This is a genomic window from Streptomyces sp. NPDC047706, assembly GCF_043204795.1.
In the GTDB taxonomy this organism is placed as follows: domain Bacteria; phylum Actinomycetota; class Actinomycetes; order Streptomycetales; family Streptomycetaceae; genus Streptomyces.
Map to the genome: position 1 here is coordinate 1 of NZ_JBIDCW010000012.1, position 54,975 is coordinate 54,975.

At 71.4% G+C, this 54,975-nt stretch carries 51 protein-coding genes, 1 tRNA gene, 2 pseudogenes and 1 riboswitch (1 of these 55 only partly in view); of the genes and pseudogenes, 27 read left to right on the plus strand and 27 right to left on the minus strand.

Annotated elements, in window-relative coordinates; all coding sequences use genetic code 11:
- Positions 1-546: 546 nt before the first annotated feature.
- Together ACGF8A_RS16220 and ACGF8A_RS16225 are read right to left on the minus strand one after the other, a co-directional pair.
- On the minus strand, positions 547-1,812 hold the full coding sequence (locus ACGF8A_RS16220) for a TerD family protein (RefSeq protein ID WP_393108532.1): 1,266 nt from the start codon (positions 1,810-1,812) through the stop codon (positions 547-549).
- 1,617 nt (positions 1,813-3,429) lie between these two features.
- Positions 3,430-4,167, minus strand: coding sequence for an SDR family NAD(P)-dependent oxidoreductase (locus tag ACGF8A_RS16225; protein ID WP_393108534.1), 738 nt, complete (start codon positions 4,165-4,167; stop codon positions 3,430-3,432).
- A gap of 83 nt (positions 4,168-4,250) precedes the next feature.
- Between ACGF8A_RS16225 and ACGF8A_RS16230 the strand changes: the two genes are divergently transcribed.
- Complete coding sequence (locus ACGF8A_RS16230) at positions 4,251-4,946, plus strand: TetR/AcrR family transcriptional regulator (RefSeq protein WP_393108536.1); 696 nt, start codon at positions 4,251-4,253, stop codon at positions 4,944-4,946.
- Between the two features lie 137 nt (positions 4,947-5,083).
- The gene (locus tag ACGF8A_RS16235) at positions 5,084-5,530 is read left to right on the plus strand and encodes a cupin domain-containing protein (protein WP_393108538.1); all 447 of its coding nucleotides are present in this window, start codon (positions 5,084-5,086) and stop codon (positions 5,528-5,530) included.
- Positions 5,531-5,812: 282 nt separating this feature from the next.
- On the opposite strand, the gene ACGF8A_RS16240 is transcribed toward ACGF8A_RS16235, so the two are convergent.
- The 3 genes from ACGF8A_RS16240 to phoU all read right to left on the minus strand — a co-directional run bounded on the left by ACGF8A_RS16240 (position 5,813) and on the right by phoU (position 7,186).
- Entirely contained in the window at positions 5,813-6,061 is a 249-nt protein-coding gene (locus ACGF8A_RS16240) for an SCO4226 family nickel-binding protein (protein ID WP_393108540.1), read from the minus strand.
- Between the two features lie 141 nt (positions 6,062-6,202).
- Complete coding sequence (locus tag ACGF8A_RS16245; RefSeq protein WP_365444482.1) at positions 6,203-6,370, minus strand: hypothetical protein; 168 nt, start codon at positions 6,368-6,370, stop codon at positions 6,203-6,205.
- A 132-nt stretch (positions 6,371-6,502) separates the two neighbouring features.
- On the minus strand, positions 6,503-7,186 hold the full coding sequence (gene phoU, locus ACGF8A_RS16250) for a phosphate signaling complex protein PhoU (RefSeq protein WP_393108542.1): 684 nt from the start codon (positions 7,184-7,186) through the stop codon (positions 6,503-6,505).
- A 246-nt stretch (positions 7,187-7,432) separates the two neighbouring features.
- On the opposite strand from phoU, the gene ACGF8A_RS16255 reads away from it, so the two are divergent.
- Together ACGF8A_RS16255 and ACGF8A_RS16260 are read left to right on the plus strand one after the other, a co-directional pair.
- Positions 7,433-8,698: a sensor histidine kinase gene (locus ACGF8A_RS16255; protein ID WP_393108544.1), complete on the plus strand. Its 1,266-nt coding sequence runs from the start codon at positions 7,433-7,435 to the stop codon at positions 8,696-8,698.
- The gene (locus tag ACGF8A_RS16260) at positions 8,695-9,375 is read left to right on the plus strand and encodes a response regulator transcription factor (protein WP_356629566.1); all 681 of its coding nucleotides are present in this window, start codon (positions 8,695-8,697) and stop codon (positions 9,373-9,375) included. The genes ACGF8A_RS16255 and ACGF8A_RS16260 overlap by 4 nt, the downstream gene beginning before the upstream one ends.
- 99 nt (positions 9,376-9,474) lie before the next feature.
- Here ACGF8A_RS16260 and ACGF8A_RS16265 read toward each other — a convergent pair whose 3' ends face one another.
- Entirely contained in the window at positions 9,475-10,170 is a 696-nt protein-coding gene (locus ACGF8A_RS16265) for a DUF461 domain-containing protein (RefSeq protein WP_393108547.1), read from the minus strand.
- Positions 10,171-10,752: 582 nt separating this feature from the next.
- On the opposite strand from ACGF8A_RS16265, the gene ACGF8A_RS16270 reads away from it, so the two are divergent.
- The 6 genes from ACGF8A_RS16270 (at position 10,753) to ACGF8A_RS16295 (ending at position 17,217) form a co-directional block, all read left to right on the plus strand.
- The gene (locus ACGF8A_RS16270; RefSeq protein ID WP_003953493.1) at positions 10,753-11,235 is read left to right on the plus strand and encodes a CarD family transcriptional regulator; all 483 of its coding nucleotides are present in this window, start codon (positions 10,753-10,755) and stop codon (positions 11,233-11,235) included.
- A gap of 325 nt (positions 11,236-11,560) precedes the next feature.
- On the plus strand, positions 11,561-12,313 hold the full coding sequence (gene ispD, locus ACGF8A_RS16275) for a 2-C-methyl-D-erythritol 4-phosphate cytidylyltransferase (RefSeq protein WP_393108549.1): 753 nt from the start codon (positions 11,561-11,563) through the stop codon (positions 12,311-12,313).
- Positions 12,303-12,794 (plus strand): 2-C-methyl-D-erythritol 2,4-cyclodiphosphate synthase, encoded by a 492-nt coding sequence (gene ispF / locus ACGF8A_RS16280; RefSeq protein WP_393108551.1) that lies wholly within the window; start codon positions 12,303-12,305, stop codon positions 12,792-12,794. The genes ispD and ispF overlap by 11 nt, the downstream gene beginning before the upstream one ends.
- A gap of 86 nt (positions 12,795-12,880) precedes the next feature.
- Entirely contained in the window at positions 12,881-14,281 is a 1,401-nt protein-coding gene (cysS, locus tag ACGF8A_RS16285) for a cysteine--tRNA ligase (protein WP_393108553.1), read from the plus strand.
- A 145-nt stretch (positions 14,282-14,426) separates the two neighbouring features.
- Positions 14,427-15,368 (plus strand): 23S rRNA (guanosine(2251)-2'-O)-methyltransferase RlmB, encoded by a 942-nt coding sequence (gene rlmB / locus ACGF8A_RS16290; protein ID WP_393108555.1) that lies wholly within the window; start codon positions 14,427-14,429, stop codon positions 15,366-15,368.
- A 118-nt stretch (positions 15,369-15,486) separates the two neighbouring features.
- A complete protein-coding gene (locus ACGF8A_RS16295) occupies positions 15,487-17,217 on the plus strand; it encodes a DoxX family protein (RefSeq protein ID WP_393108557.1) in 1,731 nt (576 codons plus the stop codon).
- Positions 17,218-17,342: 125 nt separating this feature from the next.
- Here the strand turns inward: ACGF8A_RS16295 and ACGF8A_RS16300 are convergent, their stop codons facing one another.
- The 3 genes from ACGF8A_RS16300 to ACGF8A_RS16310 form a co-directional block, all read right to left on the minus strand.
- Complete coding sequence (locus ACGF8A_RS16300; protein ID WP_393108559.1) at positions 17,343-18,074, minus strand: NDP-sugar synthase; 732 nt, start codon at positions 18,072-18,074, stop codon at positions 17,343-17,345.
- A 645-nt stretch (positions 18,075-18,719) separates the two neighbouring features.
- Entirely contained in the window at positions 18,720-19,175 is a 456-nt protein-coding gene (locus ACGF8A_RS16305) for a hypothetical protein (protein WP_393108561.1), read from the minus strand.
- A gap of 236 nt (positions 19,176-19,411) precedes the next feature.
- Positions 19,412-20,500 (minus strand): ABC transporter ATP-binding protein, encoded by a 1,089-nt coding sequence (locus ACGF8A_RS16310; protein WP_393108563.1) that lies wholly within the window; start codon positions 20,498-20,500, stop codon positions 19,412-19,414.
- Between the two features lie 214 nt (positions 20,501-20,714).
- Here ACGF8A_RS16310 and ACGF8A_RS16315 point away from each other — a divergent pair.
- Positions 20,715-20,788, plus strand: a tRNA-Thr gene (locus tag ACGF8A_RS16315).
- Positions 20,789-20,873: 85 nt separating this feature from the next.
- Here the strand turns inward: ACGF8A_RS16315 and ACGF8A_RS16320 are convergent.
- The gene (locus tag ACGF8A_RS16320; RefSeq protein ID WP_393108565.1) at positions 20,874-22,280 is read right to left on the minus strand and encodes an NAD(P)/FAD-dependent oxidoreductase; all 1,407 of its coding nucleotides are present in this window, start codon (positions 22,278-22,280) and stop codon (positions 20,874-20,876) included.
- Between the two features lie 239 nt (positions 22,281-22,519).
- On the opposite strand from ACGF8A_RS16320, the gene ACGF8A_RS16325 reads away from it, so the two are divergent.
- The gene (locus ACGF8A_RS16325) at positions 22,520-23,365 is read left to right on the plus strand and encodes an aminoglycoside phosphotransferase family protein (RefSeq protein ID WP_393108877.1); all 846 of its coding nucleotides are present in this window, start codon (positions 22,520-22,522) and stop codon (positions 23,363-23,365) included.
- 184 nt (positions 23,366-23,549) lie between these two features.
- Here ACGF8A_RS16325 and ACGF8A_RS16330 read toward each other — a convergent pair whose 3' ends face one another.
- From ACGF8A_RS16330 to ACGF8A_RS16340, 3 genes and pseudogenes are all read right to left on the minus strand, one after another.
- The gene (locus ACGF8A_RS16330; RefSeq protein ID WP_393108567.1) at positions 23,550-25,055 is read right to left on the minus strand and encodes an MFS transporter; all 1,506 of its coding nucleotides are present in this window, start codon (positions 25,053-25,055) and stop codon (positions 23,550-23,552) included.
- Between the two features lie 64 nt (positions 25,056-25,119).
- Complete coding sequence (locus ACGF8A_RS16335) at positions 25,120-26,091, minus strand: zinc-binding dehydrogenase (protein WP_393108569.1); 972 nt, start codon at positions 26,089-26,091, stop codon at positions 25,120-25,122.
- Positions 26,092-26,400: 309 nt separating this feature from the next.
- Positions 26,401-26,613 (minus strand): annotated as a pseudogene (locus tag ACGF8A_RS16340) (FAD-dependent oxidoreductase); the annotation flags it as partial.
- A 168-nt stretch (positions 26,614-26,781) separates the two neighbouring features.
- Here ACGF8A_RS16340 and ACGF8A_RS16345 point away from each other — a divergent pair.
- Entirely contained in the window at positions 26,782-27,456 is a 675-nt protein-coding gene (locus tag ACGF8A_RS16345) for a pentapeptide repeat-containing protein (RefSeq protein WP_393108571.1), read from the plus strand.
- An 81-nt stretch (positions 27,457-27,537) separates the two neighbouring features.
- Here ACGF8A_RS16345 and ACGF8A_RS16350 read toward each other — a convergent pair whose 3' ends face one another.
- Entirely contained in the window at positions 27,538-28,038 is a 501-nt protein-coding gene (locus ACGF8A_RS16350) for a hypothetical protein (RefSeq protein WP_393108573.1), read from the minus strand.
- Between the two features lie 38 nt (positions 28,039-28,076).
- Between ACGF8A_RS16350 and ACGF8A_RS16355 the strand changes: the two genes are divergently transcribed.
- Positions 28,077-29,486, plus strand: coding sequence for a M1 family metallopeptidase (locus ACGF8A_RS16355; protein ID WP_393108575.1), 1,410 nt, complete (start codon positions 28,077-28,079; stop codon positions 29,484-29,486).
- Between the two features lie 148 nt (positions 29,487-29,634).
- Here the strand turns inward: ACGF8A_RS16355 and ACGF8A_RS16360 are convergent, their stop codons facing one another.
- A complete protein-coding gene (locus ACGF8A_RS16360) occupies positions 29,635-30,210 on the minus strand; it encodes a TerD family protein (protein WP_393108577.1) in 576 nt (191 codons plus the stop codon).
- Between the two features lie 174 nt (positions 30,211-30,384).
- On the opposite strand from ACGF8A_RS16360, the gene arfB reads away from it, so the two are divergent.
- A complete protein-coding gene (gene arfB / locus ACGF8A_RS16365; protein ID WP_393108579.1) occupies positions 30,385-30,825 on the plus strand; it encodes an alternative ribosome rescue aminoacyl-tRNA hydrolase ArfB in 441 nt (146 codons plus the stop codon).
- A 128-nt stretch (positions 30,826-30,953) separates the two neighbouring features.
- Here the strand turns inward: arfB and ACGF8A_RS16370 are convergent, their stop codons facing one another.
- Positions 30,954-31,556 (minus strand): flavin reductase family protein, encoded by a 603-nt coding sequence (locus tag ACGF8A_RS16370; RefSeq protein WP_393108581.1) that lies wholly within the window; start codon positions 31,554-31,556, stop codon positions 30,954-30,956.
- Between the two features lie 340 nt (positions 31,557-31,896).
- Here ACGF8A_RS16370 and cdgB point away from each other — a divergent pair, with 340 nt between their 5' ends.
- The gene (gene cdgB, locus ACGF8A_RS16375) at positions 31,897-33,561 is read left to right on the plus strand and encodes a diguanylate cyclase CdgB (protein WP_393108583.1); all 1,665 of its coding nucleotides are present in this window, start codon (positions 31,897-31,899) and stop codon (positions 33,559-33,561) included.
- 121 nt (positions 33,562-33,682) lie between these two features.
- Positions 33,683-34,618 carry a carbohydrate-binding protein gene (locus tag ACGF8A_RS16380; RefSeq protein ID WP_393108585.1) on the plus strand — a complete coding sequence of 312 codons (936 nt, stop codon included), beginning with the start codon at positions 33,683-33,685 and terminating at the stop codon, positions 34,616-34,618.
- A gap of 83 nt (positions 34,619-34,701) precedes the next feature.
- Here ACGF8A_RS16380 and ACGF8A_RS16385 read toward each other — a convergent pair whose 3' ends face one another.
- From ACGF8A_RS16385 to ACGF8A_RS16395, 3 genes are all read right to left on the minus strand, one after another.
- The gene (locus tag ACGF8A_RS16385) at positions 34,702-35,631 is read right to left on the minus strand and encodes a 1-phosphofructokinase family hexose kinase (RefSeq protein ID WP_393108587.1); all 930 of its coding nucleotides are present in this window, start codon (positions 35,629-35,631) and stop codon (positions 34,702-34,704) included.
- A gap of 116 nt (positions 35,632-35,747) precedes the next feature.
- A complete protein-coding gene (gene nagA, locus ACGF8A_RS16390; RefSeq protein ID WP_393108589.1) occupies positions 35,748-36,959 on the minus strand; it encodes an N-acetylglucosamine-6-phosphate deacetylase in 1,212 nt (403 codons plus the stop codon).
- Positions 36,959-37,903, minus strand: coding sequence for an ROK family protein (locus ACGF8A_RS16395; RefSeq protein WP_393108591.1), 945 nt, complete (start codon positions 37,901-37,903; stop codon positions 36,959-36,961). The genes nagA and ACGF8A_RS16395 overlap by 1 nt, the downstream gene beginning before the upstream one ends.
- 148 nt (positions 37,904-38,051) lie before the next feature.
- On the opposite strand from ACGF8A_RS16395, the gene ACGF8A_RS16400 reads away from it, so the two are divergent.
- From ACGF8A_RS16400 to otsB, 3 genes are all read left to right on the plus strand, one after another.
- The gene (locus ACGF8A_RS16400; protein WP_393108593.1) at positions 38,052-39,290 is read left to right on the plus strand and encodes an extracellular solute-binding protein; all 1,239 of its coding nucleotides are present in this window, start codon (positions 38,052-38,054) and stop codon (positions 39,288-39,290) included.
- Positions 39,291-39,385: 95 nt separating this feature from the next.
- A complete protein-coding gene (locus ACGF8A_RS16405; protein ID WP_393108595.1) occupies positions 39,386-39,619 on the plus strand; it encodes a DUF3263 domain-containing protein in 234 nt (77 codons plus the stop codon).
- 52 nt (positions 39,620-39,671) lie between these two features.
- Positions 39,672-40,532, plus strand: a complete 861-nt coding sequence (gene otsB / locus ACGF8A_RS16410; RefSeq protein ID WP_393108597.1) for a trehalose-phosphatase — start codon at positions 39,672-39,674, stop codon at positions 40,530-40,532.
- Here the strand turns inward: otsB and ACGF8A_RS16415 are convergent.
- Positions 40,517-41,917, minus strand: coding sequence for a trehalose-6-phosphate synthase (locus ACGF8A_RS16415; RefSeq protein WP_393108599.1), 1,401 nt, complete (start codon positions 41,915-41,917; stop codon positions 40,517-40,519). The genes otsB and ACGF8A_RS16415 overlap by 16 nt on opposite strands.
- Before the next feature lie 93 nt (positions 41,918-42,010).
- A complete protein-coding gene (locus tag ACGF8A_RS16420) occupies positions 42,011-42,955 on the minus strand; it encodes a glucosyl-3-phosphoglycerate synthase (RefSeq protein WP_393108601.1) in 945 nt (314 codons plus the stop codon).
- A gap of 150 nt (positions 42,956-43,105) precedes the next feature.
- A riboswitch (SAM riboswitch) is annotated at positions 43,106-43,261 on the plus strand.
- A gap of 18 nt (positions 43,262-43,279) precedes the next feature.
- Here ACGF8A_RS16420 and thrC point away from each other — a divergent pair.
- The 5 genes and pseudogenes from thrC to ACGF8A_RS16445 all read left to right on the plus strand — a co-directional run.
- Positions 43,280-44,569 (plus strand): threonine synthase, encoded by a 1,290-nt coding sequence (thrC, locus tag ACGF8A_RS16425; RefSeq protein ID WP_393108603.1) that lies wholly within the window; start codon positions 43,280-43,282, stop codon positions 44,567-44,569.
- 119 nt (positions 44,570-44,688) lie between these two features.
- Positions 44,689-44,964: a ubiquitin-like small modifier protein 1 gene (locus ACGF8A_RS16430; protein WP_393108605.1), complete on the plus strand. Its 276-nt coding sequence runs from the start codon at positions 44,689-44,691 to the stop codon at positions 44,962-44,964.
- 452 nt (positions 44,965-45,416) lie between these two features.
- Positions 45,417-45,620 (plus strand): cold-shock protein, encoded by a 204-nt coding sequence (locus tag ACGF8A_RS16435; RefSeq protein WP_004986573.1) that lies wholly within the window; start codon positions 45,417-45,419, stop codon positions 45,618-45,620.
- 382 nt (positions 45,621-46,002) lie between these two features.
- Positions 46,003-47,625, plus strand: a complete 1,623-nt coding sequence (gene groL, locus ACGF8A_RS16440; protein WP_393108607.1) for a chaperonin GroEL — start codon at positions 46,003-46,005, stop codon at positions 47,623-47,625.
- Between the two features lie 459 nt (positions 47,626-48,084).
- Positions 48,085-48,222 (plus strand): annotated as a pseudogene (locus ACGF8A_RS16445) (12-oxophytodienoate reductase); the annotation flags it as partial.
- 59 nt (positions 48,223-48,281) lie between these two features.
- Here ACGF8A_RS16445 and ACGF8A_RS16450 read toward each other — a convergent pair.
- The 6 genes from ACGF8A_RS16450 to ACGF8A_RS16475 all read right to left on the minus strand — a co-directional run bounded on the left by ACGF8A_RS16450 (position 48,282) and on the right by ACGF8A_RS16475 (position 54,295).
- The gene (locus ACGF8A_RS16450) at positions 48,282-48,851 is read right to left on the minus strand and encodes a hypothetical protein (protein ID WP_393108609.1); all 570 of its coding nucleotides are present in this window, start codon (positions 48,849-48,851) and stop codon (positions 48,282-48,284) included.
- A 236-nt stretch (positions 48,852-49,087) separates the two neighbouring features.
- Positions 49,088-50,059 (minus strand): DUF4157 domain-containing protein, encoded by a 972-nt coding sequence (locus ACGF8A_RS16455; RefSeq protein ID WP_393108611.1) that lies wholly within the window; start codon positions 50,057-50,059, stop codon positions 49,088-49,090.
- A gap of 149 nt (positions 50,060-50,208) precedes the next feature.
- Positions 50,209-50,772 (minus strand): putative immunity protein, encoded by a 564-nt coding sequence (locus ACGF8A_RS16460; RefSeq protein ID WP_393108613.1) that lies wholly within the window; start codon positions 50,770-50,772, stop codon positions 50,209-50,211.
- 3 nt (positions 50,773-50,775) lie between these two features.
- Positions 50,776-52,260: a PTS transporter subunit EIIC gene (locus ACGF8A_RS16465; RefSeq protein ID WP_393108615.1), complete on the minus strand. Its 1,485-nt coding sequence runs from the start codon at positions 52,258-52,260 to the stop codon at positions 50,776-50,778.
- A 16-nt stretch (positions 52,261-52,276) separates the two neighbouring features.
- On the minus strand, positions 52,277-53,212 hold the full coding sequence (gene murQ / locus ACGF8A_RS16470; RefSeq protein WP_393108617.1) for an N-acetylmuramic acid 6-phosphate etherase: 936 nt from the start codon (positions 53,210-53,212) through the stop codon (positions 52,277-52,279).
- Between the two features lie 108 nt (positions 53,213-53,320).
- On the minus strand, positions 53,321-54,295 hold the full coding sequence (locus tag ACGF8A_RS16475) for a MurR/RpiR family transcriptional regulator (protein WP_393108619.1): 975 nt from the start codon (positions 54,293-54,295) through the stop codon (positions 53,321-53,323).
- Positions 54,296-54,350: 55 nt separating this feature from the next.
- On the opposite strand from ACGF8A_RS16475, the gene ACGF8A_RS16480 reads away from it, so the two are divergent.
- Positions 54,351-54,734, plus strand: coding sequence for a hypothetical protein (locus ACGF8A_RS16480; protein WP_393108621.1), 384 nt, complete (start codon positions 54,351-54,353; stop codon positions 54,732-54,734).
- Positions 54,731-54,975 carry the 5' portion of a DUF4031 domain-containing protein gene (locus ACGF8A_RS16485; RefSeq protein ID WP_393108623.1) on the plus strand. 16 nt of this gene lie beyond the right edge of the window, so 245 of the gene's 261 nt are visible here — the first part of the coding sequence; its start codon is at positions 54,731-54,733; its stop codon lies off the right edge, out of view. Before ACGF8A_RS16480 ends, ACGF8A_RS16485 begins: the two co-directional genes overlap by 4 nt.

Below are 54,975 nucleotides of genomic sequence, written 5' to 3' on the forward strand. Positions count from 1 at the left end.
GACCGCCGCGATCTGGCACAACTTCCAGACCGGCCAGGCGGTCAGCCGCTCACTGACCGCCTACGACCACTGACCGTATTCGGAAAGACTCGTCTAGCGCCGGATTGATCGGTACGCAGAACAGGCGCCCGCCGTCAGGCCCCACCAGAGAACCATCATTCATGACCACGAGACTAAGGAGCCCGACGCCGCCGCCGCTCGGAGTTTCCAGGCCCTCGCCTGCCTGCTGCAAGTATCCGAGCACCGTGTCCTGCCCCCAGACGTCTCTTCGGGCTGCGCGCTGCTCGGTCGCCTTGCGCTCGGAACGTTCGTCCCGTGCGAGGACGGGACGAAGAGGTCCGTGCCACACGCGTGCCAGATCCAGCGGGGAACCACGGGGAACAGTGGGGTATCGAACGGCGGTCCCCCAGGGCACCACCGCCCTTAGCCGCAGGTCAGGAAGACCATCCTGGCCAGAGGACACGAGCTTCCCAAGCTCAGAGCTTCCGGGACGTGGGAGCACGGAAGACTCCTGCCGCTTGAAGCTGGGTACGGTCTTGCTGCCAACTATCTCGTCTTGAATTCGACCTTTCCGGTGCTCATGCGAAAGTTGCCGTTCGAGTAGAGAGTGGGGCGGGCCTCGACATGGTTGCCGCTGTACTTCTCGACGTGCCGGATCTGGGCACCGCCGGGAAAAGTGAAGTCGATCAAGGCGATGGCGACCCAGTAGGACAAGTTGCGGTTGTTGAACAGTGGCACCGTTACCGTGGAACCCCGCCCGTCGGTGATGACAGCCCGAGCACCGTAGGACTTGAACGAACCGGCACCGTTTTCCACCGCACTGTAGGCACACAGAAGGACGTAGCCCTGTAGGTCGGGGCGACGGATGGTAATCGTCTCGCGGCCCGGCACCCGGGAGTCGCCGTCCAGGGCGATGTAGGGCGGCGCGAAGGGCGATCCGAGCTGACGGTAGTAGATGACCTGCTCTGACTTGCTCGGGCGCTTGCCAGGCAGGGTGACAGCACTTCCCGGGACGTAGAGGGCGTACAGGTCGAGGTCAGCGCCGGCTCGTCTTCGGGCTGCGCTTCCGCCGTTCCATTCGAGTGTGGCCGTCACGACAAGGCTTGGGTCGTCCTTGCGCATGTCAATAGTCGCCTGACCAGCCTTGGTGAGAGCGACTTTGCCCAGCGGGACAAGAGGACGAGTCGGTGCCGTCAGCGGCACCGATGCACCGGCCGGTGAGACGTTCGGTGCGTAGGTGGGTCGTGGCGGCGCAACGGGAGTGGGCCGAGTCTGCGTGGCCGTCGCAGCAGATGGAGACTGCGCCGTGGATGGCCCGGGGTCATCTACAACGATGCCGAAGTCCGAGGCCAGCCCCGCCAGGCCCGTGTCCCACCCCTGGCCTACTGCCCTTGCCTTCCAAACGCCTGCCCGTCTGTAGAGCTCCACGAGGATGACCACGGTCTCCCGATGCGTGAGCGGCGGCGGCGCAAACGTGATCCGTTCGCTCCCACACTCGATGACGGCGTGAGGGGTGTTGCTCGCGTCGAAGTGAGTAGCCCGCAGGTCTGGGTCAATGCTGGCGACGATCGCAACACGATCGACTGTCGCAGGGACCACGGTCAGGTCCGCAACGATCGTCTGCCCGTTCAGTACGACCCCGTCCTGCGACGAGTGGTTGTAGAAGACCAGATCGTCATCACTCCGCACCTTGCCGTCCTGCGCGAGCAAGACGGCAGATACGTCGATGCCTGTAGTAAGCGAGGTGAGGGTGACGCGGCAGACCGCCGCGGACAAAGCAGCGTTGCCGCCTTTGGCAAGGGTGGTGGTCATAGGTGCCCTCTCACGGTGGTGCGTACATCGTGGTACCCGCAGCCAGCCGGTGTAGGACAAACAGTGATTTCCTGCGGTGAAGCGCCGCCAAGGTGATCATGTTCCTGTGCTTGCAAGGTGCAGCACCGGATCGGCCGCCCGTCTCAGTTTCCGTCTCATTCAGCGCCGTTCACGGCCGTTCAAACGGGGCCGAAGGCGGTAGCCGCTCCCACCGCCGACCGCCGATGAACGCAGGTGAACGGCCACGTCCGAGGTGCTCAAGACCACCAACACAGTTGGAAAGCGTGTTGGCCGTGCGCCGGTTCAGCAGGTGTCTGGTCGTGCCAAACCTGGTTGGGATTGCCGCACGCCAGTGCACGCCACTAGCGTGCTGCCGTCCGCGTCGAGAAACAGCATGAAGATCCACGATCCGTCGGCAGTCCTGAGCTGCCCCAATCGAACCGGTCGGCCGTATAGGTCGAGGCGTTGCACGGCCCGGGCCAAGCCAGAGGTCTCGATGCCCCTCCGAAGGGTGTGACGGAGTCGGCGCCTGTAGACCGTCGCGAGTGACCTGGGTGAGGTCGTTCCGTCCCAGACGACGTATGAAGCGTCGGCGCGGAGTGCAGCGAGAGCGGCCGCCGGCGTGTCGTCGCCACCACCCAGCAGCCGTTCGAGCTGCTCCCGTTCCATGGCCCCACCCTGAGGCATAGACGAACCTCGTATCGAACCGCTCAGCAGATGTCAGCCCACCTGGCCCGGCTCGAACGGGCTGGCCCCCTCCACAACGGGCCGGTGCTGCGGGTCTACAGCGCGCCGGCCGACGCAGGCGGACTCATGGTAGGACGGCCGTCAGCGCCCTTGCACCGGTGTTTCCCACACGGCAGATGGAGCAAGGCTGAGTGTCTAACTGCGTGACAACGCCGACGAACACCGGCGGACGCACGCGAACGTCTGCGGACCATCAGCGCAGGTGAGTGCCACACCAGTCCAGGACAGAGCTCCCGCCCAAGTTGCTTCGGGACGAAGAGGTCATCACGCAAGCTGCCACGTATCCGCTTCCGTCGTAGCGCCTTGTGCCGACCGACGGCCGACGTCGCGGCTCAGGCCGGCGGGGGCAGAGCGCGGCACACCCTTGCCTGCATGGGCGGCTGGCCCACCGCGGTTGCTGACTGTCGTCGGCGGGTTCAGACAGAGCGCATCGAGGAGGCTCGCCGTCAGCTGAGCGCGCCGAGGCTGGGCCGTCTGTGGGCCGTCCGAGGCCGCTCGGCAGTGGCCAACGACGACCAACGACGACCACCAGGCGCACGTGCCTACCGCCTCTGAGCAGCAAAAACCCAGCTCACCAAGATCCCCGGCAAGACCCAGGGCAAGAAGAAGTAGCCGGTACCAGCCGGTATTGATCAAGCTCCCTACCTGCGACTCTTCGCGAGTAGGGGGCTTGTCGCTCTCTTGGGGCGGTCATCGGGCCGGCAGGGCGATGGGGCCGTGCGCTCTCCGGGCTCCGGCTCCTGTCTCCACCCCGCTCTGGCGCCTGCGCGGGGACACCGGCGCGCACTCGTGCCGCCGAGTGATCCCCGACCGGAACCGGGAGTGCGCCCGTGGCTTCGAGGGGGCCGGACGCGCGCCACCGGCCGTCGTTCAGGCCCGGGTGTAGCCGCCGTCGGCGAAGAGTTCGGCGCCGGTGACGAACGACGAGGCGTCCGAGGCCAGGAAGAGGGCGGCCTCGGCGATTTCCTCGGCGTCGGCCAGCCGCCCCAGTGGTACGACGGCCTCGGCGAACCGGTCGACGTCCGGTCCCGCGGCGCCCAGCAGGCCAGGGGTCCGCGTGGGTCCCGGGCTGAGCACGTTGACCCGGAATCGGCGCTCCCGCGACTGCCGGGCCCAGTTGTGCACGAGGTTGCTCACCGCCGCCTTCGAGGCGCTGTAGACCTCGAGTTGCTCATGGGGCCGCACGCTGTTGCTCGAGCCGACGACCAGGACGGAGGCGTTCTCCGCCAGCAGCGGAAGCGCCTTCTGGACGGTGAACAGTGGGCCCTTGACGTTGACGGCGAGCGTCAGGTCGACGTTCGCCTCGGTGTGGGCGCCGAGCGCGGCGTCCGCGACGATTCCCGCGTTGGCCACCAGCACGTCGATGCGTCCGGCCTCCTCGCGGACTCGTGCGTAGAGGGCGTCCAGGTCGGCCAGGACCGAGACGTCGGACCGTACGCCGGTGGCCGCAGGCCCCATCTCCTTGACCGCCGCTTCGATGCGGTCGATGTCCCGGCCGGTCACGAAGACCCGTGCGCCCTCCTGGACGAAACGGTGGGCGATGGCCCGCCCGATTCCGCTGGTCCCTCCGGTGATCACGGCCACCTTGTCCTGCAGCACGCCTGGCATGTCGAACCCCTAAGTTCTGGAATGGATCGTCCATAACGTAGGCTGTAATGGACGATCGAGTCAAGAATGGGTAGGCTGAAACCATGCCGAGACCACGCGCATTCGACGAACGCCAAGTCCTGGAGCGGGCCCGGGAACAGTTCTGGGCGACCGGCTACGCAGGAACCCGGATGGACGACATCTCGCAGGCGACCGGCCTGGGCAAGGGCAGCCTGTACGGCGCGTTCGGCGACAAGGGCAAGCTGTTCCACCGCGTGTTCGGCGACTGGTGCACCGCGGTCGTCGAGGTGGCCGAGGGACGGCTGGCAGGTGGCCCGGACGCGGAGGCCTTGGCCCGGTTGTCGGGATACGTGCACCTCATGGCGGAGAACACCGCCTCCGACACCGAGCGCCGCGGGTGCCTGTTGGCCAAGGGCGCGGCGGAACTGGCCCAGCACGATCCGACGGTCGCCGGACGGTCCGCCGAGACCATGACCGCACTGCTGACCCTGCTGCGGACGGAGATCAGTGCCGCCCAGCGCCACGGCGACATTGACAGCGAGGCGGATCCGGAGCGGCTGGCGGCACTGCTGCTGACGGTGGTCCGCGGTATCGAGGCGGTGGGCAAGGCCGGCCTGGACCCGGAGACGCTGCGGAACATCGCGGACACCGCCCTGGCGGTCCTGCCCGTGCCCGGGGGCAGAATCGCAACCGGCGAAGTCCGGCCCGCGGGAACCGGCCCGGAGCCGTCGCAGCCGCATGATCCACCGGACAGCGCCTGGTATGCCAAGGCGCCTTGATCTCACCGTCCCGCTCGGACATGGCCTCCGGATTGTGGCGCCCACCGGCGTGAGGCAGGGTTGTTCTGGGACTGGTGTGCCACGGATGTGAGCTGTGGCCGGCGTCCATTCCCGGCAGGCCTACGGAGGTGGGGTAGATGTCGGAGAAGAACCCAGCGCACGAGGCCCCGGCCGAGGGCAACCAGGTCTCGCTGCCGCCCGAGGTCAAGATGCTGCAGGAAGTCAATCCGCCCTTCTTCCCCGAAGGCGGATCGGCGATGACGATCCTCGTCGAGTGGCCTCCTGGTCACCCCGGGCTCCCTCCGCATCGCCACTCGGGGCCGGCGTTCGGCTACGTGATGGAGGGCGCGGTCCGGTTCGAGATCGAGGGCGAGCCGGAGCGCGTGGTCAAGGCCGGGGAGACGTTCTGGGAGCCGGGCGGTGACGTGATCCACTACCAGGACGGCAACGCCAGCGCCGACGCACCGAACAAGTTCGTCGTGACCATGGTGTGTGCGCCGGGTCAGCCGATGCTCACGTTGGTCGACGAGGAAGAGCTGAAGGAACGGGCGCACCTGCGCGCCCCGCGCCCCTCTCAAGGCTGATGCCCGTTCGCCCGATGGCGGTGGCCGCGCGAGCGCAGCGGGCGACGGCCTGGCGCGGTGGCTCAAGCAGGCCCCCTGCCTGGGGTTTCCGCAGGCGGGGGGCTTGTTCCTGTGCTGGGGCTTGTTCCTGTGCCGGGGCTGGGCCGTCCTTGGGGCGTCAGCGAGCCGGCCGGTGCGCCGGCAAGGCCTGCCGGCGCGTCAGCGAGCTGACCGGTTTCGCGGGCAGGTTTGCCGGCGTTTCAGCGGGCCGACCGGTTTCGCCGGGCAGGGTTTGCCGGCGCGTCAGATCGTCAGCGGTACCGCGTGGACCTCGTCCGCCTTGTGTCCCGCCCGCTCGTGGATGCGCTGGACCGCCTCTGCCGAAGGTGCCTCGGAGAGGCAGTAGACGATTCCGGAGTCCGGGTCCGCCCAGGCCTGCTTGAAGTGCACGCCCTCCTCGTTCTCTATGGCGAGGTCGGCCCGGTGGGCCGCGTGGAGCTCGTCCGCCGTGATGCCGCGCATGCCGCGGTGGACGTCCATGAACTCGGGCATGGCCTCGCACCTCCTTCCCGTGCTGCCCGCTGGGTCGTTTCCTCCTCCATGCTGCGCCCGCATGCCGGGCCACGGCGACGCGGGAAGGGCGAAGGGCCCCCGGCGGTTTCTCGCCAGGGGCCCTTCACCTTCGTAGGAGCATCAGCCGCACTGGCAGGGATTGCCCTGCTGGCACCCGCACGTGCAGCCCGAGCCGCAGCCGCACGCGCCGATCAGGTTCAGGCTCCTGATGTCGGCCGGCTGCTCGGTGGGGCGTTCCTGCGTGGGGTCGGGCGTGGTCGTGCGGGGCGTGCTGGGGGATTCGGCCATGGGTCCCTCCTCAAGGCACTGTGCCTGTGCCCATTCCATGCCCGCTTCTCCGGGCGCATCAACGGCGCACAGAGGCCCAAATGCGCCCCCGACGGACCTCAGGAGCCCCTTACAAACTCCTCAGCCCCGCCTTCAGGCCCCCTCAACCCCCGGCACGACGTCCGCCTGCAGATCATCCGCGTGCTCACCCGTCACCAGGAACACCACACGTTTGGCCACCGCCACCGCGTGGTCGGCGAACCGCTCGTAGTACCGGCCGAGCAGCGTCACGTCGACCGCCGTCTCGATGCCGTGCTTCCAGCGGTCGTCCATGAGGTGCTGGAAGAGGGTGCGGTGCAGCTGGTCCATCTCGTCGTCGTCCTGCTCCAGCTGCATCGCCAGGTCGATGTCCTTGGTCACGATGACCTCGGCCGTCTTCGCCATCAGGCGCTGCGCGAGCTGGCCCATCTCCAGGATCGTCGCGTGCAGGTCCTGCGGGACCGCGCGCTCGGGGAAGCGCAGGCGGGCGAGCTTGGCGACGTGCTGGGCGAGGTCGCCGGAACGCTCCAGGTCGGCGCTCATCCGCAGCGACGTCACCACTATGCGCAGGTCCGTGGCCACCGGCTGCTGGCGGGCCAGCAGGGCTATCGCCCGGGCCTCCAGGTCGTGCTGCAGGTCGTCGACCTTCTTGTCACCCTCGATGACACTTTCGGCCAGCTTCAGGTCGGCGTCGAGCATGGCCGTCGTGGCGCGTCCGATCGCCGACCCGACCAGCCGGGCCATCTCGACCAGGCCGTCGCCGATCGAGTCAAGTTCCTCGTGGTACGCGTCCCGCATCAGGTTTCCCTCTCGTGCGATGTCCTGGGGGATTCATGGGGGCCTGCCGAAGCGCCCGGGCATGCCGGGACCCCGTCGTGAACCGGTGGTGCCAACCCCACGCTCCCACGTTCCGGTCCCCACGCGTCCGATTCGGCCACCCCGAATGAATCGATACCGGCTCCAAGGTGAACTCTGGGCGACGAGTGTTCGAGGTCCCACTCGGACGGCTGTGGGTAAGGGGTAGCGCATGCCTAACCTGGACGCATGGACGTGAACGCGGCGGTCGCCGCAGCGGCAGCGATCGCCGGTGTGCTCACCGGTGTCATCGCCATGCTGGCGTTCCGCTGGAGCGAACGCGACCTGAAGCGACCCACCCGGACCTCCCTGCACACCGACCCCGTGCTGCCGCCCGGCGTGGACACCGTGCTGTCCGTGCTGCGCTCCTCGGCCGTCGTCCTCGACGAGGCCGACGCGGTCGTCAAGGCCAGTTCCGCCGCCTACGCCCTCGGGCTGGTGCGCGGCGGCAGACTCGCGGTCGACCCCATGCTCCAGATGGCCCGCGACACCCGGCGCGACGGAGAGATACGCCAGGTCGAGCTGGACCTGCCCCGGCGGGGCTCCGGTCGCGGCGAGGCGCTCGCCGTCTCCGCCCGGGTCGCGCCGCTCGGCTCCCGGCTGGTGCTGCTGCTGGTCGAGGACCTCACCGAGGCCCGCAGGATAGAGGCCGTTCGGCGCGACTTCGTCGCCAACGTCAGCCATGAGCTCAAGACCCCCGTCGGCGCGCTCTCCCTCCTCTCCGAGGCCGTCATGGACGCCTCCGACGACCCGGAGGCCGTGCAGCGCTTCGCCGGCCGGATGCAGATCGAGGCGACCCGGCTGACCAACCTGGTGCAGGAGCTCATCGACCTCTCCCGGGTCCAGAACGACGACCCGCTGGAGGACGCCGAGCCGGTCCGGGTCGACGAACTGGTCGCCGAGGCCGTCGACCGCTGCCGCCACCAGGCGGGCGCCAAGCAGATCACCATGGCCGCCGGCGGCACCGCCGACCTGCACGTCTGGGGCAACCGCAGCCAGCTGGCCGCCGCCCTCGGCAACCTGGTCGAGAACGCCGTCAACTACTCCCCCGCCCGCACCCGCGTCGGCATCGCCGCCCGCCGGGTCGGCGGCTCCGGCGGGGACACCATCGAGGTCGCCGTGACCGACCAGGGCATCGGCATCTCCGACAAGGACAAGGAGCGCATCTTCGAGCGCTTCTACCGCGTCGATCCCGCCCGTTCCCGCGCCACCGGTGGCACGGGTCTCGGGCTCGCCATCGTCAAGCACGTGGCTGCCTCGCACGGCGGGGAGGTCACGGTGTGGAGCTCCGAGGGACAGGGCTCCACCTTCACGCTGCGGCTGCCGGAGGCGGGTCTGGCCCGCGACCGGGCGCACCAGCACCCCGCCCTCGACGACGAGGCCGGGCAGCCCGCCGACTCGTCCCCCGCAAGACCATCGTACGAACCGCTTCCCGCCCCGGAGGTCCTTCCGTGACCCGTGTGCTCGTCGTCGAGGACGAGGAGTCCTTCTCCGACGCCCTGTCGTACATGCTCCGCAAGGAGGGCTTCGAGGTCGCCGTCGCGACCACGGGGCCCGACGGACTCGACGAGTTCGAGCGCAACGGCGCCGACCTCGTCCTGCTCGACCTGATGCTGCCCGGCCTGCCGGGCACGGAGGTCTGCCGCCAGCTGCGCGGCCGCTCCAACGTCCCCGTCATCATGGTGACGGCCAAGGACAGCGAGATCGACAAGGTTGTCGGGCTGGAAATAGGAGCAGACGACTACGTCACCAAGCCGTTCTCCTCGCGTGAGCTGGTCGCCCGTATCCGGGCCGTCCTGCGCCGCCGCGGTGAGCCGGAGGAGGTGACCCCGGCGGCTCTGGAGGCCGGGCCGGTCCGCATGGACGTCGACCGCCACGTGGTGACGGTCGGCGGCTCCAAGGTCGACCTTCCCCTGAAGGAGTTCGACCTGCTGGAGATGCTGCTGCGCAACGCCGGCCGTGTGCTGACCCGCATGCAGCTGATCGACCGCGTCTGGGGCGCCGACTACGTCGGTGACACCAAGACCCTCGACGTGCACGTCAAGAGACTGCGCGCCAAGATCGAGCCGGACCCGGGCGCGCCGCGCTACCTGGTCACGGTGCGCGGCCTCGGCTACAAGTTCGAGCCGTAGACCGGCCCCACGCACCAGCACCGAAGGGCGGGACCTCCTCGTGAGGTCCCGCCCTTCTTCGTACGTCCGTGTACGGCTCCGTACGTCCGTGTGCGGCTGTCAGTGACCGGCGGTGTCGCCTTCCGCGGACTCCGCGTCAGAACCGGAGGCGGGATCGGCCGGCGTGCCGGAGGCGGTCCCGGACGCGGTGTCCTGCGGAGAGCCCGTGGCGCCCTCGTCGCCGGCCTCAGCACCCTCGGCGGCCTCTCCGGTCGCCGTGGGGGACGGGGAGGCGCTCGCCGCCGGGGACCCGCTCGGTCCCCAGGGGGCGTAGTAGCCCTCGGCCGGGACGACGAACGCCCGCAGGCTCACGTCACCGGTCTGGCTGAACGAGAAGGTGACCTTGTGGGCGTTGCCGTCGGTGAGGGACTCCCCGTTCGGCACGACGGCCGAGGGGTTCCCCTTGCCGCCGATGACGACGGAGCCGCCCGCCGGGATGGACAGCGCGCCCTTGCCCGACGCGGGCGTGAGCTTGACCTGCTCGGCGCCCTCGAGGCTGATCGACTCCAGCGTCTGGGCGCGGTCGCTGGAGTTGAAGACGGTGGCGGAGACGACGGCCTGGCCGGTCGCCTCCGGGTCGGCCGGGGTGATCACCAGAGCGTTCTGGATCTTGATGTCGCCGACGGTGGTGGCCGCGTTGTCCGGCTGGATCTGCAGGCTTTGCGCGTTGTTGCCGGCGCCGCAGGCGGCGAGCGAGGCGATCGAGAAGGCGATGGCGGAGGCGGCGAGGGCGCCGCGTCGAAGGCTGCTGCTCACGGCGGCGGCAACTCCTTGAACGCACGGGCGGCTTTCCTTGTAAAGCCGCCCTAAGTGGCTGTCAGCGGCCTTAGGCTACCGAGCCGTTCCCGGGCGGCCGCACCCGACCCTCCCCCGCGACCACCCGGCTTCCCTCAGCAGGGGGTACGCGGCCCCTGCCTGTTCGGGCGCGTCCGGCGCCGGTACGGCATTCACATAAGCCTTCGCGAAATTTACGTGAAGGAATGCGCGGCCACCCGGAAATTGATCACCGGAGAGGCGCGGCGGAGTGTCGTGATCAATTCCGGAAACGTCTCGGACCGGTCGCCGGGCGCCGAACGGAGTAGCGGAAGTCGAGCGCCTGGAACCGGACATATGCGGATGTTCAGGTGCCTGAGGGGGGTGCCGGACGAGCGTGACGTGCACGTTTCAGTCGGCCCGGAGAGCCGCTCCGACCTGCGAATACCTTGCTCCGAGGGTCGGTCGAAGCACGTTCCTGTTGCTGTTGTCAAGCCCCGAGATATGCCCTGACCTGCGAAAACGCCATTCAGAAGCCGCCGTTTCCGTGTTACCCTGGATAGCCACGGAAGGGGTACCTGTCACATGACGTTCAAGGTTGGCGACACCGTGGTCTATCCCCATCACGGGGCCGCGCTGATCGAGGCCATCGAAACTCGCCAGATCAAAGGCGTGGACAAGACCTACTTGGTGCTGAAGGTCGCCCAGGGTGACCTGACGGTACGTGTGCCAGCGGACAATGCGGAGTTCGTCGGCGTGCGTGATGTGGTCGGTCAGGACGGGCTGGACCGGGTCTTCGAGGTGCTGCGCGCGCCGTACGCCGAGGAGCCCACGAACTGGTCGCGTCGTTACAAGGCAAACCTGGAGAAGCTCGCCTCCGGCGATGTCATCAAGGTCGCGGAGGTCGTGCGTGACCTGTGGCGTCGTGAGCGCGAGCGCGGACTCTCCGCCGGTGAGAAGCGCATGCTCGCCAAGGCCCGCCAGATCCTGGTGAGCGAGCTCGCTCTCGCGGAGAACACGAACGAGGACAAGGCCGAGGCTCTGCTCGACGAGGTGCTCGCCTCCTGACGCGAGGCAGGCCCGCTCCGCTCAGCACATCGAAATGCCGCGGTGCCCGATGACGGAATTCCAGTCGCCGGGCGCTGCGGCATGTTCGTACCCGAACCCATGGGCGTATTTCAGCCATCCACGCGTCCCCTTGCCGGATGGCCGCCGTACGTCCCCTGCGTCCGCCTACGCCGAGGAAATCTCCCCCCGGTACTGTGCGTGCCGTGCCCGGGCGGCCGGCTCGACCAGGGTCACGGAAGGGTCCGGTCGGAGCGGTGCGCGCCCGCACTCTTGCACGCTGAGGCCATACCCACGTAGGCCGAGCACACAAACCTGACAGGAACCGATGTCTGACGTTTCGCGCCCTTCGCCCGCAGGAGTCCGTACCGCTGCGGTCATCCCGGCCGCCGGCCGAGGCGTACGCCTCGGTCCGGGAGCCCCCAAAGCGCTCCGCGCGCTCAACGGCACGCCCATGCTCATCCACGCCGTACGCGCGCTGGCCGCGTCCCGTGCCGTCTCCCTCGTGGTCGTCGTCGCCCCGCCCGACGGAGCCGCCGAGGTCAAGTCCCTCCTCGACGCGCACGCTCTGCCCGAGCGCACCGACTTCCTGGTCGTCCCCGGCGGTCGGTCGAGGCAGGAGTCGGTCAAGCTCGGCCTCGACGCGCTGCCGCCCGGCTACGACATCGTGCTGGTGCACGACGCCGCCCGTCCGCTCGTCCCGGTCGACACCGTCGACGCGGTGGTCGAGGCGGTCCGCGACGGCGCGCCCGCGGTGGTGCCGGCGCTGCCGGTGGCGGACACCGTCAAGGAGGTCGAGCCCGCGCGGACGCCCGGCGAGCCGGAGCCCGTGCTGGCCACGCCGGAGCGGGCGCGGCTGCGCGCCGTGCAGACCCCGCAGGGTTTCGACCGCGAGACACTGCTGCGGGCGCACGGGACCGTCACCACCGACGTCACCGACGACGCCGGCATGGTCGAGCAGCTCGGCGAACGCGTCGTCGTCGTGCCGGGCCACGAGGAGGCATTCAAGGTCACCCGCCCGCTCGACATGGTGCTCGCCGAGGCCGTCCTCGCCCGCAGGAGGCTCAACGATGGCTTCTGAGGCACCGCTCCCGCAGGTCGGCATCGGCACCGACATCCACGCCTTCGAGGAGGGCCGCGAGCTGTGGTGCGCCGGCCTGAAATGGGAGGACGCGGGCCCCGGACTGGCCGGGCACTCCGACGCCGACGTCGTGGCGCACGCCGCGTGCAACGCGCTGTTCTCCGCCGCCGGCCTCGGCGACCTGGGACAGCACTTCGGCACCGGACGGCCGGAGTGGTCCGGGGCCTCGGGAGTGGCGCTGCTCACCGAGGCCGCCCGGATCGTGCGCGCGGCGGGGTTCCGGATCGGAAACGTCGCGGTGCAGGTCGTCGGCCCCCGCCCGAAGATCGGCAAGCGCCGGGACGAGGCCCAGAAGGTGCTCTCCGAGGCGGCCGGCGCCCCGGTCTCCGTCTCCGGCGCCACCACGGACGGGCTGGGCTTCCCGGGCCGCGGCGAAGGTCTGATGGCGGTGGCCACGGCACTGGTGGTGCGCGGCGGCTGACGACCGGTCCGAAGGGCATGCGACGAACAGGCGCCCTTGTCCACAAGGGGCACGAGGCATAGCTCCCGGCCCACTACCCTGGAGTGGTGACCATTCGCCTGTACGACACCAGCGCCCGGCAGATCCGTGACTTCTCCCCGCTTCAGCCGGGCTGCGTCTCGATCTACCTGTGCGGTGCCACCGTGCAGGCGGCCCCGCACATCGGGCACATCCGCTCGGGGCTCAACTTCGACATCCTGCGCCGCTGGTTCGAGTACCGCGGCTACGAGGTGACGTTCATCCGGAACGTCACGGACATCGACGACAAGATCATCGCCAAGGCGGACGAGCAGAACCGCCCCTGGTGGTCCATCGGGTACGGGAACGAGCGCGCGTTCGACGACGGCTACCGCGCGCTCGGCTGCCTGCCGCCGACGTACGAGCCGCGTGCCACCGGCCACATCACCGAGATGGTCGAGATGATGCGCGGCCTCGTCGAGCGTGGGCACGCCTACGAGGCCGACGGCAGCGTCTACTTCGACGTGCGGTCCTGGCCGGACTACCTGGAGCTGTCCCGGCAGGACCTCGACGAGATGCGCCAGCCCGCCGAGGACGGCATCACCGGCAAGCGCGACCCGCGCGACTTCGCCATGTGGAAGGCCACCAAGCCGGGCGAGCCCGACTGGGAGACCCCGTGGGGCCGTGGGCGCCCCGGCTGGCACCTGGAGTGCTCGGCCATGGCGCACAAGTACCTGGGCAGTGCCTTCGACATCCACGGCGGCGGCCTGGACCTGATCTTCCCGCACCACGAGAACGAGATCGCCCAGGCCAAGGCCTTCGGCGACGACTTCGCCCAGTACTGGCTGCACAACGCCTGGGTCACCATGAGCGGCGAGAAGATGTCCAAGTCGCTGGGCAACTCGGTGCTGGTGTCCCAGATGGTCAAGCAGTGGCGGCCGATCGTGCTGCGGTACTACCTCGGCACGCCGCACTACCGCTCGACCATCGAGTACAGCGAGGAGGCCCTGCGTGAGGCCGAGTCCGCGTTCGCGCGGATCGAGGGGTTCGTGCAGCGCGTGGTGGAGCTGGCCGGCGGTCCGGTCGACCCCGCCACCGAGGTGCCGCCCGCCTTCGCCGAGGCGATGGACGACGACCTCGGAGTGCCGCAGGCCCTCGCGGTCGTGCACAACACGGTCCGGCAGGGCAACAGCGCGCTGGCCGCCGACGACAAGGAGTCCGCGGTCGCCCGCCTCGCCGAGGTGCGCGCCATGCTCGGCGTCCTCGGCCTGGACCCGCTGGACGCGCACTGGGCGGGCGAGGGTGACCGCAGCGAGGATCTGCACGGCGTGGTCGACAGCCTCGTACGCCTCGTCCTGGACCAGCGTGAGGCGGCCCGCGCCCGGAAGGACTGGGCCACCGCGGACGCCATCCGCGACCAGCTCAAGCAGTCCGGCCTCGTCATCGAGGACAGCCCGCAGGGGCCCCGCTGGAGCCTCGGCTCGCGCTGAGCGGCGGCCGAGGCGACAGCCCCGGGTAACGAGCCGCCCGCAGGAGCCGAGGCGAGAGCTGAGGCGACAGCACCACGGTGTGCCGCTCGCGGATCCGGGCGGCACACTTCATAGACGTACGTACGCACCCACAGACAGGTAGATCATGGCCGCGAACAACCGCCGCATGTCCGGCAAGAAGGGCGCGCAGGTCGGCAGCGGCGGCAAGCGGCGCCGAGGCCTGGAGGGCAAGGGGCCGACGCCCCCCGCCGAGATGCGCAAGGGCCACGCCAAGCAGCGTGCCGCCGCCGCGAAGTCGCGGCGCGCGCAGGGGCGTCCGCAGCAGCGGCGCGCCGGCGGCAAGGGGACGTCCGAGCTGGTCGTCGGGCGCAACCCGGTCGTCGAGGCACTCCGCGAGGGTGTGCCCGCGAGCACGCTGTACGTCCAGCAGTTCATCGACAGCGACGAGCGGGTCCGCGAGGCGCTCCAGCTCGCGGCCGAGCGCGGCGGCATCAACCTCATGGAGGCGCCCCGCCCCGAGCTCGACCGGATGACGAACGGGCTCAACCACCAGGGGCTCGTCCTGCAGGTGCCGCCCTACGAGTACGCCCACCCCGAGGACCTCGCCGACGCCGCCGCCGACGAGGGCGAGGACCCGCTGATCGTCGCCCTGGACGGGGTGACCGACCCGCGCAACCTCGGCGCGGTCGTACGGTCCGTCTCCGCGTTCGGCGGCCACGGTGTCGTCGTGCCCGAGCGGCGCGCGGCCGGCATGACCGCCGGCGCCTGGAAGACGTCCGCCGGCACGGCCGCCCGTACGCCGGTCGCGCGCGCCACCAACCTCACGCGCGCGTTGGAGGCGTACAAGAAGGCCGGGATCGTGGTGGTCGGGCTCGCCGCCGACGGCGAGGTCGAACTCGGGGACCTCGAAGCCCTTCAGGGGCCGGTCGTCGTCGTGGTCGGCAGCGAGGGCAAGGGCCTGTCGCGGCTGGTCGGCGAGACCTGCGACTTCCGGGTGCGGATCCCGATGCCGGGTGGCGCGGAGTCGCTCAACGCCGGTGTGGCGGCGGGGATCGTGCTGTACGAGGCGGCGCGGCGACGAGCCTGAACAAGTGTTCGTCATAGTCACCCACTCGGGGTGTTCCGGGCGGTCCGGGCAAGCTTGACGCGGTCCGGACAGATCCGGCGGGTCAAAGCAGTGTCCTAAACACACGTCACTCGGTTAGATGAGTGTGGACACCAGAACACCCCGCACACCCACGGGGGACCGTTCGTCGGGATTCGACGACGCTCCCGCGCTGAGCATGGTGAAGGTGCCGAGCGACCCGGCGCAGATCATCGTCAATCACGCCAGCTTCCGCGTGCAGTTGGGCACCTCCTCGCGCCGCGCCCAGTCGCCGCGGGTCGCACGGTACTTGAGCGCCACCGAGGACACCGCCCGCATGCCGGTCGTCGGGACGGCGGGCAGAGCGGCCCAGGCCGGCGACGCCCGCCGCCGCCCGGTCGTGTGGAGCGGCCGGTCCGCTCCCGACGACACCGGCGCCCACCGCCTGCTCCAGGCCGTGCGCGGTGCGGGCGTCCGCCACCCGGAGGAGGCGTCCGCCGACGCCGGAGCCACCCAGGTCATCCCGCGCATCGACGCCGGCCCCGGCTACGGCCGCTATGAGGCCTACGACGGTTACGACGGCTACGACGACCTCGGCCAGACCGTCGAGAACCCCGTGGTCGGCGCCCAGCGCACCCCTGAGGGCCGCGGTACGCGACTGCTGCCGGCCATGCGGACCGTCGAGGGCGCGTACGACGCACCCCCCGCCTACGCCGGGGAGCGCTTCGACGGCGGCTACGCCGACGACGTCGGCTACGCAGACGAGACCGCCGACCCGGACGACGAGGACGCCGAGTCGCGCTCCCGGCGGCACGGCGAGGATCCGGCGCGGCACGCCTACTTCCCCGGCCGCCGCATGAACCTCGGCGTCGTCCTGCTACCGCTGCGCGTCTTCCTCGGCGCCATCTCCGTCTACGCCGGCATGGGCAAGCTCTGCGACCCCGTCTACTTCGACGGCGGCGACCGGGGCTCCATGGTCAAGTGGCTCAACACCCTGCATCCCTGGGAAGTCGCCGAGCCCCTGCGTCAGTTCGCGCTCCAGCACCCGGTCGGCTCCGGCCTGGTGATCGCCTTCGCGCAGGTCATCGTGGGCGTGCTCACGGTCCTGGGTTGCTGGCAGCGGGTCGCCGCGGTGGGCGGTGCGCTGCTCTCCGCCGCGCTGCTCGTCACCGTCAGCTGGAAGAGCGTCCCCGTCTACGACGCCCCCGACATCATCTACCTCGCCGCCTGGTCGCCCCTGATCATCGCCGGGGCGCCCGTGTACTCGGTCGACGGGCGGCTGGCCGGGCTCGCCTGGCGACGGCTGGGCCCCCGCTCCGACATCTGGGAGCTGCGACGGTACGTGCTGCGCCGGGGCGCCCTCGTCACCGCGATCGTCACCGGGATCACGCTGCTGGTGGGCTCGCTGCTCGGTGGCGCGGTGCGGGACTCCGACCGGGTCGTCGTCCCGGGGCCCGGCGAGGCGCCGCGCAACGAACTGCCCGGCTCGCCGCTGCCCTCCACGCCCGGTGAGCGCCGGCAGAGCAGCACGCCGTCGGCCTCGGCCGGCTCGCCGACGCAGGGCGCGACCTCGGCCGCGCCCACCGCGGGCGCGGCCACCACGCCGGGTGCGACCCGCGACTCCGGGACGGCGACCGGCGGCGCGCCGAGCCAGACGCAGGGTCCGGCGGGGCAGGCGCCACCACAGCAGTCGTCCCCCGTCGAAGAGGCTCCGAGCACCAGCAGCGGTCCCACATCCGGGGGCGGCGGCAGCGGCTCGACGGGCGGTTCGGGCTCCACGGGCGGTACGGGGTCCGGGGAGGAGGAGTCCTCCGCCGGGCAGCCTGGGCTGGTCGGGGGGCTGTTGGGCTAGAGACCGTTTCCTCCGGTACGACGACGGGGCCCCGCTTGTGTGAGCGCGGGGCCCCGTCGTCGTGCCCTTGTGCCGCTGTGCGTTGTGCCGTCGTGCCTGAGGGGCGGGCCTGCGGGGCCCCGCGCTCAACGGCCCAGTGCGGCCAGTTCCTTCGCGGCCTCCGTGAGGTCCTTCGCGGTGTCGATGGCGCGCCAGTACGCGCCCTGGGGGAGCGGGAAGCCGGCCAGGCGGCGTTCACGGGCCAGGTGCGGGAACGTGGTGCGCTCGTGGTCGCCGCGCTCGGGGAGCATCCCGGTGAACTCCGGCGAGAAGACGTAGACGCCCGCGTTGACCTCGTACGTCGTCGGCGGGGCCTCGATGAAGTCCGTGATGTGGCCGAAGCCGTCCGTCTGCACAGCGCCCCAGGGGATGCGGGGGCGGGCCAGGGCGAGGGTCGCTATGGCGTCGCGTTCGGTGTGGAAGTCGGCCATGTCGCGCAGCGAGAAGCGGGTCCAGATGTCGCCGTTGGTGGCGTACCAGGGGCGGTCCGGGTGGGGGAGACGGCCCGCGGCGTACTTCAGGCCGCCGCCCCGGCCGAGGGGTTCCGACTCGACGACCGTGGTGACGCGGACCGGCAGGTCGGCGGAGTCCAGCCACTCCTGCAGGACCTCGGCGAGGTGGCCGCAGCTGACGACGACGTCGGTGACGCCCTCCTCGGCGAGCCAGTTGAGCTGGTGGCCGATGATCGGCGTGCCCGTGCCGGGGATCTCGACCATCGGCTTGGGACGGTCGTCGGTGTAGGGGCGCAGCCGGGAGCCCTGGCCTCCGGCCAGGATGACGGCCTGGACGGGACGGGAGGCGGCGTTCGGATCGGTCATGCCCGGCACTGTACGCGGCGCCGGCCTGCGTGATCCCGGGGGCCTGGGAGCGGCGGGCGCGGCGGCCGAGGGGGGCTGCCGGGGCCGGGTGCGGGCGAGGGGCGGTGGTGGGGCGGGGTGCGTCCCCGGGGGCGGTGGTGGGGCTCGGTGGTCGACCTGGGCCTGGGAGCGGTCCGGGTCGTCGGGGCGGGTCTCCGGGTCGGTGGCGGTGGCGGTGGCGGTGGGGTGGCGGTGGAGGCGGGGGCTGGCTGGGCGGGCGTGGTCTGGCAGAGGGGGCTGTCACGTCGGACGGTGGGGCGGGCGCGGGAGTCTGTGGTGGCGGGCGTGGGGCTCTGTGGTGGCGGAAAGCCTTTGGTCGGAGGGACGGGCGGCAGTGCCCGGTGGGGGTGCGGACGGCCGGGCGGCGTGTGGCGGGCCGTCACACGGGTCGGTCGTCGCGGGGCGCAGGCGGGGCGGGCGGGCGGACGGGGCGGTTGCGCTGCACTGCGGTGGCGGAAGGCCGGGCGGGTGAGGGTGCGGGGGCCTGCCGCCTCGTGGGCGAGGTGGCTGCACGGGACGGACTGCGCCGCCTGCGGCGGCGCGTGAGAGCCCCGCTGTGGCCCGGAGGGCCGGGGCGGGGCTCCAGGTCGCTCTGGTGCTCGTGGGTCAGCCGCGGGCGGCCAGGACGCCCGAGGCGAACGAGGTGTCGCAGACGGGGCGGGAGTAGGACTGGGCGCGCGTGGGGCCGTAGATGCGCACCGCGGCCTGCCCGAGGGCGCGGGCGATCGAGGCGCAGTGGCGGGCCAGCGAGGGACGCTCGTCCACCGCCTGCTGGAGGTGGGTGAGGGCGGTGCCCGGGTTGGTCTCCTGGAGCTCGGTGAGGAGCTGCTCGCGCAGCACCTCGTGAGGTGCGCGGTGCGCGGTGCGGGCGTGGGGTCCGGAGGCCGAGACGTCTGCTGCGGTGAGCACCGAGCTCTCGGGATCTCCCGACCAGTTGACCCGCGTGACCGCGAGCGTCCCGGAGAGCACCAGGACGACGGGCAGAACGAGGGCGAGTGAGCGGCCGATCCGGCGGGCGGGGCCCTGGCCGCGTCGCGTCAGTGAGGTGGTGGAGTGCTTCACGCGAGTGAGGGTAGCGCCCGGTAATGATTTGGCGACATTTGGTCACCGGTACGGGTGACGAAGAGGCGGCCTTCTCTGAGTGCGAGGTTGACGCACGTTGCTCGAAATGGCCCAGAGTGCCGGGTTATTTGTCGACACGGAAAAGGGCCCCACGGCCGTGCTGCGGGGCCCCATTCGTCAACCTGGGTGAATTACGAGGGTTGGGTGTTTCGTCGGCCGGTCGACCGGCAGACGGCTCAGTCGGAGAGGCGTGCACCCGTCGACGTCGAGAAGACGTGCGCCTCACCGGGGCGCGGCACGACGTTCAGCGTGCTGCCCTTCTCCGGGACGTCGCGGCCGTTGACACGGACGACCAGGTCCTTGGCGTTGTCGCCGAGCTGGGCGGTGCCGTAGACGTAGGCGTCGGCGCCGAGCTCCTCGACGACGTTCACCGTGATCGCGAGGCCCTGGTCGGAGTCCGCGCCGGCCACGTCGAAGTGCTCGGGGCGGACACCGACGGTGACCGTCTTGTCGGTGGTGGCGGTCAGGGCGTCCCGGTCGACCGGCACGACGCTCTTGCCGAACTTCACACCGCCGTCGGCGATCGGCACCTCGACGAGGTTCATCGCGGGGGAGCCGATGAAGCCGGCGACGAAGAGGTTCGCCGGGCGGTCGTACATGTTGCGCGGGGAGTCGACCTGCTGGAGCAGGCCGTCCTTGAGCACGGCCACCCGGTCGCCCATGGTCATGGCCTCGACCTGGTCGTGGGTGACGTAGACCGTGGTGATGCCGAGGCGGCGCTGCAGCGACGCGATCTGCGTGCGGGTGGAGACGCGGAGCTTGGCGTCCAGGTTGGACAGCGGCTCGTCCATGAGGAAGACCTGCGGCTCACGCACGATCGCGCGGCCCATGGCGACACGCTGGCGCTGACCACCGGAGAGCGCCTTCGGCTTGCGGTCCAGGTACTCGGTGAGGTCGAGGATCTTCGCGGCCTCCTCGACCTTCTGCCGGATCTCCGCCTTGTTGACGCCGGCGATCTTGAGCGCGAAGCCCATGTTGTCGGCGACGGTCATGTGCGGGTAGAGCGCGTAGTTCTGGAACACCATGGCGATGTCCCGGTCCTTCGGCGGCAGGTGCGTGACGTCGCGGTCGCCGATGCGGATGGCGCCGCCGTTCACGTCCTCCAGACCGGCCAGCATCCGCAGGGAGGTGGACTTGCCGCAGCCGGACGGGCCGACCAGAACGAGGAACTCCCCGTCCTCGATCTCGATGTCGAGTGCGTCGACGGCGGGCTTGTCGGAACCCGGGTAGATCCGGGTCGCCTTGTCGAACGAGACAGTGGCCATGGTGAATGGGCCCCCTTCAACCGGCAGGAACGTGCCGGACGATCCGTTGTAGGAAGGTGGTGTAGTCCACACGCGTGAACTGCGTGAGGACGGTACCCCGCGTTCACGTGTTCTGTCAGTACCCCGGCCCCTGTGAACTTCGCGGAAATTTTCGACAGGCAGGGGGTGGGAGCTGGGTACACTGCACGGGCACGCCGTTCACGCGCGCGTGCAGGCCTCCTTAGCTCAGCTGGTCAGAGCGCCGCTCTTGTAAAGCGAAGGTCGTCGGTTCGAATCCGACAGGGGGCTCCTGGTGTGACGTCGTCAACGCCCCCGTGATCATGGATCGCGGGGGCGTTCTCGGTAGTCCCTGACGGCAATCGTCGGCTCGGACTCAGTGACGTCCTGCCACCCGGTCCGCCAGCTGGGCCAGCCGGGACGACTCGGCGCTGTGTGTGGTGAGTTCGCGGTGGTCGGCGGTGCGGTAGGTGGCGTACATGCCGTGGACGCCCAGCCAGCGCAGGGGTTCCGGTTCCCACTTGCGGACTTTGTGGTCGACCCAGGGGAGGTCCGTCAGTTCCGTGCGGGTGCCCTGGCCGGAGTCGAGCTGGACCAGGTCGCGCAGGGTGCGGGCGGCGAGGTTGGCGGTGGCTACGCCGGAGCCGACGTAGCCGCCCGCCCAGCCGAGGCCCGTGGCGCGGTCCAGGGTGACGGTGGCGCACCAGTCGCGGGGTACGCCGAGGACGCCCGACCAGGCGTGCTCGATCCGGACGCCGGTCAGGGCCGGGAAGAAGCGCTCCAGGATCTCCCGCAGTGCCGCGACGGTCGCCTCCTGGGTGCGGCCGTCGTTGTCGGTGCGGGAGCCGAAACGGTACGGCACACCGCGGCCGCCGAGCGCGATCCTGCCGTCTGCGGTGCGCTGGGCGTACATGTAGGCGTGGGCCATGTCGCCGAGCGTCTCGCGGCCCTCCCAGCCCACCTTCTCCCACTGTTCCCCGGTGAGCGGCTCGGTCGCGATCATCGAGGAGTTCATGGGCAGCCAGGTGCGCCTGAAACCCTTCAGGGACGCCGTGAAGCCCTCCGTGCAGCGCAGTACGTAGGGCGCGCGGACCGTGCCGTACGGGGTGACCGCGTGCTTCGGGCGGATCTCCGTCACCGGCGTCGCCTCGTGGACGGTCACCCCGAGGGCCTCCACGGCCCGCGCCAGGCCGGTCACCAGTTTCACCGGGTGGATCCGGGCCCCGTGCGGTGTCCAGGAGGAGCCGACCGCGCCGGCCACCCTGATCCGCTCCGCGGTCGCACGGGCGCCGTACAGCTCGCGGTCCGTCTCGCCGTACGACAACTCATGCGCGTGGAACGCCTTCAGACGGGCCAGCTGGGCGGGGGTGCAGGCGACTTCCAGGACGCCGCCCTTGTGGATGCCGGCCTCGATGCCCTCCTCACCGGCGGCCCTGATGACCTCGTCAACGGTGTCGTTCATGGCCCGCTGAAGGCGTACGGCGGCCTCGTGGCCGTGCACGCGCGCGTACCGGTCGCGACCCGCGATGCCGTTGTACAGCCAGCCGCCGTTGCGGCCGGAGGCGCCGTAGCCGCAGAACTTCTGTTCCAGGACGGTGACCCGCAGGAAGGGCGCGGCCTTCTTCAGGTAGTAAGCCGTCCACAGTCCCGTGTAGCCGCCGCCGACGATCACGACGTCCGCGCAGGCGTCACCGGAGAGGGGCTCCCGGGGGACGGGGAAGCCTTCCTGGGCGTACCAGAAGGAGACGCCGCCGTTCACGACGCCGCTTGCCGAGCTGCTCATGGCCGGGACGTTACCCGTGGTCGCGAGGGCTGTCTCCTTCGGATTCCGTCGTCTCGTGGACCGGCCGGCACTCGAATCGTGCGCGACGCCGGGCGGAGCGGTCCGGCGGTCGACGGGCCGGGCGGTGCGGCGGAACGGGGCGGAGCCGTCCGGCGGAAATTGGGTCGAGGCGGCCCCGGCCCGTCCGTAGGGTCTGCTGCGTGATCGAGGTTCCCGAGGAGCTTGCCGCGTCCCAGGCGATGTACAACGGCGAGGAGGGCAGCGCCTTCGTCGCCGGACTGCCGCGGCTGGTGGCCGCCTTCCTGGAGCGCTGGGAGCTGCGCATCGCCGGTCCCTCGATGTACGGCGTCTCCGCGCTGGTGCTGCCCGTGGTCAGAGCGGACGGCACGTGCGCGGCGCTGAAGCTGCAACTGCTCGACGAGGAGAGCGCGGGCGAGCCCGTCGCCCTGCGGGTGTGGGACGGCGACGGGGCGGTACGGCTGCTGGACCACGACCCGGAGACCGGCACGATGCTCCTCGAGCGCCTCGACCCCGCCCGGACGCTGTCCCACCTGCCCGACTCCCGCGAGGCCGTGCTGGTCGTCGCCCGGCTGCTGGCCCACCTGACCTGCGGCCCCGCCCCGGCCGGCATGCGCCGGCTCGGCGACATCGCGCGGGCGATGCTGGAGCGCACCCCCTGGGCGCTGGAGCGGGTCCCGGACCAGCAGGCCCGCCGCCTGATCGCCGACTGCGCGGCCGCCGTACGGGAGGTCGTGGACGAGCCGGGGGACCGCCTGCTGCACTGGGACCTGCACTTCGAGAACGTCCTCGCCTCCGACCGCGCCCCCTGGGTCGCCATCGACCCCAAGCCCCTCGCCGGTGACCCCGGCTTCGACCTGCTGCCCGCCATCGACAACCGCTTCGACGCCGGTGAGGTCCGCCGCCGGTTCGACGCCATGACGGACGTGATCGGCCTGGAACGCGCGCGTGCGCGCGCATGGACCCTCGGGCGCGTGCTCCAGAACTGCCTGTGGGAGATCGAGGACGGCCGGCCCGTGCAAGCCGAGCAGCTGGAGATCGCGCGGCGGCTGCGGGGCCGGGTGTGAGGGCGAGTGGGGGCGGGATGACGCCGTCCTGCCGACAGGCGGGCGCCGGCCGGGACAGGGCCGTGTGCGGCCGTGGCCGGCGGTTGGGCGGTTGCCTCGGGGCTCGGGGCTCGGGGCCCTGGGGCCTGGGCCTCGGGGCCTGGGACTTCGGGTCCGGGAGGCGGTGTGCGGCCGTGGCCCGCGGCTAGCCTGCCGCCTCCGGAACCGGTGCCTTCGGCGCCGCCGCCCCGTGCTTCGGGGCCCGTGCCGTCACCATCAGGGCAGTGACCAGGCCCGCCATGAGCATCAGCCCGGCGGCGCACCACAGGGCGACCGTGTAGCCGTGGACGACGGCCTCACGGGCCACTTCCGCGGGCTCGGCGGACCGGGTGAGGTGGGCGGTGAGGAAGGCGGCGGTGCTGGTGTTGGCGATGGTGTTCAGCAGGGCCGTACCGATGGAACCGCCCACCTGCTGCGAGGTGTTGAGGGTCGCCGAGGTGACGCCCGAGTCCTGCGGGGCCACGCCCGCCGTCACCGTGGCGAACACCGGCATGTAGGTCAGGCCCATGCCGAGGCCCACCAGGACCAGGCCGGGCAGGATGTCGACGACGTAGGAGGAGTCCACGGTGAGCTGGGTGAGCAGCACCATGCCGGACGCGGACAGGAACATGCCCGGGGCCATCATGGTGCGGGGCGGCACGTGCTGCAGCAGGCGGCCGGCGATCTGGGTGGAGCCGATGACGGTCGCGGCCGTGATGGGCACGAAGGCGAGGCCGCTCCACGCCGGCGAGTAGCCGAGGACGACCTGGAAGTAGTAGGTCATGAAGAGGAACAGGCCGAACATCCCCATGATGGCCAGCATCATCGTCAGATAGCAGCCCGCGCGGTTGCGGTCCCTGACGATGTGCAGCGGGAGCAGCGGCAGCGGCGCACGGGTCTGCCACCACACGAAGGCCGCCAGCAGCGCGACGCCCGCCGCGAGCAGTCCGAGGACGGACAGGTGGGCCCAGCCGTGGGACTCGGCCTCGCTGAAGCCGTAGACCAGCGCGACCAGTCCGCCGCAGCCGAGCAGTACGCCGGGCACGTCGAGGCGGGCGCCCGGCCGCCCGGGCCGGTCGCGCAGGACGGTGAAGGCGCCGAGCAGCGCGAGCAGTGCGATGGGGGTGTTGACGTAGAGGCACCAGCGCCAGTTGAGGTACTCGGTGAGCACCCCGCCCACGATGAAGCCCATGGCGGAGCCGCTGCCTGCCAGAGCACCGAAGATGCCGAAGGCCTTGCCGCGCTCCTTGGGGTCGGTGAAGGTCGTGGCGAGCAGGCTCAGCGCGGACGGCGCGAGCACGGCCGCGAAGGCGCCCTGAAGGGCGCGGGCGCCGAACAGCATGCCCGGGGTGACGGCGGCGCCGCCCAGCGCGGAGGCGGCGGCGAAGCCGATCAGCCCGATGGCGAACGTGCGCCTGCGGCCGATCAGGTCGGCGATCCGGCCGCCGAGCAGCAGCAGACCGCCGAAGGCGAGGGTGTACGCGGTGATCACCCACTGGCGGTTGCCGTCGGACATCCCGAGCTCGTCCTGGGCCGACGGCAGCGCGATGTTCACGATCGTCGAGTCGAGGACGACCATCAGCTGGGCGAGGGCGATCACCACCAGCCCCCACCAGCGGTGGGGGTCGGCATCGGCGGAAGCCCTGGGGTCTCCGGTCCTAGGCGCGGTCATTCGGACAGAAGACCATGAATCAGGGCGTATCTCCCGTGATGCCACGCCCCACCCGGTCAGGTCTTTACGGTTCCAGGACCACCTTGCCGGTCGTGGCGCGGTTCTCCAGCGCCCGGTGCGCGGCGGCGGCCTCGGTGAGCGGGAAGCGGTGCACCGCGGGGGCCAGCCGGCCCGCGGCGGCTTCGGCGAGGGACCGCAGCTCCAGGGTGCGCAGGGGACTCGGGCCGCCGGCCTTCTCCAGCATCGGCGGGCCGGGCACCTGCACCGTGACGCCGTCGACGACGAGCGGTCCGCCGCCCTGGATGCCCTCGGCGGACCAGCCGAAGACGACGTGTCTGCCGCCGGGGGCGAGCAGTCCGACGGCCGTACGGGCGATGTCGCCGCCGACCCCGTCGTAGACGATCGTGACCTTGCCGGCGTACGCCCGGACCTGATCCGGCCACGCGGGGTCCCGGTAGTCGACGGCGAGACCGGCGCCGTTCGCGGCGACCCGACGCGTCTTCTCCGGGCCGCCGGCCAGGCCGATGACGGTGGCGCCCGCGTTCCTGGCGTACTGCACGAGGAGGGTGCCGAGGCCCCCGGCGGCGGCCGGGATCACGACCACGTCGCCCGGCCCCGGCTCGGCGAACTGCACGATTCCCATCGCCGTGCGTCCTGTGCCGATCATGGCGACCGCCTCGGCGAAGTCGAGGCCCGCCGGGATCTCGTGCAGGCGGTCGGCGTCGGTGACGGCGAGTTCGGCGTAGCCGCCGGGGACGAAGCCCAGGTGCGCGACGACCCGCTTGCCCAGCCAGGCCGCGTCGGTGCCCTCACCGAGCGACTCGACGACTCCGGCGACCTCGCGGCCGGGGACGGTGGGCAGGGCCGGTGCGGGCCCGGGCCCGGCGTGGCCCGCGCGGATCGCCGCGTCGAGCAGGTGCACGCCGGCGGCCACGACGGCGACACGGACCTGGCCGGGAGCCGGTACGGGGTTCTCGACCTCCTCGGCCACGAGGTTCTCGGCGGGTCCGAAGGCGTGGAGGCGGATGGCGTGCATGGGGTCCCCCTGCGGCTGGTGGCCGGTTGGTCGGTGACGGTGACGGTGACGGTGGCGGGTGGCGGGTGGCGGGTGGCGGGTGACGGGTGAAGGGTGACGGGTGACGGGTGACGGGTGACGGGTGACGGGTGACGGGTGACGGGTGACGGGTGACGGTGACGCGTGGCCGGTGATCGGTGATCGGTGATCGGTGACCTGAGACCGATGACCAAAGACCGGTGATCGGTGACTGACACTCTTCGACCTCAAGCACGCTTGAGGTCAAGCGGCCGGGGGCCGTGCTGTCCGAGTGCCAGGGACACGGCGGTTCAGGTCGCGACGCGAGAACCAGGTCCAGAGGGGGCCGCCGCTGTAGAGGGCGTGCGGGCCCTCGTTCGTCCGGTAGGGGCCCTCAGCGGTGCGCGCCCGGCCGCCGAGGGTGTGGTGCGCCTCGTGGACGGTGACCTCGGCGCCCGCTTCGGCGGCGGCGATGGCGGCGGTGAGGCCCGCGAAACCGCCGCCGATGACGGTGAGGTGGGGCATGGGGTCGGTCTCCCTCGCTCGGGTTCGCCTCTGGTGTTTCCGGAAGTACGACTCCGTGAGTCGCCTCCGATGTGACATCGACGGCCGATCGGGGGGCCTCCCACTCTTGGAGCGGGGCGTTTGTGCAGGTCAGGGCGATTGTCAGTGGCGGGGTGCAGGATGGGGGGCATGGTGAGGCGAGCGGCGGGCGGAGTGAAGGCGGCACGACGACCGGAGCTGAGGCTGCCGGAGCTGGAGGCGTACGGAGGGGGTGGGCTGGAGCCGGACGGGGACTACGACGGGGTGGAGTTCCAGGGCGTGGAGCTCGGTGGGCAGGACGGCGGGGGCGCCCGCTTCATGGACTGCGCGTTGACGGGATGCGCGCTGGACGAGACGCGACTGCACCGGGCCCGCTTCCTGGACTCGGTGCTCACCGCCCCGCGCGGCGTCGGCACGGACATGTCGGAGGCCACCCTGCGCGACGTCGAACTGCTCGACGCCCGGCTGGGCGGCACGCAACTGCACGGTTGCGTACTGGAACGCGTTTTGATCCGGGGCGGCAAGCTCGACTTCCTGAACTTCCGGGGGGCGCGGCTGAAGGACGTGGTCTTCGAGGGGTGCGTCCTGGTGGAGCCGGACTTCGGGGGCGCGTCGCTGGAGCGCGTCGAGTTCGTGGACTGCGCTCTGACGGGGGCGGATTTCACCACGGCCGCCCTGACCGACGTGGACCTGCGCGGAGCGGCGCCGCTGGAGATCACGCGGGGGATCGACAGGCTGTCGGGAGCGGTGATCAGCGCGAGCCAGCTGCTGGATCTGGCGCCGGTGCTGGCGGGGGAGTTGGGGATCAGGGTGGAAGGGGGGTGAGGGCGGGGCGGCAAGTCCGAGCGGTACGGCGACCGTGTCGGGCGGGGTGGCCGAGGGGTGCAGCGGAGGCGGCGCCCGGCGTCACGGCACCCGCGGAAACCTCGCCTGCAGCGACCAGATCGCCGGGTTCTCCTCCAGGTCCTCGTGCAGATCGCACAGGTCGGCGACCAGATCGTGCAGGAAGTCCCGTGCTTCGCGGCGCAGTTCGGTGTGGGAGAAGGTGAGGGGCGGCTCCTCGGCCGGCTGCCAGTCGGCCTCGACGTCGACCCAGCCGAAGCGGCGCTCGAAGAGCAGGCGGTCGGTGGACTCGGTGAAGTCCAGCTCCGCGTGCTGGGGGCGGGAGGCGCGAGAGCCCGCCGGATCGCGGTCCAGTTGCTCGACGATGTCGCACAGTGCCCACGCGAAGTCGAGTACCGGCACCCATCCCCAGGCTGTGGAAAGCTCCCGGTCCGACTTGGTGTCGGCGAGATAGACGTCACCGCAGAACAGGTCGTGGCGCAGGGCGTGCACGTCCGCGCGGCGGTAGTCGGTCTGGGGCGGGTCCGGGAAGCGGTTGGAGAGGGCGTAGCCGATGTCGAGCACGTACGCGATGGTGTCACGCCTTTCGTAGGATCAAAGACGTGTCCCGTTTTGTTCCGGTCGTCCCAGCCGCCCTGCTGGCCCTCGCACTGACCGCGTGTGCGAGCGGCGGCTTCGAGGGCGGCACCCCCGGCAGCTCCGGCCTGCGCGATCCGTACTTCCCGAAGGCGGGCAACGGCGGCTACGACGTCACCCACTACGACCTGACCCTCGACTACACCCCCGGCAACCGCCACCTCACCGGCCGTACGACGATCACCGCCCGTGCGACACAGGACCTCTCCGCCTTCAACCTCGACCTGAGGGGACTGCGCGTCGAGAAGGTCACGGTCGACGGCACCACCGCCCGCTGGAACCGCGCGGGCCAGGAACTGACCGTCCGCCCCCAGGACGACCTCACCGAGGGCCGCACCTTCCGCGTGACGGTCCGCTACTCCGGCACCCCGGCCACCATCACCGACCCGGACAGCTCACGGGAGGGCTGGCTGCCCACGGAGGACGGCGCGCTGGCGCTGGGCCAGCCGATCGGCTCGACGGCCTGGTACCCCGGCAACCACCACCCCTCGGACAAGGCGGCGTACGACATCGAGGTGACCGTGCCGAAGGGCCTGCGGGCGGTGTCCAACGGCGAACTGAGGTCCGAGCGCACCACCGGCGGCCGTACGACCGCCACCTGGCACATGGGCCGGCCCATGGCGAGCTACCTCACCACCCTCGCCGTCGGCCGCTACGACATCAGCCGCACGAAAACCCCGGACGGGCTGCCCGTGTACACCGCCGTCGACCCGGCCGAGGCCGCCGGCAGCCGCGAGGTCCTGGCGCGGCTCCCCGAGGTCCTCGCCTGGGCGCAGGAGCGCTTCGGTCCGTACCCGTTCACCTCCACCGGCGCGATCGTCGACCGTCCCGGCGACGTCGCCTACGCCCTGGAGACCCAGACCCGTCCCGTCTTCCCCGGCGCCCCCGACGTCCCGCTGCTTGTCCACGAGCTCGCCCATCAGTGGTACGGCGACTCCGTCACGCCCAAGTCCTGGCGGGACATGTGGCTCAATGAGGGCTTCGCCACGTACGCGGAGTGGCTGTGGGCGGAGGACCACGGCGGTGACACCGCCCAGCGCACCTTCGACCAGCTCTACGCCGGCACCCGCTACACCACACCCGAGGAGAACGAGGCCGTCTGGTCCTTCCCGCCCGCGAATCCGCCCGGCGCCGCGCACATCTCCGGCAGCCCGGTGTACGACCGGGGCGCGATGGTCCTGCACAAGATCCGCCGGACGCTCGCCGACGACACCGCCTTCCGTGCCCTGCTCCGCGACTGGGCCACGGCCCACCGCCACGGCAACGCGAGCACGCAGGACTTCACGGAGTTCGTCGAGGAGCAGGCGCCGCAGAAGGATTTCGGCGGCGTCTGGGAGGAGTGGCTGTACGGGGAGGGGAAGCCGGACAGGCCGTGAGGCCGGGGCGCGCTCGACGCGATGGACGCTCGTCGCCGGCGGAGCGCTCTGCCGGGAGGGGTGGGCGGCACCCGGGACGGGCATGCCACGGGCCCCTCGACGCCTGCGTCGAGGGGCCCGGTGTTCAGGCTGCCGGGGTGGGCGTCGCTCAGACGTTCACGCCGAAGTCCTGGGCGATGCCGACCAGGCCCGAGGCGTAGCCCTGGCCCACGGCGCGGAACTTCCACTCCGCGCCGTTGCGGTAGAGCTCGCCGAAGACCATGGCGGTCTCGGTGGCGGCGTCCTCCGAGAGGTCGTAGCGGGCGATCTCGGTGCCGCCCGCCTGGTTGATGATGCGGATGTAGGCGTTGCGGACCTGGCCGAAGTTCTGCGTGCGGTTCTCCGCGTCGTAGATCGAGACCGGGAAGACGATCTTGTCGATGTCGGCGGGGAGACCGGCCAGGTTGACGTTGATCTGCTCGTCGTCGCCCTCGCCCTCGCCCGTGCGGTTGTCACCGGTGTGGACGATCGTCTGGTCCGGCGTCTGCTTGTTGTTGAAGAAGACGAAGTGCTGGTCCGAGAAGACCTTGCCCTGCGTGTTGACCGCGATCGCGGAGGCGTCGAGGTCGAAGTCGGTGCCGGTGGTGGTGCGGACGTCCCAGCCGAGGCCCACGGTGACGGCGGTCAGGCCCGGAGCCTCCTTGGTGAGCGAGACGTTGCCACCCTTGGACAGGCTTACAGCCATGGTCGGGAGTTCCTTCCCTCGAAGCGTGCGCTATGCGGTGCCGTTGCTGAAGCTACAGCTACCCCTATGAACGCCGCAGGTGGTGCCATGGGTTCCCCGCGCTTTACTTTCTTTACCCGGCTGCCGCGTCCGGTGGCGTTATTCGGGTGACTCCCACCCCGTTCAGGCGGGAACATGTCAGTCATGTCCGGTCGTCCGCACGTCATCCGTGGCTCCGTCCCGCTCCCCGAGGCCGAGCTCCAGTGGCGCTTCTCGCGCTCCTCCGGGCCCGGTGGCCAGCATGTCAACACCAGCGACACCAGCGTCGAGCTGCGGTTCGACCTGGCGGCCACCGAGGCCCTGCCCGAGGTGTGGAAGCGGCGTGCGCTGGAGCGGCTGGCAGGCCGGCTGGTCGACGGGGTCGTCACCGTACGTTCCTCCGAGCACCGCTCCCAGTGGCGCAACCGTGAGGCGGCGGCCGTGCGACTGGCCGCGCTCCTCGCCGAGGCCACCGCGCCCCCGCCCAGGCCGCGCAGGCCCACCCGTATCCCGCGCGGCATCAACGAACGCCGGCTCCGTGAGAAGAAGCAGCGGTCCGACACCAAGCGGGGGCGGTCCGGCCGCGACTGGCATTGACCGCCAATTGGCGTGGAGTTCGAAACGACGGGCGGTCGCGGCGTACGGCGAGTGGCGGCTATTGAACAATTGGTCAGCATGTACTGAACAAAAAATCAGCCGCCGCCGAGCCGTTCGGCCTCGGCGGCTCAACCCAGGTGCCGGTAGCGCCCCTTGAAGTACAGCAGCGGCCCGCCGTCCGCACTGGGCACCCGGGCCGTCAGCACCCGCCCGATCACCAGCGTGTGGTCACCGGCCGCCACCCGCTGCTCCGTCCTGCACTCCAGCGTGGCCAGCGCGCCGCCCACCAGGGGTGCCCCGGTCCTGTCGCCGCGCACGTACGGGATGTCCTCGAACAGCAGACGGTCGCTGATGCGGCCCTTCATCGCGAACCGGCCCGCGATGTGCCGTTGGCTCTCGGAGAGGACGGAGACCGCCCACTCGGGCTGCTCGGTGAGCAGGTCGTCCATGCGGGCGCCCTCGCGCAGGCTGACCATGACCAGGGGCGGGTCGAGGGAGATGGACATGAAGGCCGTCGCCGTCATGCCGACGTCCTCGCCGGCCGGCGCCCGCGGGTCGTCGGGGTCGAGCGCCGGCTCGCGCGCGGTCACCAGGACCACCCCTGCGGCCAGCCGGGACATCGCGGCACGGAACTCGTCGTCGGTCACCCCCACAGCATGCCCAACGGCCGAGGCCGCGGACGGCTGGGCGGGAACGGTGAGGGGCGGAACGGCTGCGTGTGTGTTCGGCACACCCGAAACGCTAATCTCCGGTGTGCGCGCTCCGCATCGGACCTCGGCCCGAAGGTGGACCTAGGACCTGCGGCGGACGGTCATGGGCACACGATGGACACTCGCACAAATCTTGCGTTCGTTAAACGCACGTGAAAAACGCAGAAACTCCACTCAATTGTTCATCTTCTACTGTGACTTGAGTCACAGGGGGCATTAATTGTTGACCCTGTGTACCGAGTGGGCAGCGCGCTGTGATTCAGTGGCGGGAAGCTGTACTGGAAGCTGTAAGGGCACCACTCAGAAAAGGGCGCCGAAGCGAACCCTTGAATCGCCGCGAGGACTCGGGGGGAGGGCGAGCATGGAGACCGAGTCGGAGCCGTACGTCCGCCTTGCGTCCCTGCGACAACTGCACCAGGTCATGGCCGACATGAACACGGCCCGCAGCCTGGCGGACACCTTGCAGACGGTCGCGAACGGGGTCGTCAGCGCCCTCGGCTACGAGCTGGCGTGCGTCAACCTCGTACGCCCGGACGGCGATCTCGTCGTCGCCGCCTTCTCCGGCAACCCCGCCGCCGAGGCCCTGATCACCGGCCGGGTCGGCTCCCGGGAGTCCTGGGAGCGCCGGCTGAACATGGGCGAGCAGTGGGGCGACCTCGTCTTCATACCGCACACCGAGGGCTGGGTCCTCGACGACGACGACGTTCCGCAGTGGTACACCGAGGGGCCCGCGCCGCGCTTCGAGGACGAGTGGCACCCCTCCGACCGCCTCTTCGCGCCGATGTACGCGCCGGGCGCCCAGGGCGGCGCCGCCTCCGGCGAACTGGTCGGCGTCCTGTCCGTGGACCGGCCGCGCAACGGCCGCCGTCCCGGCGCATGGGGCCGTGAGGCGCTCCAGATGTACGCCTTCCAGGCCGCCATCGCCATCAGCAACGCGCGTCTACGTGCGAATATGCAGCGCGCGCTGGTCCGCCTGGAGCGCGAGCAGCAGGCCCTGCGGGCGAGCGAGGAGAGCTTCCGGCAGGCGTTCGAGTACGCGCCCTCCGGCATGGCCATCGCCGAGATGGGCGGTGACCAGCACGGCCGCATACTGCGCACCAACGACGCCCTGTGCAGGCTCCTGGGCCGCCCGGCCTCCGCGATGCGCCGCTACTCCTTCTCCGACCTCGTCCACCCCGAGGACATAGGCACGCTCCTGCGCACCTCCGCCGAGGGCGGCCGGGCCGAGCTGCGCCTCGGCCGCCGGGACGGCACCTACGTCTGGGTCAGCCTGCGCAACTCCGTCGTCGCCGACGCCGCCGACGGCCCCCGCTTCCTGCTCACCCACGTCGAGGACATCGAGGAGCGCAAGCGCCGCGAGCTCCAGCTCGCCCACCGCGCCTCCCACGACTCCCTCACCGGCCTGCCGAACTCCGCCGAGCTGCGCTCCCGGCTCGCGGCCCGGCTCTGCCAGCGCCCGCAGACGGGGTACCACGGCGCCTTCGAGTCGCAGGACGCGGCCTTCGGCCGTCCCGTCCACGACGCCGGCGGGCACGGCTTCGACTTCGTGCCGGCCGGCAAGGACACGTACGACGTCTACGACCACCATGTGCACACCGTCGCCCCCGAGGGTGAACACGACGACGGCACCAAGGGGCTCGCGGTGCTCTTCTGCGACCTCGACGGCTTCAAGTCGATCAACGACCGGTTCGGTCACAACGCGGGCGACGCCGTGCTGATCGAGGTCGCCCGGCGGCTGAGCAACGGCGTCCGGGACGGCGACACGGTCGCCCGGCTCGGCGGCGACGAGTTCGTGATCCTCGCCGACGGGCTCGGCCGGGCGGACGCCCAGGACCTCGCCGTACGGCTGCGCAACGAGATCATCCAGCCGATCCGGGCCGAGGGCCGGGCCGTCCGGGTCGGGGCCAGTTTCGGCATCGGCTGGGCGCACTGCGGCATGACGGCGGACGAGGTGCTCAAGTCCGCGGACGAGCGGATGTACGTCGAGAAACGATCTCGTCCCAGACAGCACCGGCGTGCGGGATGATCAGCAGGTCGACGGGGTGATGCGACCCGGGTCACCCGTTTGGGCCACCGGAAGCGGGTAGGCTCGCCATTCTCACCACACGTACCGCATCCGTTCCGCACCTGTTGAGGAGTACCAAGGGATGACGCCCGGCAACAACGGCGCGAGCACGCCCGAGGACGACGACCCGTTCGGCTACCTGTACGCCGACGGTCAGGCCAACGGCGCCCAGCCCCCGTCCGGCGGCTACGGCTACCCGAACTCGGTCAGCAGGGTGCGTACGGTCGGCGAGCGGCCCTACGGTCAGCAGGCCTACGGCCAGCCGAACGTGCCGCCGCAGCAGCAGGGCACCTACGGCCGGCCGAACGCGCACTACGCCGCACCCGAGACGTTCCCCGGCGGCGCGCCGACCACCCAGTCGCCGATGCCCGGCCACGGCCCGGGCGGCGGCGGCCGCGGCCGCGGGCCCAACACCAAGGGCCTGCTGATCGGCGCGATCGCGGTGGTCGCCGCGGTCGTCATCGGCATCGGCGTGGCCATGCTGGGCGGCGACGACGACAAGAAGGCCGGCGACCAGCCGTCCCCCACCCCGACCGCCGAGCAGAGCGCCGAGCCGACTCCGTCGGGCGAGAGCAGCGCGGACAGCGGGGCCGACCTGCCGGCGATCGACGCCAAGGCGCTTCAGCTCGGCGGCGGCGCCACCACCGCGTCCGACATCGAAGGCGCCAGGGCGGACGGTGGTGTCTACGTGACCGGCTTCAACGCCGTCGGCGCCTCGGCCACCTGGACGGTCAACGGCATCCCCGAGTCCGGCAAGTACACCCTGTTCGTCGGCTACGGCGTGCCCGGCAAGGACGCCAACGCCACCCTGACGATCAACGGCACGGCCCAGACCCGGCCCTTGAACATGGCCAACTTCGCGAAGGCTCCCGAGGGGGCCTACGAAAAGGGCTGGACCGAGACGTGGGGGAACGTCCAGTTGAACAAGGGGACCAACACGATCAAGCTTTCGTGTGAGGCCGGCAACTCGTGCGATGCCAACATCGACCAGTTGCGGCTCGTCGCAGGGTGGAAGTGACGGGCGGCCACGGCGAGCGTGGCCGCCCGTGCGACCAGGTGCGGCCACCCTCCAGGTGCGGGCAGTAGCCCCCCGGTAGGTGCTTACGCTGCGGCCTCGTGCCCTGTCACCGCGACCCGCCCCAGCAGTTCCTCGTAGGCCCGCCGGTCGAACTCGCCTGCGACCGGGGCCCGCACCGTGGCTGTCGCCAGGGCGACCGCGCGGGTCAGGCGCTCGGGCCACGGCAGGCGTTCCACCAGTCCGGCCAGCAGGCCCGCCGTGACGGAGTCCCCGGCTCCGGTCGGGTTGCCGTGGATCCGGGTGGGCGGGGTGGCGTGCCAGGTGCCCTCCGGGGTGGCCGCCAGCAGGCCCTCCGGGCCCAGCGAGGCGACGACCGCGTGGGCGCCGCGCCGGCGGGCGGCGTGCGCGGCGCGCAACGGCTCGTGCGTGCCGGTGAGTTCGGCCAGTTCGGCGCTGTTGGGTTTGACGACGTCGGGCCGGGCGGCGACCCCGCGGCGCAGCGGCTCGCCGCTGGTGTCCAGCAGCACCGGTACGCCGGCCGCGCGGGCGGCGCGTATCAGGCCCGTGTACGCGCCCACCGGTACCCCCGGCGGCAGGCTGCCGCACAGGGCGACCGCCGAGGCCGGCGCGAGCAACTCCTCGTAGGCATCCTGGAAGGCGGACCACTCGGGCGGTGCGATGACCGGGCCGGGTTCGTTGAGCTGGGTCGTGTCGCCGGTGCGCTCGTCGACCACGGCTATCGTGCGCCGGGTCGCGCCGCCGATCGGCACCAGCGCGTCGACCACGCCGGGCGTGGCGGCGAGCCGGTCCTGGACCATCCGTCCGGTACCGCCGCCGGCGAACCCGGTGACCGTCACCTCGTGCCCGAGGGCCGCCAGCACCCGGGCCACGTTGACGCCCTTGCCGCCGGGGCGTTCGCTCACCTCGGAGACGCGGTGGGTGGCGTGGGGCCGCAGGGACCGTACGCGGTAGGTGATGTCGAGAGCGGTGTTCAGCGTGACCGTGAGGATCACCCGTGCCGACCTCCCCCGAGGATGCGTTTCTCGCTTTCCGGAGGGTCGATCATGCCAAAGAGACGGCGGGCCGCCCAGCCCCCGGGTCGCCCGCCGTCCGGCTACTGGCGGAACATTCAGTCCAGTTGGGGACCGACCACCCATTCTCCCCGGCGCATCACGCCCTTGAGGTCGAAGTCCGCGTCCAGGACCACCAGGTCGGCGTCCTTGCCGGGCTCCAGGGAACCGATCCGGTCGTCCATGCCGAGCAGCCGTGCCGGGTTGGCGGACAGGGCCTTGACGACGTCCTCGACCGGAATGCGGTCGACGGTCACCGCCCGCTTGAACGCGCGGTCCAGGGTGAGCGTGGAGCCGGCGATCGAGCCGCCCTCCACCAGCCGGGCCACGCCCTCGCTGACCTCGACCTCGAGCGGGCCGAGCATGTAACGGCCGTCGCCGAAACCGGCCGCGTCCATGGCGTCCGTGATGAACGTGACCCGCTCGGCGCCCGCGTGACGGAACGCCAGCTCCAGGGCGGCCGGGTGCAGATGCGTACCGTCGTTGATCAGCTCGACGGTGACGCGCTCGTCCTGGAGGAGGGCGGCGATCGGGCCGGGGGCGCGGTGGCCGAGCGCGGGCATCGCGTTGAAGAGGTGCGTGGCGACCGTCGCGCCCGCGTCGATCGCCTCGACCGTCTGCTCGTAGCTCGCGTCCGTGTGGCCGACCGCCGCGATCACGCCGTGCTCCACCAGCAGCCGTACCGAGTCGAGGCCGCCCGGCAGTTCGGTGGCCAGCGTCAGCATCCTGGCCTGGCCGCGGGCCGCGTCGATCAGCTTGCGCACGTCCGCCGGCTGCGGGTCGCGCAGCAGTTCCTCCGAGTGGGCGCCCTTGCGGCACGGGGAGATGAACGGGCCCTCGAAGTGGATGCCGGCGATCTCCCCCTGCTCGGCCAGCTCGGACAGCAGTCCGGCGCGGTGGGTGAGGAAGTCCATGTCGCCGGTGACCGTGGAGGCGACCAGCGTCGTCGTGCCGTGCAGGCGGTGGGTGCGGATGCCCTTGAGGACCTCGTCGACGGTGCCGGAGGTGAAGGAGGCCCCGCCGCCTCCGTGGTTGTGGATGTCCACGAAGCCGGGGACGATCCAGTGGCCGGTGAGGTCGACCCCCTGGACGCCGGGTGCGGAGGTGGCGGCCACACGGGTGCCCTCTACGGCCACGCGGCCGTTCTCGACGGTTCCGGTGGGGAGGACCACGTGGGCGCCGGTCAGCACCAGGGGTGCTCCGGCCGTCGCGGGCCGCGGGTGCGTGGTGGCTGGTCGCGCAGTTCCCCGCGCCCCTGTGGGGGTTGCCATCAGGGCGTTGCCTCCTTGCGGTCGGTTCGGTCGATGAGATCCCAGGCCAGGAGTCCGGCACCGAGGCAGCCGGCCGTGTCCCCGAGGGCCGCGGGGAGGATCGTCGGCAGCTTCTGGAAGGTGACGCGCTGCTGGACCGCGTCGCGCAGTGGTGTGAACAAGGTTTCCCCCGCCTCCGCGAGCCCGCCACCGATGACGAGGGTGCGCGGGTCCAGCAGGGTGAGGGCGGTGACCAGGCCGTCGGCCAGGGCGTCGACGGCCTGCTGCCAGACCTCCACGGCGCGGGCGTCGCCGGACTCGACCGCCTTCGCGCAGTCCGCCGCGTCCGCCTGGGCGTCGCCGGTCGCCGTGGCCCACGCCTCGCTGACCGCCGACGCGGACGCGAACCGTTCCAGGCAGCCGCGCTGGCCGCACGGGCAGGGCGTCCCGCCGGGACGTACGACGACATGGCCGATCTCGCCCGCGAAGCCGTGCGCGCCCGACTCCACCCGGCCGTCGATGCTGATCGCGCCCGCTATCCCGGTGCCCAGCGCGACGAACAGGAAGCGGTCGGCTCCCCGGCCCGCGCCGATCCGGCCCTCCGCGAGTCCGCCGGTGCGCACGTCGTGGCCGAGGGCGACCGGGAGGCCGCCGAGCCGCTCGGTGAGCAGCGCGCGCAGGGGCACGTCACGCCAGCCGAGGTTGGCCGCGTAGGCGGCGATGCCCCGCTGTGCGTCGACGATGCCGGGGACGGCGACTCCGGCGGCGGACGCGGGGGCGCCGAGGTGCCGGTCGCCGTGGGCGCGCAGCTCGGCGGCGAAGTCGAGGATGCCGTCGACGACCGCCTGGGGTCCGTGTTCGCGGCCGGTCGCGCGGCGTGCCTGGTGCAGCAGGGCGCCGTCCGCCCCGACCAGGGCGGCCTTCATCGCGGTGCCGCCCACATCGAGGGCGATGACGTGTCTCACGGGGGACAGTGTGGCCCGTACACCCGGAAGAGGTCTAGTCCACTTGCGTGGTGTAGACCTTAATCCGTAATCCGGACGACATGAACGACGTATGGACAGGGTGGGCCACAGCGTGCAGCGGCGGCGCAGTAAAGGAATGATCGCGGTGATGTCCGCACTGGGCATGACGGCGGTCCTGGGCGGCTGCGGCCTCACCGGAGGTTCCGACGACGTCACGCTCAGACTGGTGGCCGCGGACTACGGCGACAGCGCGGCGAACAGCTCCAAGAAGTACTGGGCGAAGCTGGCCGACGCCTACGAGGCCGACCATCCCGGCGTCCAGGTCGAGGTCAGCGTGTACTCCTGGAGCGACGTCGACCGTGAGGTCAAGGAGATGGTCGACGCCGGGAAGGCGCCCGACATGGCGCAGATCGGGGCGTACGCCGACTACGCGGCCGACGATCTGCTCTACACCGCGGACGACCTGCTCTCCATACCCGTCCAGGCCGGGTTCTCCTCGGCGCTCGCGAGGGCGGGACAGGTCAACGGGGTGCAGTACGGCATGCCGTTCGCCGCATCCACCCGGCTGCTCTTCTACAACAAGGAGCTCTTCGACGAGGCCGGTCTCTCCGCGCCGGCCACCTGGGCGGAGCTGGCCGACGCCGCCGAGGCGCTGGAGGCGGACGGCGTGAAGTACCCGTACGCCCTGCCGCTCGGCTCGGAGGAGGCGCAGGCCGAGACCATGCAGTGGCTGCTCAGCGGGGGCGGCGGCTACGACGACGCGGTCGGCAGGTACACCATCGACTCCCCGGAGAACGTCGCGACCTTCACCTGGCTGCGCGACGAGCTGGTCGGCGAGGGGCTCACCGGGCCGGTCGCCCCCGGCAAGCTGGACCGGGCCGACGCCTTCGCCGCCTTCGCCAAGGGCGAGGTCGGCATGCTGAACGGGCATCCGTCCCTGATGAAGATGGCCGAGAAGCAGGGCGTGGAGTACGGCATGGTGCCGATGCCCGGCGTGAACGGCGAGTCCAAGGCCACCATGGGGGTCGCCGACTGGATGCTCGCCTTCAAGCAGAACGGCCACAAGGAGCAGGTCGGCGAGTTCCTCGACTTCGTGTACACCGAGCAGAACGTCCTCGACTTCTCCCGAGAGTACGACCTGCTGCCGGTCACCAACTCCGCCTCCGACGCGATGAGCGGGGCGCCGCAGGACCGGGACCTCAAGCCCTTCCTCGACGAACTCGCCCTCGCCGAGATCTATCCCGTGGGCAAGACGTCGTGGGCGTCGGTCAGCGCGGAGGTCAAGAAGCGGATCGGCTCCGCCGTGGCACCGGGCGGCAGCCCCGCGGCGATCCTGGGCCGGCTCCAGTCGACGGCCACGACGGCGGAGAGCTCGACGGCCGGCTAGGACCCGTCGTCGGCGGCGTGATCCGAACGACAGCCCCAGGGCCGGACCGGCCGGGGCCGGGCCCGATGTCGGTGGGGGCGGCTACCGTGCGGAGCATGGACCAGCAGCAGCTCGCCCGACGGGAACAGGACGTCCTCGCCCTGGAGCGCCGTGGCTTCTCCGGCCCCGGCGCCAAGGAGCGCGCGATACGCGAGGAGCTGGGCCTGGCCCCGGTCCGCTACTACCAGCTGCTCAACGCCCTGCTCGACGACCCGCGGGCACTGGCGCACGACCCGGTGACGGTCAACCGCCTGCGGCGGATACGAAAGCGGCGACGGGCGGAGCGGTAGCGCCGGTCCGGCGGGGCCGCCGGACCGGCGTCAGGATCGATAGGGTCGCCGTATGGGCAGCCACGAGACCGAAACCGGCAAGACTCTCCCCACGCCCGCCACCTCCGCCGGGCGGGCCGGGCTCGACGCGATCCTCGCGAGGCCCGGCAAGGCGGTGATCGCGCTCGACTTCGACGGGACGCTCGCCCCGATCGTGCCCGACCCCGAGCAGGCCCGCGCCCACCCGGACGCCGTACCGGCGCTCGCCGCCCTCGCCCCGGAGGTGGCCGCCGTCGCGGTGATCACCGGGCGCCCGGCCGACGTCGCCGTACGCCACGGCGGGTTCGCGCGCGTCGCCGGTCTGGAGCACCTCGTCGTCCTCGGCCACTACGGCGCCGAACGCTGGGACGCGGTCAGCGGCGAGGTCAGCGCACCGGCCCCGCACCCCGGCGTCGCCGCCGTCCGTGCCGAGCTGCCGGGTCTGCTCGGCCGCGAAGGCGGCGGGCCGGGCACGTGGATCGAGGACAAGAGCCGCGCGATCGCCGTCCACACCCGCCGCGCCGGCGACCCGCAGGCCGCGTTCGAGGCCCTGCGCGAACCCCTGACGGACCTCGCCGCCCGGCACGGACTGATCGTCGAGCCCGGCCGCATGGTCCTGGAACTGCGCCCACCCGGCATGGACAAGGGCGTGGCCCTCCTCGACTTCCTCCGGGAACTGGGCGCCGAGTCCGTCCTCTACGCGGGCGACGACCTCGGCGACCTCCCCGCGTACGCCGCGGTCGGCACCCTCCGCGCGGAGGGCACGCCGGGGCTGCTGGTGTGCAGCGGCAGCGACGAGGTGACGGAGCTGCGGGAGCGTGCCGACCTGGTGGTCGCCGGCCCGGAGGGCGTCGTCAAACTGCTCGCGGGCCTCGCGGCTCAGCTTCGGGGCTGAGCGCGCAGGGCGGTCAGCTGGTCGAGGAACCACTGGGCCGGGGGGAGGGCGGTGGCGGCGGCCGCCAGCCGCTTCGTCCGCTCGGCGCGTTCCCCGGCCCGCATGGTCAGCGCCTCGTGCAGCGCCCCGGCCGTGCCGGTGATGTCGTACGGGTTCACCCCGAGCGCGTCCTCGCGCAGCTCCTCGTACGCCCCCGCCTCCCGGGACAGCACCAGCGCGCAGCCCTCGTCGGACACCACCGGCACCTCCTTGGCGACCAGGTTCATGCCGTCGCGGATCGGGTTGACCAGGGCCACGTCCGCGAGCCGGTAGGCGGCGAGCGAGCGGGCGAAGTCGTCCTTCACGTGCAGCACGACCGGCGTCCAGCCCGGCGTCCCGTACCGCTCGTTGATCTCCTCGGCCACCCGCCGCACCTCGGCCGTGTAGTGGCGGTACACGGCGAGGTCCTGCCGCGAGGGGTAGGCGAAGGCGACGTGAACCACCCGTTCGCGCCACTCGGGGCGGTCGTCGAGCAGCTGCCGGTAGGCCAGCAGTCCGCGCACGATGTTCTTGGACAGCTCGGTCCGGTCGACGCGGACGATCGTCCTGCGGCCCTCGCCGATCTCCGCCCGCAGCGCGGCCATCCGCTCCTCGACGTCGGCCTCGTGGGCGCGCCCGCGCAGGAAGCCGGCGTCGGCCCCGAGCCCGTGCACGCCGACCCGTGTGTCGCCGAGTCCTCCGGCGAACGTCTCGCAGCAGGCCGTGAAGGCGTCCGCCCACCGCCGGGTGAGGAACCCGAGCCGGTCCGCGCCGAGCATCCCCCGCAGCACCTGTCCCGCGATGTCGTCCGGCAGCATCCGGAAGTACTCCGGCGGCGCCCACGGCGTGTGCGAGAAGTGGGCGATCCGCAGGTCCGGACGCAGTTCGCGCAGCATCCCCGGCACCAGGGTCAGGTGGTAGTCCTGCACCAGCACCGCCGCGCCCCGCGCCGCCTCCTGGGCCAGCGCCTCGGCGAACGAACGGTTGTACGCCTCGTACGCCGCCCACTGCCGCCGGAACTCCGCGTCGAAGACCGGCTCCAGCGGCGTCTGGTACAGCATGTGGTGCACGAACCACAGCACGGAGTTGGCGATGCCGTTGTACGCGTCGGCGTGCACGCCGGCCGCGATGTCCAGCATCCGCACACCGGACTCGCCCACGCCGCGCCGCACCGCCTCGCGGTCGCCGTCGCCGAGGGCGGAGCACACCCACAGCGCGCCGGCGTCGGGGCCGATCGAGGAGAGGCCGGAGACGAGTCCGCCGCCACCACGCCTGGCGTGCAGCGAGCCGTCGTCACGCACCTCGTACGAGACCGGGCCCCGGTTGGAGGCCACCAGTACCTGCGCAGGACCGTACGTCGAAGCCATACGCCTCAACCTAGCCCTCTCCTGATCCGCTCAAACGTACGGTTCGAGACCGAAAGGCGGCCGTATACAGCCGTACGCTGGCGTACCCAGCGCTCAGGCCACTTTCCGGGCCGCGTACTCCGCGATCTCCACCATCGGCGGGCGTTCCTCCGTGTCCAGCGAGTACGTCCGCGGCTCGAACCCGTCCTCCACCCGTTCGAACTGGGTGAGGCACGGGCGGACGAGGTGGCCGCGGGCCAGCCGGAGCTGGGCCGTGCGGTAGATCGCCGCCGCCATCCGGCCGAGCGCCTGCCCGTCCTGGTGACGGTGCTTGCGCACGCCGACGTCCACCTGGGCGAGGGCGTCCAGCCCGACCAGATGCAGGGAGTCCACCAGCATGCCCAGCTCCACGCCGTACCCGACCGGGAACGGCAGCTGCTCCAGCAGCGAGCGCCGGGCCGCGTACTCACCGCCGAGCGGCTGCACGAAGCCGGCCAGCTGCGGCCAGTGCAGGTTCAGCAGCGGGCGTGCCACCAGCTCGGTCACCCGGCCGCCCTGCCCGGCCGCGTCGCCCAGGGGCCGGTCGTACATCCCCTTGACGAGGGCGATGTCCGGGTCGGTCAGGAGCGGTCCGACGATGCCCGTGACGAAGTCCGAGGAGAACTCCCTCAGGTCGGCGTCGATGAAGCAGACGATGTCGCCGCGGGTGACGAGCAGCGAGCGCCACAGCACCTCGCCCTTGCCGGGGACGGGCGCCACGCGCGTGAGTATCCCGTCGCGGTGTTCCACCCGGGCGCCCGCCGCGGCGGCCACCTCGGAGGTGCGGTCGGTGGATCCGGAGTCGACCACCACGATCTCGTCGACCAGCGGAACCCGCTCCACGAGGTCGTGCCGGATCGCGGCGACGATGTCGCCGACCGTCTCCTCCTCGTCCAGCGCGGGCAGCACGACACTGATCGTCTGGCCCGTGTTGTGCTTCGCGGCAAGGAGCGTGTGGAGCGGGCGGTCGGCCAGCGACCAGGAGCGGGTGGTCAGCCAGCGCTCGACTTCCTCCAGCACGGTCCGGTGCTCCTCTGCGTTTCGTGATCCATCTCGCGGTTCGGACGACTATCTCAACCGTCCTGGCCTTCGGTTACAGTCTTGAACAACGCTGGTGACCGTCGCATGTCGGGGGTCGTCGGCGCGCACCACGGCACGACAACCACATACAGCTCATCCAGAGGGGCAGAGGGAAACGGCCCGCTGAAGCCCCGGCAACCCTCCAGTCGGTTCTCGTAGATCGTTCTCGATCGTTCCGCGAGGCTCACGGCTAGGGAAGGTGCCAATTCCGTCTCACGGCGAGATGCGTCGTGAGGAAGATGAGGAGAAAGGGCCTCGCCTCACATGGCTGTGCAGACTGTCGCAAGCAGCACCAGCAATCCCACCGTCGACCTCGGTCCCGCCGCGGCGCTGTCCTGCCGCGAATGCGGCCACCGCGTCCCGCTCGGCCCGGTCTTCGCGTGCGAGGAGTGTTTCGGCCCGCTGGAGATCGCCTACGACTTCTCCGCGTACGACGCGGAGGAGCTCCGCAAGCGCGTCGAGGCGGGCCCGTCGAGCATCTGGCGTTACGCGCCGCTGCTGCCGGTCCCCGCCGACGTGGCCGGCAAGCCGAACCTGAACCCCGGCTGGACCCAGCTGGTCCAGGCCGACCGCCTGGCCCGTGAAATCGGCGTCGAGCCCGGCAGGCTGTTCGTCAAGGACGACTCCGGCAACCCGACCCACTCCTTCAAGGACCGGGTGGTCGCCCAGGCCCTGGAGGCCGCGCGGGCCTTCGGCTTCACCACCCTGTCCTGCTCCTCCACCGGCAACCTCGCCGGTGCCGTCGGCGCCGCCGCCGCCCGGGCCGGCTTCCGCTCCTGCGTGTTCATCCCGCACGACCTGGAGCAGGGCAAGGTCGTCATGGCCGCGGTCTACGGCGGCGAACTCGTCGGCATCGAGGGCAACTACGACGACGTGAACCGCTTCTGCTCCGAGCTGATCGGCGATCCGGCGGGCGAGGGCTGGGGCTTCGTCAACGTCAACCTGCGGCCGTACTACGCGGAGGGGTCCAAGACCCTGGCGTACGAGATCTGCGAGCAGCTCGGCTGGCGCCTGCCCGACCAGATCGTGGTGCCGATCGCGTCCGGCTCCCAGCTGACGAAGATCGACAAGGGGCTGCAGGAGCTGATCAAGCTCGGTCTCGTCGAGGACGGGCCGTACAAGATCTTCGGGGCGCAGGCCGAGGGCTGCTCGCCGGTGTCGACCGCGTTCAAGGCGGGGCACGACGTCGTACGGCCGCAGAAGCCGAACACCATCGCCAAGTCGCTGGCCATCGGCAACCCGGCCGACGGGCCGTACGTGCTGGACATCGCGCGGCGTACCGGCGGTGCGGTGGAGGACGTGACGGACGCTCAGGTCGTGGACGCGATCAAGCTGCTCGCGCGGACCGAGGGGATCTTCGCGGAGACCGCGGGCGGGGTGACCGTCGGGGTCACGCGCAAGCTGGTCGGGAACGGGGCGCTGGACCCGTCGCTCACCACCGTCGTGCTCAACACCGGTGACGGTCTGAAGACTCTGGACGCGGTGGCGGGTACGGGACTCACGGCGACGATCCGGCCCAGCCTCGACTCGTTCCGCGAGGCCGGTCTCGCGTAAGAGAGCTTTGTACGTCGCCTGCGGGCCGCCGGTGGGGGCCGGTCGCGCCCACCGGCGGCAGCCGCACATTCAGCACAGCCTCGCGCCCCCTGGGGCGTCACCCTGACCGGAGGTCCAACGTGAGCGTCACTGTCCGTATCCCGACCATCCTGCGCACCTACACCGGCGGCCAGGCCGAAGTCACCGCCGACGGGGCGACCCTCGCCGAGGTGATCGACGACCTGGAGAAGAACCACACCGGCATCGCCGCCCGGGTCCTGGACGACCAGGGCAAGCTGCGCCGGTTCGTCAACGTCTACGTCAACGACGACGACGTCCGCTTCGAGCAGGGGCTGGAGACGGCGACCCCGGACGGCGCCGGCGTGTCCATCATTCCGGCGGTCGCCGGAGGCTGAACCGGCCGCCGGAACCGCCCGCGCATTACCGTGAGTAACCCCGGTTACTCAATGTTCATCGAATTGCCCCCTCCGTGAGAGAAGCGGAGGGGGCAATTCAGTGTGGTTGAGCGCGGTAGAGTTGGGGAACGCGTCGCGACGCGACATGCCGGACGCATATGAGTTCCGGCTCCGGTGCGATGAGAAGTAGCCAAAGTGTGTGGCTCTTTTGCGCCTTTCGCTCCTTTTGTGGAGCCCGACTTGCCCAGAATTCGGGCAGATTATCCCTAAATTGCCGACCGCCTGCGCCCAGATTTCTCGTCCGATTGACCTGTTGCAGACGGCAGTTGGACAGATACATTCAGCCGCGGTCGACGCGTTCCGGCGCACGCCCCCGGTGAACAGGGGGCGAGGTCTGACCCGGATCCGCGAAGTGTGGATCTGTGCAAGGGCCAGTAATAGGGGAGTTAGGCATGGCTCAGGGCACCGTCAAGTGGTTCAACGCGGAGAAGGGGTACGGCTTCATCGCGGTCGACGGTGGTGCGGACGTCTTCGTCCACTACAGCGCGATCCAGATGGACGGCTACCGGACCCTCGAAGAGGGCCAGCGGGTCGAGTTCGAGATCTCGCAGGGCCAGAAGGGCCCGCAGGCCGACATGGTTCGCGTCACCGCTTAAGCGCGCGACCACCGAATGTGACGTTTCTGTCCGACAGGGCCCGTACCTCTCCGGAGGGGCGGGCCCTTCGGCATGCGCCCCGTGCCCGCCCGGTGCCCGCCGTGGCGCCTGCCCGGCTTGCCCGTCCGGGGGCGCCCCGCGCCGCGTCCGGTGTTCGCGGGTGGCGGAGCCCCCGCCCGGATCCGGGGGAGGCGCTTGCACTCGGCAGGGGCGAGTGCTAATCATTGCGTTAGCACTCTGAAGGTGAGAGTGACAAAGAAGGACCGGGTCGGTGAGGCCGCAGGCCGGGTGGGGCAAGGAACCACGAGGCAGGCGAGCCGTCCGTCGCGGGCGCGGGCGCGGTCCGAAGGAATCACCCCCAGTCCTGGAGGGACCACTTCACATGGCCAAGATCATCGCGTTCGACGAGGAGGCGCGGCGCGGCCTCGAGCGCGGCATGAACCAGCTCGCGGACGCCGTGAAGGTGACGCTCGGCCCCAAGGGCCGCAACGTCGTCCTCGAGAAGAAGTGGGGCGCCCCCACGATCACCAACGATGGTGTCTCCATCGCCAAGGAGATCGAGCTCGAGGACCCGTACGAGAAGATCGGCGCCGAGCTGGTCAAGGAAGTCGCCAAGAAGACGGACGACGTCGCCGGCGACGGTACGACCACCGCCACCGTCCTCGCCCAGGCGCTCGTCCGTGAGGGCCTGCGCAACGTGGCCGCCGGTGCCAACCCGATGGCCCTCAAGCGCGGTATCGAGAAGGCCGTCGAGGCCGTCTCCGGCGCGCTGCTCGACCAGGCCAAGGAGGTCGAGACCAAGGAGCAGATCGCCTCCACGGCCTCCATCTCCGCCGCCGACACCCAGATCGGCGAGCTCATCGCCGAGGCCATGGACAAGGTCGGCAAGGAAGGCGTCATCACCGTCGAGGAGTCCCAGACCTTCGGTCTGGAGCTGGAGCTCACCGAGGGTATGCGCTTCGACAAGGGCTACATCTCGGCGTACTTCGCCACGGACATGGAGCGCATGGAGGCGTCGCTCGAGGACCCCTACATCCTCATCGCCAACTCCAAGATCTCCAACGTCAAGGACCTGCTCCCGCTCCTGGAGAAGGTCATGCAGTCGGGCAAGCCGCTGCTGATCATCGCCGAGGACGTCGAGGGCGAGGCCCTGTCGACCCTGGTCGTCAACAAGATCCGTGGCACCTTCAAGTCCGTCGCCGTCAAGGCCCCGGGCTTCGGTGACCGCCGCAAGGCCATGCTCGGCGACATCGCCATCCTCACGGGCGGCGAGGTCATCTCCGAGGAGGTCGGCCTCAAGCTGGAGAACGCGACCCTGGACCTCCTGGGCCGCGCCCGCAAGGTCGTCATCACCAAGGACGAGACCACCATCGTCGACGGTGCCGGCTCCGCCGACCAGGTCGCGGGCCGCGTCAACCAGATCCGTGCCGAGATCGAGAACAGCGACTCGGACTACGACCGCGAGAAGCTCCAGGAGCGCCTGGCGAAGCTGGCCGGCGGCGTGGCCGTCATCAAGGCCGGTGCCGCCACCGAGGTCGAGCTCAAGGAGCGCAAGCACCGCATCGAGGACGCCGTCCGCAACGCGAAGGCGGCCGTCGAGGAGGGCATCGTCGCCGGTGGTGGCGTGGCCCTGCTCCAGGCCTCCCAGGTGTTCGAGAAGCTGGAGCTCGACGGTGACGAGGCGACCGGCGCCAACGCCGTGAAGCTCGCGCTGGAGGCCCCGCTGAAGCAGATCGCCGTCAACGGTGGTCTCGAGGGTGGCGTCGTCGTCGAGAAGGTGCGCAACCTGACGGTCGGCCACGGTCTGAACGCCGCGACCGGCGAGTACGTCGACATGATCGCCGAGGGCATCATCGACCCGGCGAAGGTGACCCGCTCTGCCCTGCAGAACGCCGCCTCCATCGCCGCGCTCTTCCTCACCACCGAGGCCGTCATCGCCGACAAGCCGGAGAAGGCCGCGGCCCCGGCCGGCGGCGGCATGCCGGGCGGTGACATGGACTTCTGATCCCTGCGAGGATCGGACCCGTCCGCAAGTACCGAGGGCGGCACTCCCTGGAGACAGGGGGTGCCGCCCTCGGGCGTTTCACACCCCGGGGCGTGGTGCGAGGCGACGGCGGGCTGACCGGTGTGGTTCGGGCCCGCGGCCGGGTCGGCGCCCAGGTACGCCCAGGCAGCGCAACGGCAGCCGCACCGCCCGCCCACCCGCCGCGCAGGGCGTGCCGGTGACGCCGCGGGCCGTGGCCGAACCCGGCCCGCCTCAGCGCCGCGACCGCCGCCCGCCCGGCCGGCCGGTGAGCCGTCCGCGGCCGTCGGCCACGCCCGAGGATCGCTCCGGCGCGTCCCGGGAGATCAGGGAGGGCTTCGTGATGCCTGGCATCCTCCACGGGCTGCGGGTCGGGCGGGAGTGGCTCTGATCAGACGACGTCTGGTCGCGTGGGCCGGAATGGCGCGCGCCGCGGGGTGGTTGTCGCGTGACGAGTTCGACCTGGTCGCCGTGGGGCGGGCGCTGCTGCAGGATCGGCGGTGGGCGGCGAAGGTGCTCGCGGGCCGCTTCGACGAGCTCACGCCGTGGGACGCGGCGTCGCTGGCGTCGCTGAGCTGAGCTGACCTGAGCGTGCTGTGCGAGGCGGTGCCTGGGGCGACCCCGGTGACCGCCGCCGGTCACGGGTTGCCCGTCGGCTCGATGTCGGCGCGCACCGGTGTGCCCCACACCCGGAGCACCTCGTAGTCGGTGAACTCGTGCACGAGCCGGTACGCCGTCGCGGGCCGCGAACCCCGCCGCTGGGCCGCCAGATACAGCTCGGCCTCCCGGCGGTCCCGGCGCGGGGTGCCGCACAACTGCCACTCCTGCCCGTTCCACAGCTCCGGCAGCCACCGCTGCTGGGGCTGCGGCCGGTCACCGCGCACGCCGTACCGGGACGGCCCGGAACCGATGTGCGCCGCGGGCGCCGCGGGCCCGTTGAACTCGGCACGCCGCGCGGCGCGGCGCCGGGTCTCGCACAGCAGGCACCGGTCGGGCGCGCTCTCGTCGACGGGACCCGCCGGATGCTCGGCACAGCGGGTGCTGGGCGCGGCGGTGGTGACGCTCTCCTCCAGCAGGTCCAGAGCCCGCCGCAGATCGGTCCTGACCTCGTGCAGCCGTGCGTCGGGGGTGTCCCCGGTGAGGGCCTCGCCATGCTCCCCGAGCAGCCGGAGAGCGCGCCCGAGGGCGGTGAGCTGAGCGTGATTCATGAGCGGTCGCCTGTGGTCCTTCCTGACCGGCGCGGGCCTGCGACGGTACGAGGCAATGGTGACCGAACACGAGCCCGCGGACGCACGGCGCCCCCTACGTCAGTCGGAGGCCTTCTTCCATTTCGCGCCCACCCTCTCCCAGCGGGCGGGGTCGGGCGGGGACAGTATGGCGCCCTGGTGCCGTTCCACGTGAAGACGCTGCGCTTCCCGGAGCCTGTCCGCGACGGCCTGCCAGTTCACGGACGGCTGGGTCGCCAGCTTCCGGCCTCCTCGAGCTCGTTCGACCGTGGCGTCATCGCGCCCTGGGGCGTGAAGTTGTAGTCGGTACCGGAGCCCGGGTCCCCCGTCCGGGTGTCGCTGGACGGCCCCATCTCCAGGTTGGCGGGCATGTTGTGCAGTGCCTTCCTGTTTCCGGCGGTCGAGTCGAGAACCGCCCGTACTTCGTCCAGGAAGTCGAAGAGCGGCCTCGCCCGCGCCCCGTCCCCGTCGGCCGACGCCAGGATCGCGTCCAGTTCGCTACGGGCGATCTTGTGATGGAGGGTGGTGTTGTCGCCCCAGTGCGGATGATCGATCCGCATCTGCTTGTGCGCGGCGGTCACCGCGCTCGCCGCCCAGTCGCTGGCTCCGCCACCCGTCCCCGAGTAGCCGGAAGCGTGCTTCGTCGTCTTGACCGCCGCGAGGAAATCGGTCCGGAAATCCTCGGTGTCCACGTCGGTGAGCGTGTAGAGGTCACCGTCGGGGGTGATGCCGTGTTCCAGTTCGTGCGCGAGCGTCTTCTTGTCGACGCCACGGCGGAACACGATGTGGTTGGTGCCGGTGGTGTACGCCTCGGCCCCGACCGCCTCGGCCGAACGCCGGGCCGCGCCGCCGGTGTGCACGGTGACGTCCGAGAAGTCCTCGCCCTCGAAGCGGTCCTCCATCTCGCGCCGCAACACGGGCGCCAGCCGGCTGCCCGCGGAGCGCACCACGGATCCCACCTCGTCGACGGCGGTGCGCTGCAGCGCCTCCTCGTGTCCGCACCCGGCATCGTGCCGATGCCGCTCGCTCATCATCCGCGCGAACGCGGCGTTGCCGATGCTGCGTTGCAGTGCGGCCGCGGTGTCCGCGTCCGCACGGCCCGTGCCCGCGGCCGAGGGAATCCGGCGAGTGGCGGACTGCGCGTCGGAGATCTCCTGACCGGCCGTTCGCCGCTGCTCGTTCGCGCGCATCTCGCTGTCCCTCCGTCGTCGGTCAACCTCGGATCATCCGGCACGAGGCAGCGGAGGGGCAGAGGATCACGTACCTCCCCGGGGGCAACGACCCGTGCCCCTTGAGGCATGCGGCGTGGGCGGCTCTTGCCGGTCAGGGCCCGGTGTTCTCAGGCGCGCAGAGCGGCGTCGAGCACGCGGATCAACTCGCCCACGCGTCCGCCTCCGGAAGGCGCCGCGGGCAGCCGGGCGAGCACGGCGGTGACGGCGGGCGGCGCGTGCCGGCGCGCCCGGTCGAGCGTGCCCGCCGTCACCTGCCGATCCTCGCCGGACGCCAGCTCCTCCGCCCGCGCCGCGTGCGCCGCCGCGCCGAGGATGTGTTTCACCTGGTGCGCGCTCGCCCTGGGGTGCAGATAGCCGGCGGCGGCCGCATGGCTCGCCGCCCGTGCCGCGTCGGCCGCGGGGGTGGCGGTGGCATCGGCTTCCTGCGCCGCCTTGTAGGCCGCCCAGGCGCTCTGGCGCAGGGCCGCCGTACGCCGGCCGCCCCCGGCGAAGGCGTCCGCGGCCGCGATCGCCTCGCGCGGGCGCGGGTCGGCGGGAAGGCTCTGTTCGAAGAGCGTCAGCACCCTGCGCGCACAGTCGGCGGCGTAGCCCGCGATCTCGCGGAGTTCGCCCTCGCTCAGCTCGATCTCGTTGCCGTTTCCGTTGCCGTTCTTGTCCGTCTCGGTGGGCATGGATCAATCCTGTCGCACCCCGGGCCCGTGGGGACGGCCGCTGCCGGACGCCCCGGTGGCAGCGGATGTCAGACCCACCGCGTACGTCGCCAGGAAGCCCACGACATAGCCCGTGAGCAGCCCGCCCCCGTAGACGGCCAGCGACGCGGCCATCCCCCCGCGCCCCGCCAGCAGCGGGAACAGTGCCCACCCCGAGGGCCCGATCGCCGTCGCGCCCACCGGGTCGCCGAGCATCGCGAAGAGGCCGACGAAGGCGCCGCCCGCCGCGCCGCCCACGCAGGCCGTGAGGAACGGGCGGCCGAGAGGGAGGGAGACGCCGTAGATCAACGGCTCTCCCACCCCGAGCAGCCCGGCCGGCAGCGCGGACCTGATGGTCGTACGCATGGAGGTGTCGTGGCGCAGCCGGACGTACACCGCGACCGCCGCGCCCACCTGACCCGCGCCCGCCATGGCGAGCAGGGGGAGGAGGACGGTGTGGCCCTGCTGCTCGATGAGGGTGGCGTGGATGGGGATCAGGGCCTGGTGCAGGCCCAGCATGACGAGCGGGAGGAACAGGCCGCCCAGGACCAGGCCGGCCAGGGCCCCGGTGGTGGCGAGGAGCCAGTTCGCGGCGGTGCCGATCGCCGTCGACAGGGCGCCGGCCACGAACATGAGGCCGTACAGGGTCGCCAGGCCGGCGAGCAGGATCGTCAGGGTGGGGGTGAGCAGCACGTCCAGGGCCGGCGGGATCCGGCCGCGGCACCACCTCTCGATGTACGTCCCCAGCAGCGCCGCCGTCAGTGCGCCCAGCACTCCGCCCTGGCCGGGGGAGAGCGCCACACCGAACGCCGTCACGTTCACCACCCCCGGATGGACCACGATCGCCGCGATCGCGCCGCCGAGCACCGGCGTGCCGCCGAACTCCTTCGCCGTGTTGTGGCCGACGAACACCGCGATCAGGGCCATGAAGGCGGAGGCGACAGCGGTGAGCGCGGGGGTGATCGCGGGCAGCCAACCGGCGTTGATGAGCAGGCCGTTGACGCCCGCGAGGATGCCGCAGCCGATCAGGGCGGGGATGAGCGGGACGAAGATGTTCGCCACCCGGCGCAGTGCCAGCTTCAGGGGAGTCGCGTTGCGCCGCCGCTGCGCCTCCTTCAACGCCGCGCCCTGCGCCGCCAGTTGCAGGGCCGTCGACGTGCCGCCCTCCGCCGGGGCCCGCCCGCCGGTCCGCGCCTCCTGGTCCGCCGGCGCCCGTCCGCCCACCAGCGCCTCGAACGCGCCCGTGATCCGGGCCACCACACCCGGCCCCAGCACCACCTGGTACGCGTCCCCGTCCACGACCACCCCCAGCACGCCCGGGACCGCTCGCAGCGCCTCCTCCCGCACCCGGGCCGGGTCGGCCAGGCCCAGGCGGAGGCGGGTCATGCAGTGGGCGACGGAGGTGACGTTCGCGGGGCCGCCGACTCGCGACAGGATCGCGGCGGCGGTTTCGGCAGGGTCGGTGCGCATGACCCGAGGGTGCGGGTCAGCGGGCCGCCGCCCCGAGTGCCGCGCGCAGATGGCCGCCGGACTCCTCCAGAAGGCGGGCGGCGGTGCCGCCGTCCACCCCGCCGGCGATCGTCAGGATCGCCGCCTTGACCTCGCCGTCGGTGGCGGCGAGGGCCTGTTCGATCTCCTCGTCCGACGCGCCGGTGGCCAGGGCGACGATACGGCGGGACCTCGCGCGCAGCTTCTCGTTCGAGGCGCGTACGTCGACCATGAGGTTCCCGTACGTCTTGCCCAGCCGGATCATCGTGATCGTCGACAGCATGTTGAGGACCAGCTTCTGTGCCGTGCCGGCCTTCAGGCGGGTGGAGCCGGTGAGCAGCTCGGGGCCGGCGACGATCTCGATGCCGTGGTCGGCGGCGGCCGCGAGGGCGCTGTGCGCGTTGCAGGCCAGGCCGACGGTCAGCGCGCCGTGCGCGCGGGCGTGCTCGACGGCGGCGACGGCGTACGGGGTGCGGCCGGAGGCGGAGACGCCGACCACGCTGTCGTCGGGGGTGAGCCGCAGCGCGTCCAGGTCGTGCCGGGCCAGGTCGCCCGAGTCCTCGGCGCCCTCGACCGAGCTGACCATGGCCTGCGGGCCGCCGGCGATCAGGCCCACGACCCGGGTGGGGTCGGTGTTGAAGGTGGGCGGGCACTCGGAGGCGTCCAGCACGCCGAGGCGTCCCGCGGTACCGGCGCCGGCGTAGACGAGCCGGCCGCCGCGGGCCATCCGGGCGGCGACGGCGTCGATCGCCGCGGCGATCTGGGGCAGGCACCGGGCGACGGCGGCGGGCACGAGAGCGTCCTCGCCGTTCATCAGCTGCGCGATCTCCAGGGTGGGCAGCCGGTCGATCTCCGACAGCTCCGGGCGGAACTCCTCGGTGGTCAGGGTCTCCAACTGGGCCTGCAGATCGTGGGGCTCGGACATGGAAGTCATGACAAGCGGCTCTTTCCACTATGAATTCAGGGCACGCCGGCCAGGGGGGCGCGGGGGAACCGCGCGACCGGCCACGGACGGCCGGCGGACACACCAATGCGGCAAGCCCTACGGCCTGCCTCGGTCACTGCGATGCCGATGCGCCAGTGCCTCGTACGAAGCGGCCAGCGCCGGCGCCGCCGACTCGTACGTCCGCTGCGCCACCCCCACGAACAGGCAGTCCACCACCAGCAGCTGACTGGTCCGGGAGGACATCGCAGCGGGCCGCAGCTCGCTCTCCCGGGCCGTAGACGTCGTCAGGACGTGGTCGGCGTACTGCGTGACGGGCCCGTCCGGGCGGCCGGTGACCGCCACCGTCGTGGCCCCGCGCTCGAAGGCGACGCGCAGCGGTTCGACGACGTCCGTCGTCGAACCCGAGTGGGTGATCGCGATGGCGACATCGCCCGCGCGCAGCTGCACGGCGTTGGTCACGGCGAGGTGGGGGTCACTGTGCGCGTGGGCTATGAGCCCTATGCGCAGCAGCTTCTGCGAGAGGTCCTGCGCGACCAGACCGGACGCGCCGAAGCCGTACACGTCGGTGCGCCGGGCGGCGGCGAGCGCGGCGACCGCGGCGCCGAGCTGGGCGGTGTCGAGTCCGGCCGCCGTGTCGGCGAGGGTCTGCTGTTCGTCGTGGGCGAGCTTGGCGACGACGTCGGCGATCGGGTCGTCGACCGCGATGTCGGTCGTGATGGCGGGTGCGCGCCCGGACTGCTGCTGTGCGGCCAGGCCGGCGAGGGCGAGGCGCAGGTCGCGGTAACCGGGGTAGCCGAGGAGGCGGGCGGTGCGCACGACGGTCGCCTCGCTGGTGCCGGTGAGCTCGGCGAGGCCGGTGACCGTGAGGGCCGCGCAGCCGGCCGGGTCGTTCGCCACCGCCTCGGCGACGCGCTGCATGGAGCGCGTCATCGACGGGGCGAGCGTGCGTACCTTGGCGGCGAGGGCGGCGGGCGCGGGCGGACTCGTGCGGGGCGCCGGGCCGGGCCGGGGCGCCGGGGCAGGCCCGGTCCGGGTGGCGTTGCCGAAAGTTTCCTTCACTTCACGGGTCACAGGTGAAAGATATTTTCGGCTCGGCGTCGCGGTCAAGAGTGCGCACAATAGGGGCATGGATCCCATCAGCCCCTTGGAGCAGGCGCTGCACGCCGCCCGCGCCCTCGTGCTCGCCGACCTCGTCGCGAGCCAGGTCGCCGAGGCGGACGTCGTCTCGCTGGTCGAGGAGTCGGTCGTCCAGCGGCGCTGGTGGGTGGAACAGTGGCCGGACGGCGCGGAGTACGTCGCCTGCCTGATCGCCCAGGACGTGCAGGACGCCCTGCTCGACCGCTACGGCCGCTGGCCCCTCTGCCCAGTCTGCGGCTCCGGCGACCCGCACGCCCTGGACGTGGAACCGGAGCTCGGACCCGATCCGCACTGGGTGTGCCACAAGGCCGGCGTGAAGGTCGCGGCGGTCGGCTCGCTCGCGTCGTGCCCGGGCGAGTCGTCTCCGTCGTGACCGTCTACATCGACCCGCCGACCTGGCCCGGCCACGGCCGTATGTGGTCCCACCTGGTGAGCGACGTCTCGTACGACGAACTGCACACGTTCGCCGAGGGCCTCGGAGTCCCCCGCCGCGCCTTCGAGCGGGACCACTACGACATCCCGTCGCACCGCTACGCCGACGCGGTCGCCGCGGGAGCGGTGGAGGTGAGCAGCCGGGACGTGGTGCGGCTGTTGCAGGGCTCGGGGCTGCGCAG

Bases quoted from the DNA above. Each gene is read 5' to 3' on its own strand.
- ACGF8A_RS16220 (WP_393108532.1), bottom strand. From the start codon at position 1,812: ATGACCACCACCCTTGCCAAAGGCGGCAACGCTGCTTTGTCCGCGGCG.
- ACGF8A_RS16225 (WP_393108534.1), bottom strand. From the start codon at position 4,167: ATGCCAGGCGTGCTGCAGGACAAGGTGGCCGTGATCACCGGAGGGACC.
- ACGF8A_RS16230 (WP_393108536.1), top strand. From the start codon at position 4,251: ATGCCGAGACCACGCGCATTCGACGAACGCCAAGTCCTGGAGCGGGCC.
- ACGF8A_RS16235 (WP_393108538.1), top strand. From the start codon at position 5,084: ATGTCGGAGAAGAACCCAGCGCACGAGGCCCCGGCCGAGGGCAACCAG.
- ACGF8A_RS16240 (WP_393108540.1), bottom strand. From the start codon at position 6,061: ATGCCCGAGTTCATGGACGTCCACCGCGGCATGCGCGGCATCACGGCG.
- ACGF8A_RS16245 (WP_365444482.1), bottom strand. From the start codon at position 6,370: ATGGCCGAATCCCCCAGCACGCCCCGCACGACCACGCCCGACCCCACG.
- phoU (WP_393108542.1), bottom strand. From the start codon at position 7,186: ATGCGGGACGCGTACCACGAGGAACTTGACTCGATCGGCGACGGCCTG.
- ACGF8A_RS16255 (WP_393108544.1), top strand. From the start codon at position 7,433: ATGGACGTGAACGCGGCGGTCGCCGCAGCGGCAGCGATCGCCGGTGTG.
- ACGF8A_RS16270 (WP_003953493.1), top strand. From the start codon at position 10,753: ATGACGTTCAAGGTTGGCGACACCGTGGTCTATCCCCATCACGGGGCC.
- ispD (WP_393108549.1), top strand. From the start codon at position 11,561: ATGTCTGACGTTTCGCGCCCTTCGCCCGCAGGAGTCCGTACCGCTGCG.
- ispF (WP_393108551.1), top strand. From the start codon at position 12,303: ATGGCTTCTGAGGCACCGCTCCCGCAGGTCGGCATCGGCACCGACATC.
- rlmB (WP_393108555.1), top strand. From the start codon at position 14,427: ATGGCCGCGAACAACCGCCGCATGTCCGGCAAGAAGGGCGCGCAGGTC.
- ACGF8A_RS16295 (WP_393108557.1), top strand. From the start codon at position 15,487: ATGAGTGTGGACACCAGAACACCCCGCACACCCACGGGGGACCGTTCG.
- ACGF8A_RS16300 (WP_393108559.1), bottom strand. From the start codon at position 18,074: ATGACCGATCCGAACGCCGCCTCCCGTCCCGTCCAGGCCGTCATCCTG.
- ACGF8A_RS16310 (WP_393108563.1), bottom strand. From the start codon at position 20,500: ATGGCCACTGTCTCGTTCGACAAGGCGACCCGGATCTACCCGGGTTCC.
- ACGF8A_RS16320 (WP_393108565.1), bottom strand. From the start codon at position 22,280: ATGAGCAGCTCGGCAAGCGGCGTCGTGAACGGCGGCGTCTCCTTCTGG.
- ACGF8A_RS16325 (WP_393108877.1), top strand. From the start codon at position 22,520: ATGTACAACGGCGAGGAGGGCAGCGCCTTCGTCGCCGGACTGCCGCGG.
- ACGF8A_RS16330 (WP_393108567.1), bottom strand. From the start codon at position 25,055: ATGACCGCGCCTAGGACCGGAGACCCCAGGGCTTCCGCCGATGCCGAC.
- ACGF8A_RS16335 (WP_393108569.1), bottom strand. From the start codon at position 26,091: ATGCACGCCATCCGCCTCCACGCCTTCGGACCCGCCGAGAACCTCGTG.
- ACGF8A_RS16345 (WP_393108571.1), top strand. From the start codon at position 26,782: ATGGTGAGGCGAGCGGCGGGCGGAGTGAAGGCGGCACGACGACCGGAG.
- ACGF8A_RS16360 (WP_393108577.1), bottom strand. From the start codon at position 30,210: ATGGCTGTAAGCCTGTCCAAGGGTGGCAACGTCTCGCTCACCAAGGAG.
- arfB (WP_393108579.1), top strand. From the start codon at position 30,385: ATGTCAGTCATGTCCGGTCGTCCGCACGTCATCCGTGGCTCCGTCCCG.
- cdgB (WP_393108583.1), top strand. From the start codon at position 31,897: ATGGAGACCGAGTCGGAGCCGTACGTCCGCCTTGCGTCCCTGCGACAA.
- ACGF8A_RS16380 (WP_393108585.1), top strand. From the start codon at position 33,683: ATGACGCCCGGCAACAACGGCGCGAGCACGCCCGAGGACGACGACCCG.
- nagA (WP_393108589.1), bottom strand. From the start codon at position 36,959: ATGGCAACCCCCACAGGGGCGCGGGGAACTGCGCGACCAGCCACCACG.
- ACGF8A_RS16400 (WP_393108593.1), top strand. From the start codon at position 38,052: ATGTCCGCACTGGGCATGACGGCGGTCCTGGGCGGCTGCGGCCTCACC.
- ACGF8A_RS16405 (WP_393108595.1), top strand. From the start codon at position 39,386: ATGGACCAGCAGCAGCTCGCCCGACGGGAACAGGACGTCCTCGCCCTG.
- otsB (WP_393108597.1), top strand. From the start codon at position 39,672: ATGGGCAGCCACGAGACCGAAACCGGCAAGACTCTCCCCACGCCCGCC.
- ACGF8A_RS16415 (WP_393108599.1), bottom strand. From the start codon at position 41,917: ATGGCTTCGACGTACGGTCCTGCGCAGGTACTGGTGGCCTCCAACCGG.
- thrC (WP_393108603.1), top strand. From the start codon at position 43,280: ATGGCTGTGCAGACTGTCGCAAGCAGCACCAGCAATCCCACCGTCGAC.
- ACGF8A_RS16435 (WP_004986573.1), top strand. From the start codon at position 45,417: ATGGCTCAGGGCACCGTCAAGTGGTTCAACGCGGAGAAGGGGTACGGC.
- groL (WP_393108607.1), top strand. From the start codon at position 46,003: ATGGCCAAGATCATCGCGTTCGACGAGGAGGCGCGGCGCGGCCTCGAG.
- ACGF8A_RS16450 (WP_393108609.1), bottom strand. From the start codon at position 48,851: ATGAATCACGCTCAGCTCACCGCCCTCGGGCGCGCTCTCCGGCTGCTC.
- ACGF8A_RS16455 (WP_393108611.1), bottom strand. From the start codon at position 50,059: ATGCGCGCGAACGAGCAGCGGCGAACGGCCGGTCAGGAGATCTCCGAC.
- ACGF8A_RS16460 (WP_393108613.1), bottom strand. From the start codon at position 50,772: ATGCCCACCGAGACGGACAAGAACGGCAACGGAAACGGCAACGAGATC.
- ACGF8A_RS16465 (WP_393108615.1), bottom strand. From the start codon at position 52,260: ATGCGCACCGACCCTGCCGAAACCGCCGCCGCGATCCTGTCGCGAGTC.
- murQ (WP_393108617.1), bottom strand. From the start codon at position 53,212: ATGACTTCCATGTCCGAGCCCCACGATCTGCAGGCCCAGTTGGAGACC.
- ACGF8A_RS16480 (WP_393108621.1), top strand. From the start codon at position 54,351: ATGGATCCCATCAGCCCCTTGGAGCAGGCGCTGCACGCCGCCCGCGCC.